The sequence below is a fragment of the Paenibacillus sp. BIHB 4019 genome (assembly GCF_002741035.1).
Lineage (GTDB): Bacteria > Bacillota > Bacilli > Paenibacillales > Paenibacillaceae > Pristimantibacillus.
In genome coordinates, this window is the sequence record NZ_CP016808.1 from 115,344 (window position 1) to 173,014 (window position 57,671).

The 57,671-nt window shown below is 49.8% G+C and carries 46 protein-coding genes (2 of these 46 cut by a window edge); 10 read left to right on the top strand and 36 right to left on the bottom strand.

Going from position 1 to position 57,671, the window contains the following annotated elements; all coding sequences use genetic code 11:
• From BBD42_RS00525 to BBD42_RS00535, 3 genes are all read left to right on the top strand, one after another.
• Window positions 1-1,498, top strand: the 3' portion of a protein-coding gene (locus BBD42_RS00525) for a 2-oxoglutarate dehydrogenase E1 component (RefSeq protein ID WP_099516551.1). The gene continues 1,379 nt to the left of window position 1, outside the view; the window shows 1,498 of its 2,877 coding nt (coding positions 1,380-2,877); its start codon lies off the left edge, out of view; its stop codon occupies window positions 1,496-1,498.
• Between the two features lie 5 nt (window positions 1,499-1,503).
• The gene (gene odhB, locus BBD42_RS00530; protein WP_099516552.1) at window positions 1,504-2,757 is read left to right on the top strand and encodes a 2-oxoglutarate dehydrogenase complex dihydrolipoyllysine-residue succinyltransferase; all 1,254 of its coding nucleotides are present in this window, start codon (window positions 1,504-1,506) and stop codon (window positions 2,755-2,757) included.
• Window positions 2,758-3,062: 305 nt separating this feature from the next.
• On the top strand, window positions 3,063-3,536 hold the full coding sequence (locus tag BBD42_RS00535) for a C40 family peptidase (protein WP_099516553.1): 474 nt from the start codon (window positions 3,063-3,065) through the stop codon (window positions 3,534-3,536).
• A gap of 102 nt (window positions 3,537-3,638) precedes the next feature.
• On the opposite strand, the gene BBD42_RS00540 is transcribed toward BBD42_RS00535, so the two are convergent.
• From BBD42_RS00540 to BBD42_RS00560, 5 genes are all read right to left on the bottom strand, one after another.
• On the bottom strand, window positions 3,639-4,547 hold the full coding sequence (locus tag BBD42_RS00540) for an ArsR/SmtB family transcription factor (RefSeq protein WP_099516554.1): 909 nt from the start codon (window positions 4,545-4,547) through the stop codon (window positions 3,639-3,641).
• A 110-nt stretch (window positions 4,548-4,657) separates the two neighbouring features.
• Window positions 4,658-6,166: an arabinosylfuranosidase ArfA gene (gene arfA, locus BBD42_RS00545; RefSeq protein ID WP_099516555.1), complete on the bottom strand. Its 1,509-nt coding sequence runs from the start codon at window positions 6,164-6,166 to the stop codon at window positions 4,658-4,660.
• A 227-nt stretch (window positions 6,167-6,393) separates the two neighbouring features.
• A complete protein-coding gene (locus tag BBD42_RS00550; RefSeq protein ID WP_099516556.1) occupies window positions 6,394-7,656 on the bottom strand; it encodes an ATP-binding protein in 1,263 nt (420 codons plus the stop codon).
• Between the two features lie 205 nt (window positions 7,657-7,861).
• Window positions 7,862-8,773, bottom strand: a complete 912-nt coding sequence (locus BBD42_RS00555; protein WP_099516557.1) for an ornithine carbamoyltransferase — start codon at window positions 8,771-8,773, stop codon at window positions 7,862-7,864.
• A gap of 130 nt (window positions 8,774-8,903) precedes the next feature.
• On the bottom strand, window positions 8,904-10,082 hold the full coding sequence (locus tag BBD42_RS00560; protein ID WP_099516558.1) for an oxalate decarboxylase family bicupin: 1,179 nt from the start codon (window positions 10,080-10,082) through the stop codon (window positions 8,904-8,906).
• A 177-nt stretch (window positions 10,083-10,259) separates the two neighbouring features.
• Here BBD42_RS00560 and BBD42_RS00565 point away from each other — a divergent pair, with 177 nt between their 5' ends.
• Together BBD42_RS00565 and BBD42_RS00570 are read left to right on the top strand one after the other, a co-directional pair.
• Entirely contained in the window at window positions 10,260-11,696 is a 1,437-nt protein-coding gene (locus BBD42_RS00565) for a SpoVR family protein (protein ID WP_099516559.1), read from the top strand.
• A 654-nt stretch (window positions 11,697-12,350) separates the two neighbouring features.
• Window positions 12,351-12,749, top strand: a complete 399-nt coding sequence (locus BBD42_RS00570) for a RidA family protein (protein ID WP_099516560.1) — start codon at window positions 12,351-12,353, stop codon at window positions 12,747-12,749.
• A gap of 63 nt (window positions 12,750-12,812) precedes the next feature.
• Here the strand turns inward: BBD42_RS00570 and BBD42_RS00575 are convergent, their stop codons facing one another.
• Entirely contained in the window at window positions 12,813-13,892 is a 1,080-nt protein-coding gene (locus tag BBD42_RS00575) for a tetratricopeptide repeat-containing glycosyltransferase family 2 protein (RefSeq protein WP_099516561.1), read from the bottom strand.
• Between the two features lie 48 nt (window positions 13,893-13,940).
• Window positions 13,941-18,095 carry a beta strand repeat-containing protein gene (locus tag BBD42_RS32780; protein WP_481855955.1) on the bottom strand — a complete coding sequence of 1,385 codons (4,155 nt, stop codon included), beginning with the start codon at window positions 18,093-18,095 and terminating at the stop codon, window positions 13,941-13,943.
• Window positions 18,096-18,971: 876 nt separating this feature from the next.
• Here BBD42_RS32780 and BBD42_RS00585 point away from each other — a divergent pair.
• Window positions 18,972-19,685 carry an AAA family ATPase gene (locus BBD42_RS00585; RefSeq protein ID WP_099516563.1) on the top strand — a complete coding sequence of 238 codons (714 nt, stop codon included), beginning with the start codon at window positions 18,972-18,974 and terminating at the stop codon, window positions 19,683-19,685.
• A 157-nt stretch (window positions 19,686-19,842) separates the two neighbouring features.
• Window positions 19,843-21,489, top strand: coding sequence for an Ig domain protein group 2 domain protein (locus BBD42_RS00590; RefSeq protein WP_481855908.1), 1,647 nt, complete (start codon window positions 19,843-19,845; stop codon window positions 21,487-21,489).
• Window positions 21,490-21,639: 150 nt separating this feature from the next.
• Here the strand turns inward: BBD42_RS00590 and BBD42_RS00595 are convergent, their stop codons facing one another.
• The 5 genes from BBD42_RS00595 to BBD42_RS00615 all read right to left on the bottom strand — a co-directional run bounded on the left by BBD42_RS00595 (window position 21,640) and on the right by BBD42_RS00615 (window position 28,517).
• Window positions 21,640-22,530, bottom strand: a complete 891-nt coding sequence (locus tag BBD42_RS00595) for a transglutaminase family protein (protein ID WP_099516564.1) — start codon at window positions 22,528-22,530, stop codon at window positions 21,640-21,642.
• On the bottom strand, window positions 22,527-23,537 hold the full coding sequence (locus BBD42_RS00600) for an alpha-E domain-containing protein (protein ID WP_099516565.1): 1,011 nt from the start codon (window positions 23,535-23,537) through the stop codon (window positions 22,527-22,529). Before BBD42_RS00600 ends, BBD42_RS00595 begins: the two co-directional genes overlap by 4 nt.
• A 97-nt stretch (window positions 23,538-23,634) precedes the next feature.
• The gene (locus BBD42_RS00605; protein ID WP_099516566.1) at window positions 23,635-25,092 is read right to left on the bottom strand and encodes a circularly permuted type 2 ATP-grasp protein; all 1,458 of its coding nucleotides are present in this window, start codon (window positions 25,090-25,092) and stop codon (window positions 23,635-23,637) included.
• A 248-nt stretch (window positions 25,093-25,340) separates the two neighbouring features.
• A complete protein-coding gene (locus BBD42_RS00610) occupies window positions 25,341-26,351 on the bottom strand; it encodes a globin-coupled sensor protein (RefSeq protein WP_099516567.1) in 1,011 nt (336 codons plus the stop codon).
• Between the two features lie 270 nt (window positions 26,352-26,621).
• A complete protein-coding gene (locus BBD42_RS00615; RefSeq protein ID WP_056039617.1) occupies window positions 26,622-28,517 on the bottom strand; it encodes a PrkA family serine protein kinase in 1,896 nt (631 codons plus the stop codon).
• A 370-nt stretch (window positions 28,518-28,887) separates the two neighbouring features.
• On the opposite strand from BBD42_RS00615, the gene BBD42_RS00620 reads away from it, so the two are divergent.
• Window positions 28,888-29,712, top strand: a complete 825-nt coding sequence (locus tag BBD42_RS00620) for a DUF2161 family putative PD-(D/E)XK-type phosphodiesterase (RefSeq protein ID WP_099516568.1) — start codon at window positions 28,888-28,890, stop codon at window positions 29,710-29,712.
• An 86-nt stretch (window positions 29,713-29,798) separates the two neighbouring features.
• Here BBD42_RS00620 and BBD42_RS00625 read toward each other — a convergent pair whose 3' ends face one another.
• The 3 genes from BBD42_RS00625 to trmL form a co-directional block, all read right to left on the bottom strand.
• A complete protein-coding gene (locus tag BBD42_RS00625; RefSeq protein ID WP_099516569.1) occupies window positions 29,799-30,998 on the bottom strand; it encodes an aminotransferase-like domain-containing protein in 1,200 nt (399 codons plus the stop codon).
• A 355-nt stretch (window positions 30,999-31,353) separates the two neighbouring features.
• On the bottom strand, window positions 31,354-31,602 hold the full coding sequence (locus BBD42_RS00630; protein ID WP_046228684.1) for an AbrB/MazE/SpoVT family DNA-binding domain-containing protein: 249 nt from the start codon (window positions 31,600-31,602) through the stop codon (window positions 31,354-31,356).
• Between the two features lie 214 nt (window positions 31,603-31,816).
• Window positions 31,817-32,281 carry a tRNA (uridine(34)/cytosine(34)/5-carboxymethylaminomethyluridine(34)-2'-O)-methyltransferase TrmL gene (gene trmL / locus BBD42_RS00635; RefSeq protein WP_056039608.1) on the bottom strand — a complete coding sequence of 155 codons (465 nt, stop codon included), beginning with the start codon at window positions 32,279-32,281 and terminating at the stop codon, window positions 31,817-31,819.
• A 177-nt stretch (window positions 32,282-32,458) separates the two neighbouring features.
• Here trmL and BBD42_RS00640 point away from each other — a divergent pair, with 177 nt between their 5' ends.
• On the top strand, window positions 32,459-33,178 hold the full coding sequence (locus BBD42_RS00640; RefSeq protein ID WP_046228682.1) for a response regulator transcription factor: 720 nt from the start codon (window positions 32,459-32,461) through the stop codon (window positions 33,176-33,178).
• Window positions 33,179-33,259: 81 nt separating this feature from the next.
• Here the strand turns inward: BBD42_RS00640 and serC are convergent, their stop codons facing one another.
• The 13 genes from serC to liaF form a co-directional block, all read right to left on the bottom strand.
• Window positions 33,260-34,345 carry a 3-phosphoserine/phosphohydroxythreonine transaminase gene (gene serC, locus BBD42_RS00645; RefSeq protein ID WP_099516570.1) on the bottom strand — a complete coding sequence of 362 codons (1,086 nt, stop codon included), beginning with the start codon at window positions 34,343-34,345 and terminating at the stop codon, window positions 33,260-33,262.
• A gap of 169 nt (window positions 34,346-34,514) precedes the next feature.
• On the bottom strand, window positions 34,515-35,153 hold the full coding sequence (locus BBD42_RS00650; protein ID WP_099516571.1) for an NAD(P)-dependent oxidoreductase: 639 nt from the start codon (window positions 35,151-35,153) through the stop codon (window positions 34,515-34,517).
• Between the two features lie 53 nt (window positions 35,154-35,206).
• The gene (locus tag BBD42_RS00655) at window positions 35,207-35,578 is read right to left on the bottom strand and encodes an ArsR/SmtB family transcription factor (RefSeq protein WP_099516572.1); all 372 of its coding nucleotides are present in this window, start codon (window positions 35,576-35,578) and stop codon (window positions 35,207-35,209) included.
• Between the two features lie 198 nt (window positions 35,579-35,776).
• A complete protein-coding gene (glnA, locus tag BBD42_RS00660) occupies window positions 35,777-37,201 on the bottom strand; it encodes a type I glutamate--ammonia ligase (RefSeq protein ID WP_056039603.1) in 1,425 nt (474 codons plus the stop codon).
• Window positions 37,202-37,447: 246 nt separating this feature from the next.
• On the bottom strand, window positions 37,448-38,509 hold the full coding sequence (gene aroF, locus BBD42_RS00665) for a 3-deoxy-7-phosphoheptulonate synthase (RefSeq protein WP_099516573.1): 1,062 nt from the start codon (window positions 38,507-38,509) through the stop codon (window positions 37,448-37,450).
• A gap of 204 nt (window positions 38,510-38,713) precedes the next feature.
• Window positions 38,714-39,691 carry a 4-hydroxy-3-methylbut-2-enyl diphosphate reductase gene (locus BBD42_RS00670; protein ID WP_099516574.1) on the bottom strand — a complete coding sequence of 326 codons (978 nt, stop codon included), beginning with the start codon at window positions 39,689-39,691 and terminating at the stop codon, window positions 38,714-38,716.
• A gap of 31 nt (window positions 39,692-39,722) precedes the next feature.
• The gene (locus tag BBD42_RS00675; protein ID WP_099516575.1) at window positions 39,723-41,246 is read right to left on the bottom strand and encodes a sensor histidine kinase; all 1,524 of its coding nucleotides are present in this window, start codon (window positions 41,244-41,246) and stop codon (window positions 39,723-39,725) included.
• A gap of 6 nt (window positions 41,247-41,252) precedes the next feature.
• On the bottom strand, window positions 41,253-41,942 hold the full coding sequence (locus tag BBD42_RS00680; protein ID WP_099516576.1) for a response regulator transcription factor: 690 nt from the start codon (window positions 41,940-41,942) through the stop codon (window positions 41,253-41,255).
• Between the two features lie 113 nt (window positions 41,943-42,055).
• The gene (locus tag BBD42_RS00685) at window positions 42,056-43,681 is read right to left on the bottom strand and encodes a S1C family serine protease (RefSeq protein ID WP_099516577.1); all 1,626 of its coding nucleotides are present in this window, start codon (window positions 43,679-43,681) and stop codon (window positions 42,056-42,058) included.
• A gap of 200 nt (window positions 43,682-43,881) precedes the next feature.
• Window positions 43,882-44,292 (bottom strand): YugN family protein, encoded by a 411-nt coding sequence (locus tag BBD42_RS00690; RefSeq protein WP_099516578.1) that lies wholly within the window; start codon window positions 44,290-44,292, stop codon window positions 43,882-43,884.
• A gap of 121 nt (window positions 44,293-44,413) precedes the next feature.
• On the bottom strand, window positions 44,414-45,079 hold the full coding sequence (locus BBD42_RS00695) for a response regulator (RefSeq protein WP_099516579.1): 666 nt from the start codon (window positions 45,077-45,079) through the stop codon (window positions 44,414-44,416).
• Window positions 45,080-45,082: 3 nt separating this feature from the next.
• Window positions 45,083-46,111, bottom strand: a complete 1,029-nt coding sequence (locus BBD42_RS00700) for a sensor histidine kinase (protein WP_099516580.1) — start codon at window positions 46,109-46,111, stop codon at window positions 45,083-45,085.
• Between the two features lie 6 nt (window positions 46,112-46,117).
• Window positions 46,118-47,212: a cell wall-active antibiotics response protein LiaF gene (gene liaF / locus BBD42_RS00705; RefSeq protein WP_237163313.1), complete on the bottom strand. Its 1,095-nt coding sequence runs from the start codon at window positions 47,210-47,212 to the stop codon at window positions 46,118-46,120.
• Between the two features lie 267 nt (window positions 47,213-47,479).
• Between liaF and BBD42_RS00710 the strand changes: the two genes are divergently transcribed.
• The gene (locus tag BBD42_RS00710; RefSeq protein WP_099516581.1) at window positions 47,480-48,778 is read left to right on the top strand and encodes an ammonium transporter; all 1,299 of its coding nucleotides are present in this window, start codon (window positions 47,480-47,482) and stop codon (window positions 48,776-48,778) included.
• 104 nt (window positions 48,779-48,882) lie between these two features.
• On the opposite strand, the gene BBD42_RS00715 is transcribed toward BBD42_RS00710, so the two are convergent.
• The 8 genes from BBD42_RS00715 to BBD42_RS00740 all read right to left on the bottom strand — a co-directional run.
• Window positions 48,883-49,260, bottom strand: a complete 378-nt coding sequence (locus tag BBD42_RS00715; protein WP_056039570.1) for a hypothetical protein — start codon at window positions 49,258-49,260, stop codon at window positions 48,883-48,885.
• A 168-nt stretch (window positions 49,261-49,428) separates the two neighbouring features.
• Window positions 49,429-49,560, bottom strand: coding sequence for a hypothetical protein (locus BBD42_RS32525; protein ID WP_257790762.1), 132 nt, complete (start codon window positions 49,558-49,560; stop codon window positions 49,429-49,431).
• Between the two features lie 65 nt (window positions 49,561-49,625).
• On the bottom strand, window positions 49,626-50,261 hold the full coding sequence (locus BBD42_RS32640) for a 3D domain-containing protein (protein WP_099516582.1): 636 nt from the start codon (window positions 50,259-50,261) through the stop codon (window positions 49,626-49,628).
• A 75-nt stretch (window positions 50,262-50,336) separates the two neighbouring features.
• Window positions 50,337-52,274: a threonine--tRNA ligase gene (gene thrS / locus BBD42_RS00725; protein WP_099521375.1), complete on the bottom strand. Its 1,938-nt coding sequence runs from the start codon at window positions 52,272-52,274 to the stop codon at window positions 50,337-50,339.
• A 436-nt stretch (window positions 52,275-52,710) separates the two neighbouring features.
• Window positions 52,711-52,914, bottom strand: a complete 204-nt coding sequence (locus BBD42_RS31485) for a hypothetical protein (protein ID WP_150131490.1) — start codon at window positions 52,912-52,914, stop codon at window positions 52,711-52,713.
• A 19-nt stretch (window positions 52,915-52,933) separates the two neighbouring features.
• Window positions 52,934-56,158 carry an efflux RND transporter permease subunit gene (locus BBD42_RS00730; RefSeq protein WP_172455345.1) on the bottom strand — a complete coding sequence of 1,075 codons (3,225 nt, stop codon included), beginning with the start codon at window positions 56,156-56,158 and terminating at the stop codon, window positions 52,934-52,936.
• Window positions 56,159-56,234: 76 nt separating this feature from the next.
• A complete protein-coding gene (locus BBD42_RS00735) occupies window positions 56,235-57,617 on the bottom strand; it encodes a sensor histidine kinase (protein ID WP_099516584.1) in 1,383 nt (460 codons plus the stop codon).
• Window positions 57,610-57,671, bottom strand: the 3' end of a protein-coding gene (locus BBD42_RS00740; RefSeq protein WP_099516585.1) for a response regulator transcription factor. The gene runs 622 nt beyond the window's last position; only the last 62 of its 684 coding nucleotides appear in the window; the start codon falls outside the window, past its right edge; its stop codon occupies window positions 57,610-57,612. The genes BBD42_RS00735 and BBD42_RS00740 overlap by 8 nt, the downstream gene beginning before the upstream one ends.

Below are 57,671 nucleotides of genomic sequence, written 5' to 3' on the forward strand. Positions count from 1 at the left end.
TGACCTGATTGGCTATCGTAAATATGGACACAATGAGACGGATGATCCGGAAACGACTCAACCTCTTATCTATAAGAAAGTAAGGGCTCATGCCACTGTAAGCACCATCTACTCCGATAGACTGATTGCAGCTGGCGCTATTACAGAGGCTGAAGTAGCGGAGCTTAAGCAAGGCGTTATTGACCGCCTGAAATCTGCTTATGACGAAGTGAAAGCACGTGATGGCCAAGAGCCTGTTCATCAGACACAAGGACTGCAAGGAGAAAAGGATAACAATACTTCCGTTTCCCCTGTATCCATTGAAACACTGCAATCGATTAATACCGAGCTGCTTCGTTTCCCTGAAAGCTTCAATGTGTATCCGAAGCTGCAGAAGATTTTGGAGCGCCGCACGAATGCATTGAACGAAGGCGAGAAGTTGGATTGGGGCCATGCGGAGACGCTTGCCTTTGCTACGATTCTTGCTGACGGCAAGCCGATCAGACTTAGCGGCCAAGATGTCGAGCGCGCAACATTTGCTCACCGCAATCTCGTGCTGCATGATGCTGAAACAGGCGAAACGTTCTGCCCGCTGCACCAAATGCCGCAGGCGAAAGCATCGTTCGCAATCCATAACAGCCCGCTTTCCGAAGCTGCTGTTCTAGGCTTTGAATATGGCTATAACGTGCACGCGCCGGAAACGATGGTTATTTGGGAAGCGCAATATGGCGATTTCACCAACGTCGCGCAAGTGCTTATTGACCAGTTCATTTCCGCAGGCCGTTCGAAATGGTCGCAAAAATCCAGCATCGTTATGCTGCTGCCGCATGGCTATGAAGGCCAAGGACCTGAGCATTCCAGTGCGCGTCTGGAGCGTTTCCTGCAGCTGTCAGGCGAAGAAAACTGGACAGTTGCCAACTTGACGAGCGCTGCGCAGTATTATCATATTTTGCGCCGCCAAGCTTCCATTACGGAAAGCGAAGCTGCACGTCCGTTGATTATTATGGCTCCTAAGAGCTTGATTCGTAACCCGCGTGTCGCCTCCAGCGCTTCCGAGCTTAGCAATGGCTCGTTCAAGCTGGTCGTTGAGCAGCCGAGCCTCGGCAGCAAGCCAGAGCGCGTAGAGCGCCTGATCTTGTGCACAGGCAAGATTGCAATCGATTTGGAGGATGCAATCGAGAAGGAGCAAGGGAAGGACCTGGATTGGCTGCACATTATTCGTGTCGAGCAGCTGTATCCGTTCCCTGAGAAGGAAATTGCTGAAATTATCGCCCGCTTCCCTCAACTGAAGGAAATTGTGTGGGTTCAAGAAGAGCCGAAAAACATGGGCTCGTGGCATTATGCCGATCCGCGCATCCGTGCGCTTGCGCCAGAAGGTACAAGCGTAAGCTACATTGGACGCCCAGAGCGTTCCAGCACAGCGAGCGGCTTCCAGCAAGTACATGCTTTTGAGCAGCAGCATATTATTTTGCAAACATTGAAACATAGTCCGTCATTGACATACAACTCAGGGAGGTAGCCACTGTGCAACAAATTATAGTACCAGCAATGGGAGAATCGATTACGGAAGGCACGATTTCCAAGTGGATTGTTAAAGTAGGAGATTCGGTTAAGCAAGGCGATGTGCTGCTGGAGCTTGAGACAGATAAAGTCAACATCGAGATCAGCGCCGAGCAGGATGGCACGATTCAAGAGATTACACGCAGCGAAGGCGATACCGTTCAAATCGGCGAAGCTATTGGCTCCATTGCAGCAGGCGGAGCGGCTCCGTCCGCCCCTGCAGCTGAGCCAGCGAAAGCAGCTCCTGCTGTTGAAGCAGCTGCTCCAGCGCAAGCGGCACCTATTGCGCCTCCTGTAGCAGAAGCAGACAGCAAAGGCGGTCAAGTTGCCGCTTCCCCTGCTGCAAGAAAGCTTGCAAGAGAAAAAGGCATTGACCTGACACAGGTTCAATCCCGCGATCCGCTTAGCCGCGTTAGCTCCGATGATGTCCGCTCGCACGGCACTCAGCCGGCAGCGCCGCAAGCACCGTCTGCTCCTGCTGCTAAAGCGCCAGCTGCACCTAAATTCCAATCGGCTAAGCCTTACGAGCGCAAAAAAATGTCGCGTCGCCGGGCAACGATTGCGAATCGTCTGGTTGAAGCTCAAAGAACAGCAGCTATGCTGACAACGTTCAATGAAGTGGATATGACCGCAATTATGGACATCCGTAAACGCCGGAAACAATCGTTCTTGGACAAGCATGAAGTTGGTCTTGGTTTTATGTCCTTCTTCACGAAAGCTGTCGTTGGCGCACTGAAAGAATTCCCGCTGCTAAACGCTGAAATTGAAGGCGAAGATATTATTGTGAAGCAGTTCTACGATATCGGTATTGCCGTATCGGCTAAGGAAGGTCTTGTTGTTCCGGTTGTCCGTGATGCAGACCGCCTGAGCTTCGCTGAAATCGAACGCTCGATCGTTGACCTTGCTGGCAAAGCCCGTACGAACTCGCTTGGATTGTCTGACCTGCAAGGCGGTACATTCACAATTACGAATGGCGGCACGTTCGGCTCGCTGCTGTCCACGCCAATCATTAATGCACCGCAAGTTGGTATTCTGGGCATGCACAAAATTCAGCTTCGTCCAGTTGCGATCGACGCTGAGCGCTCCGAGAACCGTCCGATGATGTACATCGCCCTTTCCTACGATCACCGCATCGTAGATGGCGCTGAAGCGGTACGCTTCCTCGTTAAAGTGAAAGCAATGCTTGAAGATCCAGAAACGCTTCTGCTTGAAGGTTAATAAGCAGAACCGATGAACGAATAAAGGATAACACGCATAACCCCCATGGCCTTAAAGGCCATGGGGGTTATTTTTTACTTACAAAAAATAACTAATGAATGCGTAATCATTCATCATTCTTCTCATTTTAGCCTGGATTTGAATGAGAAGTTTCTCATCTATTTTTAACAATTGGTATCAAAACACCATTAAATCTAGTTTTATGGTCTCAGAGGAAATTACTCTCAATTTTAATTGTGGTATTGTATAGCTATAAACATATAAATAGACAAGCTATCAACCCAGAGAAGAGAGGCATTCACATCATGAAAAAACTTCGTTTTGGCAAAATGGCTGCATCCCTTGCACTTGCTGCATCGCTTACTTTATCTGCTGTTCCTTTTACACAAGCACCGGCAGCTTATGCGGCATCCGCCTCCACCCAATCCAAAATTGTGTCAGTGGCAAAAGGCTTTATGGGAACTCCTTATAAATTCAGCGCTCCCACTAGTTCAACTCGCGTTTTTGACTGCTCTTCCTTCACCAAATATGTTTTCGCCAAGGTTGGCGTTTCTTTGCCTAGAAGCTCGAAGGATCAATCGAAAGTCGGTTCGTTCGTATCTCGAAGCAATTTGAAGGTTGGCGATCTCGTTTTCTTCTATTCCCCTATTCATCACGTCGGCATTTATATCGGCAATAATCAGATCATTCATACATACGGTGCTCCTGGAGTGACCGTTACGAGTTTAAGCTCCAGCTGGTGGAGCAAAAATTACGCAACAGCACGTCGCGTGCTTTAGCACAAGTTTATTCTTACTCACACAAACGCCTATAATAAAAGCCGTATCGCAATCGTCAGAGTTCCCCCCAACCTGGCTGCGATACGGCTTTTATTCATTTGCTTATTCCTCGTAATAAACCCGAAACATCATATCCTGATTGTAATTGCCAAAGCCTTTGCCATATAGGGTAAGGCCGCCTACATGCGCAGCATCCTTATCTACCGCGATGCGCAGCGTCCAGTGATTGCGATCAAGTGTAATCTGCTGCAGGCTAGTGTCGCTTACCTGCTGCCCATCTACAAAGGTGCCATCCTCCTGCACGCGAATGACTTTGAGCAAGCCATATTGATTCAGGTTGCCCTGCCACCAGGAAGGAGAAAATTTGCCGCGTGTATCCCCATAATCGCCAGGGCTTGTCCACTTGCCGATCGGCGTCCCATTCAAGCTGAAGCTGATATCAGACAGCCAGTTCGGGTTATACCCTGGTGCTTCGGAGCCCAGCTCAAGCACAAGCTCAAATGCGCTCGGCCGCTGCCCCGGCAGCAAATAATTAGGGATTTTATATTCGACGTATCCCCGGCCAAACCATAAAATGCCCGCATTCATCCGCTCCGGCTCTAGAAAAAAGCGCGGATCATCGAATTGGCCAATGACCTTCTCCACCGTCGCAATGCCGCAGGTCGGATGTACTTCATACTCGGTGTAGTGTCCAATTGGCACTGAGCTTTCATGCATTTTTTTCACTTCGCGTGTATGATGGGGCAGCTCGATTTCTATATGCTGCTCGGCGAGCGTACATATTTTATGCGTGCCTCCCTGCTTGCGCACCATCTTCGTCTCAATGAGATGCGCCTTCTCCAGCTTGCGAATATGCATCGTCACAATCGCGCTGCTGAGCCCCAGCGCCTCTGCAAGCTCTTTAACATTCATCGGGCTTACTGCCAGCAAATCTATAATATGAAGCCGCACGTGGCTCGACAACGCCTCATAGAGCGGCAGCCAAGCTATATCTGTATTGGCTTTAATCATTGTGTTCACCCTCCTTCCTCTTATCATCGCATAAAATGAAACGAGAGGGAACAACCGCCTGTATAGCCCGTCTCACCCGAGCTAAGCTTGCGATTGTTCCCCATTAGTCTTTACAGTTTAATTCGAATGACATTCCATGACGCTTTGTTCAGTACAGCTTGGATTTGGCCTTTATCCGTTAATGTTGCGCTGCCATTCGTGTGCGGCGTTACGCGGTTAGGCGCATCTGCTGTATTGGAAGCAGACAAATCCTCATTTTCCAAAACAATATGCTCCAAAATGCGTCCTTGACCGAAGCTGCGAAGGTCGATATCGAACGAAATGCTTTCTTCCAGATGACGATTCACCGCAAAAACGGTAACCTCTTGCTTCTCTTCATTATGCACCGCTACAGCTTCAATATAAGGCACATCTGTAAAATCTTTAGTGTCATGCTTAGGCGAGCTCATGAGCGGCACAAGCACCTCGCCTCTGCCGAACAGGCTTGCGTGCATATACGGATAATAAATCGTCTGCTTCCATGCGTCTCCGCCGTTCGTCGTCATAATAGGAGCGATGACATTGACGAGCTGCGCGATACAAGCCATCTTCACCCGATCGGCACGCTTGAGCAGGCTGATCAGCATACAGCCGACGACCAGCGCATCCTCCTGCGTATAAATATCTTCCAGCTGTGGAGGGGCAATTTGCCAAGGATCAAGCTTTTTGTCCGATTCATTAGAATGGAACCACACGTTCCACTCATCGAAGGAAAGGTTGATCTTTTTCTTGCTGCGTTTCTTCGCCTGTACGAAGTCAGCTGTCGAAATGACCGTATTAATGAAAGAGTCCATTCCTACGGATTGCGCGAGGAAATTCGCTGTATCCTTCTCGCGGTTGCCGTAATACTGATGCAGTGAAATATAATCCACGTCATTATAAGCTAAATCAAGCACTGTCGCTTCCCAATCCGGGAAGGTCGGCATGCCGATCGCTGAGCTGCCGCAAGCGACAAGCTCGATCGTTGGATCAACCCAGCGCATAACCTTTGCAGTCTCGCTGGCGATACGTCCATACTCGACGGCGGTTTTAGCGCCGATCTGCCAAGGGCCGTCCATTTCATTGCCGAGGCACCAGGTTTTGACGTTGTGCGGGTCCTTGTAGCCGTGCTGCACGCGCAAATCGCTCCAATACGTGCCTGAAGGGTGATTGGAATATTCGAGCAGGTTGCGCGCCTCATCTGGCCCTCTCGTCCCCAAATTGACCGCCATCATCGCGTCCGTATTCGCTTTGCGGCACCAGTCCATAAATTCATTAAAGCCAATCCAGTTCGGCTCAATGGTGCGCCAAGCAAGCTCCAAACGCCGCGGACGCTGATCAAGCGGGCCTACGCCATCTTCCCAGTTGTAGCCTGATACGAAGTTGCCGCCGGGATAACGCACAATCGGCACATCCAGCCCTTTTACAAGCTCCAGCACATCGGAGCGAAAGCCCTGTTCATCCGCCTGCGGATGGTCCTTTTCATAAATGCCGCCATATACTGCCCGGCCCAAATGCTCGATAAACGAGCCATAAATTCTTTTATCGACTTCACCTACTACAAAATCCTTATCAACGATCAGCTTTGCTTGTTTGGACATGTTCAGCTCACCTCATAAGATTAATGTTTTTGTTAACCGACTAATAAAATTACAATGTATAATTTCATTAAACACTATGCAGCAGCAGAACGCAAGCACGAATTCATAACGCTTCCAATCTTTTTGTCCCTATGAAAAAAAGGTTGAAAGAGCTGCCTTCACAGCCTCCTTCAACCTTCCTTATCCGTTATTCGCTTCCTGCCAAGCTCGCTCGCTTGCTTGCTTCGTCATTCTGAAGCAGCAGCCCGCTCGAGCTGAAGCTCGCATATCGTGCCTTGATTCGTTTTACTGTGGAAAAAAATTTTGCCGTTCATTTCCTTGACCATATTCATGACAACCATTAGCCCGAGCCCGGTGCCGCGCTCCTTCGTCGTATAATAGGGCAAGCCTAACCGCTTAACCTGGGAGCGATTCATCCCGCAGCCCGTATCGCGGACGAGAATTTGAATTTTATTGCGCACTAGCTCGGTCTGCACCGTAAGTTTGCCTCCTTCAGGCATAGCCTCAATGCCATTTTTCATGATGTTGAGCATACACTGCTGAAATTTCTTGACCTCGCCGCAAATAATGAGCGGCTCCTTCGATAAATGATACACCTCAACGGATATGTTCGACAGCGCCGAATAAGGCTTCAGCCAAGGAATGACTCCGTCGATTTCATCCTTCACATTCAGCAGCCGCCGCTCTTCTTCACTAGGCTTTGAAAAATTCAAATAGTCGGTAATAATGGCATTGGCATGATCGATCCCTTCAAAAGCATAGGTGCGGTAGCGCTCGAACGTCTCGCGGTCTAGCGGCTCCTTGCTCATCAATTGCAGAAAACCTCGCGTCGTAGTAAGCGGGTTGCGGATTTCATGCGAAATAGAGGCAGCGAGCTGGCCTACAATTTGGTTTTTTTCGGAGATGATGAGCATTTGCTCGTACCATTCCCGATTTTTCACATTAAAATAAATAAAGCTGATCAGCAACGATGAAAAAGCCGCCCCAACAGCAATTATACCGAGCTGTAGCACATTTAAAGCATGACCGAGCGCAAGGGAAACACCGATATAAGCCAGCATGTATAACAAGACTAGGAACAGATTAACAACGCTTAGCTTCTGCTGGGTATTTGGCTTTATTTTAAAGTGGAACAGCAATCCGGTCAGCAGCAGCACAGTGATAGCTGTTCCTGTTGGCAGCCAGTGGTTGCCATAGAGCAAAGTACCGCCAAAGAATAATACCATTCCCGTAACTATACCTGGAAGCAATCCTTCATAAAGCACAGCGAGCGCCAGAGAGACGGAGGTCAGATGCAGCGCGTAGACAAGGGAGTCAATTTCCTCCAAGCTCAGAAATACCGTTGTAAATACGACGAGCAGCCCCAAAAAAAGCAGCCTCCGCTTCAATGTAGAGGCCAGCGATCTAGGGGTAAAAACAATAAACATGAGTGCAGCCGCCATAATATACAACAGCCCGTGAACGATTGATTCTAACGTAAGATGAAGCACAATTTTATCCTCATACTCTCTCTCATATAATAATTTCTTACAAAAATTGTATTAAAAAATTTGATAAGATCACAATTTTATATTACTATACATAACCTTTCATTGCCAATGGCAGCTTGTTTCAATTACAAAAAAATCCGGCCCGCCAGCAGGATATGCCCTTCAACTTTATTTGAAGGCATGTCCCGCTGGCGAAGCCGGAAACTTATGGAAGGAGATGAAGCAGCAGCGCTTTTTGAGCATGCATCCGATTTTCCGCCTGCTGGTAAATGACCGAATGCTCCGATTCTACCAGCTCCTCTGATATTTCAAAGCCAGGATGAATCGGCATATCATGCATAATGTAAGGCGTACAGCCCGCAAGAGTGCTGCTGTTTAATTGATACGGAAGCATTTCCTTAATGCGGCGCCGCTTCTCCTCCTGATAAAATTCCTCTTGATAAAACTCCATATCAATCCATGTATCCGTATATACAAATTGTGATTGTGCGGCTGCATCCTGCAAGCTGTCGAGCTGTTCCACCCAGCCGCTTTGCAGCGCGTTATCCATCAGCAACTGATTCCATGAAGGTTCATTAATGATCGGCGTAACGAGCAGCAGCTTGATGCCAAGCAGCATGCAGCCTTCCACGAGCGAATTGGCCACATTGTTGTGAATCCCCACATAGGCGAGCGTTACACCAGAAAACGTACCCGCCACCTCATAGATTGTCATCAGATCGGCCAGAGCCTGGCATGGATGGTATTTATCACAGCAGCCATTGATGACAGGAACGGTCGCATAACGCGCCAGCTCCAGCAAAGCGGCATGATTTTTGAGCCGCGCCATAATGATGTCGCTGTTTCTTGAGACGTAGCGCGACTCGTACTGGATAGGCGAAATGCTGAAGTTGCTGCTGTTCCAGTCCATCGGAACGACGTAGCCGCCAAGCTGGTTCATGCCGGATTGAAACGAAAGATTTGTCCTTGTTGAGCTTTTTTGAAAAAGCATCAGCAGCCCCTTATTGTCGGCCGCCTTGCTGTAGACTTGCGGATTGCGCTTTATTTCAACCGCCTGTTCAATGATACTCTGAAGCTGCTCCTTCGTTATGTGCTCAAAAGATAAAAAATGCTGCAAGCATAACACCTCCTACTGAATAAATATTCATTAATTTGAATTATTATTCATAATAGCGAGTTTGCCTGCTTTTGTCCAGCCTCTTCCATAGGTCAGATGCCGACGGACATAGCCCAGCCCTAGTCCGGCTTTAAAAACCCGGATATTTGACCACCGGCCATTTCTCTTTGCGCAGCTTGGATACAAACGCGTCCCCTACGTTGAGATTGCTTTTTACAAGCTCGGCTGGAGTGAGCGCCATCCATTGATTAAGGGAAACGTCGGCGAAGCGATCGCTTTTGAACATTTCCAGAAACCATAAAGTTGTGTTTCCGGTATTTTGCACATAATGACCGCAGGCAAACGGCACATATCCCACATCGCCTGCCCGCACATCATACGTTCGTGCATTTCCATTGCCGGTAAATACAGTTATTCGGCCTTGACCCGATAAATAATATTGCCACTCGTCGTTATTCGGATGCCAATGGAGCTCTCGCATAGCGCCGGGCTTAATTTCTACAAGTGCTGCTGCAATCGCTTTTGATGCTGGGAAGTTGGATGAATCGACGATTCTTACACTGCCTCCCGGCGTAAGGATAGGCGTCTGCTTCAACAACTCAAACTTAAAGGACTGCGGGATTGTTCCGTATGGAGATTCTACCTTTTGACTCTCTATGGAACCGGGAACCGCCCCTTTATAAATATAAACCTGATCATCGGGAATATGGTCAAACTCACTAACCGGTACGCCAAAATTGGCCGACAGCACTTCCTTCGGCGTATGGGCAAACCAATCGGAAATCGACAAGGTGTTTAAATCCGAGAAATTCCCATCGTCAAACACGAGCAGAAACTCGCAGCCCCCTTCCAGCCCTTGAATGGAATGAGGAATGCCCGGCGGAAAATACCACAAGTCGCCCGGCCCGATATCCGCTATGAAATTTTTCCCGTTCTGGTCCACCGCAGTAATCCTCGCATTTCCAAGCAGCATGTAGGACCATTCTGCCTGTTGATGCCAATGCATTTCCCTGACCCCGCCCGCTATTAGCGACATATTGACACCTGCCAGCGTTGTCGCAATCGGCAGCTCCCTAGCCGTTATCTCACGGGACCAGCCCCCTTGATTCAACTGCATATGGGCATCCGAAAATGAAAATTTCATATTGGGAACGAGACCTGCATCCGTTACAGGCGGTACTAGCATATCCGGATTTTCCAAATCCCGCATCACATCGCGCGGCCCTAAATCCGGGCCTCCCGCCCCGTCACTCCGAATCGGCTGAGGGATATGCGGGTATTTCGGCCTCGTATTGTCAGATTCGCTCATCAATGACCATCCTCCTGTACATAGGTAGACTGCGTCAGCATTCACTATCTGCCAATATATGCTTGGATGTTGAAATTATGAGTTTTTCAAGCTTATTCATCCCCTTCCCGTCATAAACTTGGCCCACTGCACATACCTATGGTATGAACGGTATTATCAAGTACGGGGGGATGGCTGATGAACCAGGATGAGATCCGCGCATTGGAGCGGTCCATCGATGAAATTACGGAAATCGCTCAAGGCTTTGGCCTCGATTTCTACCCGATGAGGTATGAGATTTGCCCAGCCGACATTATTTATACGTTTGGCGCGTACGGCATGCCGACACGCTACAGCCACTGGAGCTTTGGGAAAACCTTCAACAAAATGAAGATGCAATATGATTTTGGCCTTAGCAAAATTTATGAGCTCGTCATTAACTCCAACCCCTGCTACGCCTTCCTGCTGCAGGGCAATTCACTTATTCAGAACAAGCTGATCGTCGCGCACGTACTCGCCCATTGTGATTTCTTCAAAAATAACGCCCGTTTCAGCACGTCCAACCGCAATATGGTCGAGAGCATGTCCGCTACAGCTGAACGCATTCAGCAATATGAAATGGATTATGGCCTGGAAGCCGTCGAAAAATTTATCGATGCCGTGCTTGCCATTCAGGAGCATGTGGACTCTGCAATTATTAAGCCATACCAGCTCGATAAAACCCGTTATATTGAAATGCTGACGACGGAGCAGAACCGTTCAGTTAACACGGCTATCCCTTCCGAATACGAGGATCTATGGGGGCTCGACCCGGATGATGCCAATCGCCAGGATCAAACGCCGCCGCCAAAACATTTTCCGCCAGCACCGGAAAAGGACTTGATTTGGTTTATTGAGGAGTACTCGCCTCAGCTTGCGGACTGGCAGCGCGATATTATGTCGATGATGCGCGATGAGATGCTTTATTTTTGGCCGCAGCTGGAAACGAAAATTATGAACGAAGGCTGGGCTTCTTACTGGCATCAGCGTATTATTCGCGAGCTCGACCTGACAAGCGAGGAAACGATTGAATTTGCCAAGCTGAACTCCTCCGTCGTCGTGCCCTCCCGGCATACGCTGAATCCGTATTATTTGGGGCTGAAAATTTTCGAGGATATTGAGAAGCGCTGGGATAAGCCAACGATAGAGGAGCAGCGGCGCTTCGGGCGCGTACCGGGCAAAGGCCGGGAAAAAATGTTCGAGGTGCGCGAGCTCGATTCGGATATTTCGTTTCTCCGTAATTATTTGACCAAGGATTTGGTCAAGGAGCTGGACCTGTATGTTTTCGAGAAGAAGGGGCCGGAGTGGAAAATAACCGATAAATCGTGGGAAAATATTCGCGACCAGCTTGTTTACTCTAAAGTGAACGGCGGCTTCCCCAGCTTGTTCGTCACAGATGGCGACTTTAACCGTGTAGGCGAGCTCTACCTGCTTCACAAGTACGAAGGCATGGAGCTCGATCTGAAATATGTTGAGCGCACGCTGCCGCATGTCGTACATCTCTGGGGCAAATCGGTCCATCTCGAAACCGTCGTCGAGGACAAAAAGATCGTGTTCAGCTGCGACGGCAAAAAAACAAGCCGCAAGTTTGTGTAACGCTTAACCGCGGTTGGGAGCAAAAAGGCGAGAATCTGCTTCGGGGCAGCCTCTCGCCTTTTTTTATAAATTGAAAGCTCCGTCCGACCTCTCGCCGCCCCTATCTATACCTATCCCCATAACCAGAACTTTGACTTTCTCTTTCTCTTTCTCTTTCTCTTTCTCTTTCTCTTTCTCTTTCTCTTTCTCTTACCTATACGTTTTGCTTTTGCAGGTTATCCCCTTAGCTCAGAACGATCGTCGTCCCTTATATCGGGGATAAAAAAACCTATCTCAAGCAGGCCATTAACCTATTTGCAATCATCCAATCCGCGTTTCTGAGCTAAGGGGATAATAAACATAAGAGAAAAAAAACAATCCCCCCTCTGTAGCCCTCTATTATTCCGGATTTATTAAACAGCAGATTGATTTGGCTTTAAAGATCACTGGAATTTGACTCCGCCTATCGTTTCACTTAAACTTTACCTACGATTACATCTTCCTAATTTTAAGAGAAAGGAGTGTCCGGTCATGAAGAAACGATCCTTGCATTTCATATCCTCTGGCTACGGATACTCGACTGCTGTTTTTTTCTAAAATCCATTTAACGGGTGAAGTGTGCCTAAAAGGGTTGGTTGAAAATGGTAGAAATCTTAAAATGAGAGGCGAAGATGCATGAAGAATTTAGGAATTACTAGAAAAAATCCAGCAGGAATGCCCCGTCCAGTAGGGAATTACAGCCACCTTACAATAATTCCGAGAAACGCTGAGTTGTATGTTACTTCTGGCCAAATCGGAACGGACCAAAGCGGCAACATCCCGAGCACTTTGAATGAACAAATCAACCATACGTTTGCTAATATCAACATTTTGCTGAACTCCGAACAATTAACCTCCGATCATATTATTAAGGTGAACATTTGGGCCACTGAAAAAATAGACTGGGAATATCTCTACGAAAAATGGGCGGAGCTGTTTGGCATTCATTATCCCTCAATGACGATTGGCTATCTTTCGGAATTAGGGCTGCCAGAAATAAAAATAGAAATTGAACTATGGGCGGCTAAAGCTTAAAACCGGCAGCAGCAGACTAAGGCTATACTTAGTCCGCTGCTGTTTTTTTATATTTGATTAAGGTTATTCCGCTTTTTGCCGCAATGACTCCAAATAACCTTTGTTTTGCAGCACTCGGGGGTCCTCTGGCCGGAAAGTTCGGGCAGCCTCATTATGCCGATAGGCCAGCTCGTAATCGCCTAAACGATCGTAGCAGACGCATAGCTGAAGATGAGGCAGCCAGGTGGAGCAGGCCATATTGACAAAGCCCAGCCGTTGGTCGGACTGCCCACGCTCAATTGCGAGGTTATACCAGAAACCAGCCGTCTCGAAATCTTTTTGCTGCAAAAAATAATATCCTAACCGGCAGCAAAATTCCGCCCGCGGACTGCCATATTGAAACGATCTTAATATTGATTCAAGCTCCCTCTGTGTATCTCCAAGCCGGTTATAGCAATCCGCCAGCTTGCCGCATGTCGCAGCATTATCCTCCACCCACCCTTCGCCCGTCGAAAGAAATTTTTCATAATACATAATCGCTTGTTCAAATTTTTCGTGGTCGCGAAGCTCATTCGCGTAATAATAAAGATCACGAGGGGAAAATAGCTCGCCGCGCTCCAGCCGTTTTTCATAAATCATTAAATTCCGATTATGGTCATGATGCAGGCTGTTATGGGTAATGGCAATATCGCTGCTTTCGATGTTTCCCCACACCTCCAAATACTCATGCACCGCGCCAATCCATTGGTAGTTGTTCGCCCTTTTGACAATTCGGTTGCGGCTAATGCTGGATGCCAGATTGCCATATTCATCGAAGGCTAGATGATAGTTCATTCGGACAGAATCGACCTCTGGGCTCAGCTCTGCTTTTAGAACAGCAAGTTTTTCGCGGTCATTTTCCAGCAATACATCATCGGCATCGAGCCAAAAAATATAATCCCTCCCAGCCTTGCTGAATGCATAGTTCCGAGCCGCAGCAAAATCATCCGTCCATTCCCTATCAAAAATCAGCTCTGTATAGTTGCTGGCGATAAATTTCGTACGGTCGGTTGAGCCCGTATCTACAATAATAATTTCATCTACTAAATCGTGAACGGAAGACAGGCAGCGGCCGATGGTATCTTCTTCATTTTTGACAATCATACAAAGGCTGATGGATATCATTTCACTCACCTCGATATTAAAATTGGGACAAGTAACGGTCGCCCTTCCTTATGTCAATTCGTGTATGGACCAGACAATGCCATTCGTTGTGCCGTTGCCTAAGTTCAAGGAAATAGTAAGACCATTTGCCACGTAAAAAAGTCCGATAACATCACCTGCATTAAGCGTCACGTCTCCAGCTAAAGTGACTGTTCCGCTGCCAAGAATCGCTCTCAAAGTTAAAACAAGAGCAACATTGACGTTGAGAACCGGGAACAGCCCTGTTATCAAAGTTGTAGCAGTAGGCGTCGTTCGCTGGACAGCAAAAGCTGGATTAACAGCTGCTCCGAGCGTAACTGAAATAACAGCCGTAGTTGCATAGTTGATGGTAGCCTTAATTGCATATCTTCCCGTTGTGGGAGCCGTATAATTGCCCGTAACCGCATTAAAATTGGGATCACTAAAATAAGGGCTTGCCGTTGACCAATTTGTTAGCTGCGTACTAGCAGAAGTCGTAAGAGTTGCAAGAAACGCCGAAAACCCTTCTGTAGCAAAGTTGGGCCCTGTTGGTCCTGTCGCTCCTGTTGGACCCGTTGCTCCTGTTGGTCCTGTCGCTCCTGTTAGACCCGTCGCCCCCGTTAGACCTGTCGCTCCTGTTGGACCTGTCGCCCCCGTTAGACCCGTCGCTCCTGTTAGACCCGTCGCTCCTGTTAGACCCGTCGCCCCCGTTAGACCCGTCACTCCTGTTAGACCCGTCACTCCTGTTAGACCCGTCGCTCCTGTTAGACCCGTCGCTCCTGTTAGACCCGTCGCTCCTGTTGGACCTGTCACTCCCGTTAGACCTGTCGCTCCTGTTGGACCTGTCGCTCCTGTTGGACCTGTCGCTCCTGTTGGACCTGTCGCTCCTGTTGGACCTGTCACTCCCGTTAGACCTGTCGCTCCTGTTGGACCCGTCGCTCCCGTTAGACCTGTCGCTCCTGTTGGACCTGTCGCTCCTGTTGGACCTGTCGCTCCTGTTGGACCTGTCACTCCCGTTAGACCTGTCGCTCCTGTTGGACCCGTCGCTCCCGTTAGACCTGTCGCTCCTGTTAGACCCGTCGCTCCCGTTAGACCCGTCGCTCCCGTTAGACCCGTCGCTCCTGTCAGACCCGTTGCTCCTGTTAGACCCGTCGCTCCCGTTAGACCCGTCGCTCCCGTTAGACCCGTCGCTCCTGTCAGACCCGTTGCTCCTGTTAGACCCGTCGCTCCCGTTAGACCCGTCGCTCCCGTTAGACCCGTCGCTCCTGTCAGACCCGTTGCTCCTGTTAGACCTGTCGCTCCTGTTGGACCTGTCACTCCCGTTAGACCTGTCGCTCCTGTTAGACCCGTTGCACCTGTATCGCCCGTAGTCCCGGTCGCCCCTGTTACACCGGTTAATCCCGTTACTCCCGTTAGACCCGTCGCTCCTGTTAGACCTGTCATTCCCGTTAGACCTGTCGCTCCCGTTAGACCTGTCGCTCCTGTTGGACCCGTCGCTCCCGTTAGACCTGTCGCTCCTGTTAGACCCGTCGCTCCCGTTAGACCCGTTGCTCCTGTTAGACCTGTCGCTCCCGTTAGACCTGTCGCTCCTGTTGGACCTGTCACTCCTGTTAGACCTGTCGCTCCTGTTAGACCCGTCGCTCCTGTTAGACCCGTCGCTCCTGTTAGACCCGTCGCTCCTGTTGGACCTGTCACTCCCGTTAGACCTGTCACTCCCGTTAGACCTGTCGCTCCTGTTGGACCCGTCGCCCCCGTTAGACCAGTCGCTCCCGTTAGACCTGTCGCTCCTGTTAGACCCGTCGCTCCTGTTGGACCTGTCGCTCCCGTTAGACCCGTCGCTCCCGTTAGACCTGTCGCTCCTGTTAGACCTGTCGCTCCTGTTGGACCTGTCGCTCCTGTTAGACCCGTTGCTCCCGTTAGGCCCGTTGCACCTGTATCGCCCGTAGTCCCGGTCGCCCCTGTTACACCGGTTAATCCCGTTACTCCCGTTAGACCTGTCGCTCCTGTACCGCCTGTTGATCCAGTTACTCCCGTTGAACCCGTAACGCCTGTTGACCCAGTTACTCCCGTAGCCCCGGTTGCTCCCGTTGGACCTGTCGCTCCTGTATTTCCTGTATTTCCTGTATCGCCCGTAGCTCCCGTAGCACCAGTTACTCCCGTTGGTCCAGTCACTCCTGTGATTCCCGTTGATCCTGTGATTCCTGTTGATCCCGTAACGCCCGTAGTCCCCGTCGCTCCCGTTGGACCCGTCACTCCTGTGTTTCCTGTCGTTCCTGTATCGCCTGTGGGCCCAGTTACTCCCGTTGAACCCGTCGCTCCTGTGTTTCCTGTATCGCCCGTCGCTCCCGTAGCTCCCGTAGCACCAGTTACTCCCGTTGGTCCAGTCACTCCTGTGTTTCCTGTCACTCCTGTGTCGCCAATAGTCCCCGTTGCTCCCGTTGGACCCGTCGCTCCTGTAATTCCCGTAGCTCCCGTATCGCCTGTAGCCCCTGTTGATCCAGTTGTTCCTGTAATTCCTGTTGCTCCCGTTGGTCCCGTCGCACCAGTGATCCCTGTCGCTCCTGTATCGCCTGTTGAACCCGTTAGTCCCGTTGCTCCTGTAATTCCTGTTGTTCCCGTAACGCCAGTAGTCCCCGTTGAACCTGCGATTCCCGTAACTCCTGTATCGCCTGTTGACCCAGTTACTCCCGTTGAACCTGTAACGCCAGTAGTCCCCGTTGGTCCCGTCGCACCAGTGATCCCTGTCGCTCCTGTATCGCCTGTTGACCCAGTAACTCCCATTGGGCCCGTTAGACCCGTTGATCCCGTTGGACCGGTCGCACCTGTGATTCCCGTTGCTCCCGTATCGCCTGTAGCCCCTGTTGATCCAGTTGATCCCGTAGTTCCCGTTGGACCTGTCACTCCAGTGATTCCTGTCGCTCCCGTAACGCCTGTAGCACCGATTGAACCCGTCGGACCCGTCGCTCCTGTGTTTCCTGTTGCACCCGTAACGCCCGTAGTTCCCGTTGATCCTGTGATTCCCGTAACTCCTGAAACGCCAGTAGCACCGGTTAAACCTGTTGGACCCGTCGCCCCTGTAATTCCTGTTGCTCCCGTATCGCCTGTTGACCCCGTCGCTCCTGTGTTTCCCGTAGCCCCCGTATCGCCTGTCGACCCAGTTACTCCCGTTGGACCCGTCGCTCCTGTATCACCCGTAGTACCCGTTAGTCCCGTCGCTCCTGTAATTCCTGTTGCTCCCGTATCTCCTGTAACCCCGGTTGATCCCGTTTGACCCATCGCTCCTGTGATTCCCGTAGCTCCTGTACCGCCTGTTGACCCAGTTACTCCCGTTGAACCCGTAACGCCTGTAGGCCCCGTCGCTCCTGTGTTTCCCGTAGCTCCCGTATCGCCTGTAACCCCGGTTGATCCCGTCGCTCCTGTAATTCCTGTTGCACCCGTTGGTCCCGTCGCACCAGTGATTCCTGTCACTCCTGTATCGCCTGTCAACCCAGTTACTCCCGTTGAACCCGTTGGACCGGTCGCACCAGTGATCCCTGTCGCTCCTGTATCGCCTGTTGAACCCGTTAGTCCCGTCGCTCCTGTAATTCCTGTTGTTCCCGTAACGCCTGTTGACCCCGTTGATCCTATTGGACCTGTTGGACCTGTTGGACCTGTCACTCCTGTGCTTCCCGTAGCTCCCGTTGGTCCAGTATCTCCCGTGTTTCCTGTCGCCCCTGTGTCGCCAGTAGTCCCCGTTACTCCTGTTGGGCCGGTTAGACCCGTCGCACCAGTAATTCCTGTTGCTCCTGTATCGCCTGTCGACCCAGTTGATCCTATTGGACCGGACGCACCTGTGTTTCCCGTAGCCCCCATATCGCCTGTCGACCCTGTTACTCCCGTTGGACCGGTCGCTCCTGTGATTCCTGTCGCTCCCGTAACGCCTGTCGACCCTGTTACTCCCGTTGGTCCCGTCGCTCCTGTAATTCCCGTTGCACCCGTATCGCCTGTAGCCCCTGTTGATCCCGTTGGTCCAGTCGCTCCTGTGATTCCCGTAGTCCCGGTTGATCCCGTGATTCCTGTCGACCCAGTTGGACCTGTTGCTCCCGTATCACCCGTAGTGCCGGTAGTTCCGGTTAATCCCGTTGGACCAGTCACACCCGTTATTCCAGTCGCTCCTGTAACACCCGCAGTCCCAGTTGCCCCCGTTGTACCTGTAGCACCAGTCATTCCTGTCGCTCCTGTATCACCCGTGACCCCTGTCGTTCCCGTTAGACCTGTTATTCCCGTCGCTCCCGTTTCGCCTGTAGTCCCAGTTCCAGTCGCACCTGTAGTCCCAGTGGTTCCTGTCGCACCTGTCGCTCCCGGATCACCCGTGTTCCCTGTTGCTCCCGTTTGACCAGTTGCTCCTGTTGGGCCAGTATCTCCCGTCGCACCACCCGCTGGTCCGGTCTCTCCCGTCGATCCGGTTATCCCTGTAGCTCCGGTTATTCCTGTTGCCCCACTAGCCCCAGTCGTTCCCGTCGCCCCGGTAAATCCTGTTATGCCCGTCGTGCCTCCAGCCGGTCCCGTTGCTCCAGTTGAGCCAGTTGAGCCAGTATTTCCGGCAGCACCGGGATCTCCTGTGGCACCTGTCACACCTGCAGCTCCAGTCTCCCCTGGCAGACCATCTGCCCCTCGCATCCCGGCCGGGCCGCGCTCCCCCTGCATACCTTGAGGGCCACGCTTTCCCTCAGCACCCTTTGGACCCGGAGGGCCTGTCGGCCCAACAACAGGAACAGGACAGCATTTCGGTTCTGGACATCTTTGTTTATGAGGGGTCTTTCGTTTACAAGGACGTTTTTTCTTGTGCTCGCATCTAGCTTTTTTTTTCGGCTTGCGTTTCGGTTTATGGCATGAGGATATTTTGCTCATTCGCTTTTTATAGGAACTCAACAAGAACATCCCCCTATCTTAATCGTCTATAATAGGTCATATGTTTGTCAGACCTTGGACTATCACAACAAGTCGCAAATTGTTCCTCTCCCTCCCCACTCCCCATGCGCCCAAACACTCCACATGTTAAAATAAAACAAACTACTTCTTCTGCCAAAGGAGCTGAACGCCTTGTACTTACGGAGTGCAGAGCTGCTCAAGGAGCGCATTCCCAATTACAGCAAGTATCCCTTTTCCATTCCTGTCATCCAGTCAATGAGCAAGCTTCATTTCCATACCCATATCACCTTTTTTGTAGGCGAAAATGGTTCCGGCAAGTCCACCTTTCTAGAAGCTATAGCCTATCAATGCAGCTTTAACACCGCTGGCGGAGGACGCAACAACAGCTACGACGTAGATGCCTCTGAATCTGCACTAGGTCCCTACGTTCGGCTTTCCTGGATGCCTAAGCTCACGAATGGCTTTTTTCTGCGCGCAGAAACGTTTTACCAATTCGCCTCTTACCTCGATACAGTTCCCGAAAGCTTGCCCTATTACGGCGGAAAATCGCTGCATGAGCAGTCGCATGGCGAAGCCTTTCTATCGTTGTTCAAGCACCGTTTTGGCAAAAAAGCGATCTATTTGCTCGACGAGCCCGAGGCCGCGCTTTCTCCTGCCCGCCAGCTCGCGCTGCTTCGCGTCATTAAAGATTTGGAGCGCGATGCCCAGTTCATTATTGCGACTCACTCGCCTATTTTGCTTGGATATCCGAACGCGCAAATTTACAATTTTGACGTCAAGCCTGTTGAAGAAATTCGCTACGAGGACACAGCGCATTACCAGCTAACTCGACGCTTTCTTGAAAACAGAAAAAATGTATTGAACGAGCTGTTCAGCAACGACTAGCAACTCTTTCAATATTCCTTACATAAACTTAACACTATATGTACTAGTTTTCTTACGCGAATCTATTTCTATTATTTAGAAAAAATAGTACAATTGCCTTGTGCTTCCAACCAAGGAAGCCGCTCTAATTAAACCAACTACTAGAAGCGGAGGTTTGATGATGAAGGGTAATTTTTTGAAGCGATTGACGGCAGGAGCACTCATCTTTGCAATGTCTTTATCGGCAGGCACGGCAGTTTCCTTAGCGGAGGGGCCGTCTGATCCGGCTCCCGTCCTACAGCCCGCAGGAAGCGCCAATGGCAAAAAAATTCTGTTCGACAACGCCCATGCCCAAACAGCAGGTGCGGCAGATTGGGTCATTGACGGCGGCTTTTCCGATTTTGGACAAGCTCTTGCAGGCAAAGGCTATTACGTCAAGGAGCTTCGCAAAAGCGGCCCTATTACGCTGGCAGACTTAAGCAGCTATGACGTCTTCGTTATTCCTGAAGCGAACGTGCCGTTCAAGACGAGCGAGCAGCAGGCTATGCTTTCGTATGTGCAGGGCGGAGGCAGCATTTTCTTCATCGCAGACCACTATAACGCAGATCGAAATAAAAACAGATGGGATTCCTCTGAAGTATTCAATGGCTATAGGCGGGGAGCTTGGTCGAATCCCGCGCTGGGCATGAGTACAGAAGAAGCCAGTTCAGCTGCTATGCAAGGTGTAGCCAGCTCCGACTGGCTGTCAAACAACTTCGGCATGCGCATCCGTTACAATGCACTAGGCAACGTAAACTCAGGAACGATCGTTCCTTCCTCGCAATCTTTCGGCATTACTAGCGGCGTTACTTCCGTGACGATGCATGCCGGATCGACCATCGCCATTACAGATCCGACTAAAGCAAAGGGAATCGTCTACATGCAGCAGACTTCTGCGGCTTGGGGCAATGCGGTGGATCAGGGCGTCTATAATGGTGGAGGAATTGCTGAAGGACCTTATGTCGCGATCGGCAAAAATAGTCTTGGCAAAGTAGCCGTAATCGGTGATTCTTCCCCTGTCGAAGACAGCACGCCTAAATATTTGCGCGAGGAAACAGGCGGCTCCAAAACGACATACGACGGCTTTACAGAAGCGAGCAATGGCGCACTGCTCGTACAACTGGTGGACTGGCTTGCTGTTAAAGAAAGCTACACGGCGCTGAATCAAGTAAGCGGCCTTACGCTTGACAATGCAACAGCTTTGCTTGCTATGGAGACGCCGCAAACGTCGACCCAGCCGCAGGCTGAGCCATGGGCAGCTCCGGCAGCCGGCTACAAATGGTGGGACAGCTCCACCTTCAAGCAAGGTTCCTACGGCTATGCCTCAACGTCGCAGCCGCCAACCTCTGGCGCTGTAAACGAAACCTTCGAGACAGGCACGAAAGCAGCCTATACAGCCGCTTCGGTTACGCTCGGCTCAGGCTCGTGGACCTTCGATAATGCGCTGCTTGGCGATCTATCTACAGACAAGAAAAATGGGACCAAATCCGCACGAGTCAGAGCGGCCGGCTCCATCTATATGAATTTCAATGTGACAGGCGGCGCGACTACCGTCAAGGTGAAGCATGCGAGCTTTGGCAACGACACGGGAGCGACATGGAAGCTGCAAAAGTCGCTTAATAGCGGCTCCACTTGGACGGATGTCGGAAGCACCTACTCCAGCAGCCAGTCATTGACGGAGCAGACGATTACTGTAAATGAAACCGCAGCGGTACGCTTCAAAATTGTAGTTGCCGGCACATCCGGCAGCCGCTTGAACTTCGATGATTTTACAATCGTCCAGTAATTCCGGCCTCCCAAGGAAATACAACAAAATACAACAAAAAAGCCCAACAGGCGCTTGTGCAGCTGCATAAAAGCTTAAGCAGCAAGCCAGCGCCCGAAGGGCTTTTTTTCTCATTGAATTTTTCATTGAATTTCTGATGGATATTCCGCTTCATTCCTCTACCTTGCGCACATCCACCGTCACCTTCAACGTCTGCTGCCCGCTACCACGATACACGCCCTTTACCGGAACGATATCTTTGTAATCGCGTCCGTGGCCCAGCTTGACGTAACGCTCGCCGACAGGAGCTTCATTCGTTGGATCGAAGCTGCACCAGCCAAGCGACGGCACGTAGGCCTCCACCCATGCATGGGACGCCTGCTCAAAATCTGCCGTTCCGCCTTGCAAATCGCCAACAAAATGATAGCCGCTCACATAGCGGGCCGGAACCTGCTGCGAGCGGCAGCAGGCAATCATAAGATGGGCAAAATCCTGGCAGACGCCGCGCCTGCGTTCGAACATGTCGCTCGCCTTCGTATCCACCGTTGTAGCATCCGGATCATAGACGAACTCATTGCGGATTTTTTGCGAGAGCGCTAGCAGCCAGCCATATACGCTCATGCCGTCGTTTTTTCGATGCTCTACACTCCCTGCATATGTCTCCACTTCCGGGCTTAACGCCGTGTAAGCAGTAGGCAGCAGAAACTCTACGAAACGATTGCCCGCATCCTCCGACTGCAGCCATTCCCATGCGACTTCAGCTGCTCCGCCGCCATTCAGAGCAGCAGCCTGCTGCTCGGGTGTAAGAGCCTCCTTCGTCACAACCGTCATTTGCGAGCGGATCGTCAGCTTGCGGTGCGAGCCGTTCACCGAAAACGAATGCACCCGATTGCCGAAAAAATCCTCATAGCTGAACAGCGGCGCATTCGGCTCTACCGCAATGGATTGCTGGTAGCAGGACTGGCGTTCATCTGTACTCGGCGTCAGACGAATTTCATTGACACTGTCCGTAACCGGCGTCCCATAATCGTATTGCGTCACATGCGAAATATTCAGCTTCATGCGCTGGCCTCCCCCATGCGAAAAAAGGTTTTGGCAAAAGTCCCGCCCAGCGTCTGGCAAGCTTCCAGCAAATGACCGACAATGGCCCCGTCGCGGTCCAGCAATATATCTTCCCGGTCCAGGCAGGCGAGATCCGCCTTCACCTTGCTTACTTGGCGAATAACCTTGTCATGCGCTGAACGCAGCTGCATATCCTGAAAGCGGATATACCGCATATGCTCATCGAGCGTATGCAGCGCGAAATGCACGGACCTTGGAAACACTTCATTTAAGATGACAAAATCAACAATGGATTCCACCGACATGCCATCGGCATAATAACGCCGGAATACCTGATAGCCGCTCAGCGAACGCAGCATAGCCTGCAAGTACGAGTATGCGCCAGACGCATTGCTCCAGCTCTCGCCGCTCGCAAGGACCGTATTATAAGCGGCTTTAATAATGCGCAGCGTATTTTCAGCCCGTTCCAAATAACGGCCGCATTCAATAAAATGCCACTCATTCTCACGGGGCATGACGGACTGGCTGATGCCTTGAAACAGCGCCGTCCATTCCTTGATTTTGCCGAAAAACAAATGCGGCGATTCCGCCATTAAATCCTCGGGCTGCTTCTCCCGCAGCCACAAATAAAAGCCGTTGACCGCATCCCACATCTCGCTCGGCGCCTTCTCGCGCAGCGTGCGCAAATTGCCCCGCGCATGGCTGACGCAGGACACAAGCGAATTCGGATTGTCGCGGTCAAGCGTCATGTACCGCAGCACATCCTGCTCGCTGTAGCTGCCATATTGCTGGACATAGGACTCTCTGCTGCCCAGCGCATCTACGATGCGCGACCATTTGCAGGTCGGAGCTGCCATTCCTTGCCCTTGCCCTTGCCCGGCCGCCTCCGATTCTGCGCCATCCTCCGCTTGCAAATGATAGTGAACATCGATCAATCGCGCATGGTTTTCCGCCCGCTCCATGTAGCGTCCAATCCAAAACAGCGCCTCCGCATTCCGATTAAGCATAGCCATCCCTCCGATTATTAGGCTCCCCGCCTCATTGTTCCGTGCCGGCTTACCGGCTTAGCAGCTTTACCGCTTTGAGGCTTCGAATTATATGGGCCTAGCGGCTGAGCACCCACGTATCTTTAACCCCGCCGCCTTGCGATGAATTGACCACGAGCGAGCCTTCCGTCATTGCCACGCGCGTCAGCCCGCCCGGTATGACATGCGTCTCCTCGCCCATTAACGCAAAAGCTCTTAAATCGATATGGCGCGGTGCCATCATGCCATCCATCATTACCGGCGCTCGCGAAAGCCTCATCGTCGTCTGGGCGATATACCGCTCTGGATCGAGCTTAATCGCTTCAGCGAACGCTTTGATTTCCGCCGGCGTCGCGCTAGGGCCAATTAACATGCCGTACCCGCCAGACAGCGAAGTTTCCTTGACGACCAGCTCCGCGAGGTGGTCCAGCACGTATTCCCGCTCTTCCTTGCGCGACAAAATATAGGTTGGCACATTATGCAAAATCGGCTCTTCGCCCAAATAATAGCGAATCATATCCGGGACATACGCATACACCGCCTTATCGTCGGCGACCCCGGTACCTGGGGCATTGGCAATCGCCACATTGCCTGCGCGATACGCATTCATCAGCCCTGGAACCCCAAGCAGGGAATCCGGCTGAAAAGCAAGCGGATCTATAAACTCGTCATCGATCCGCCGATAAATAACATCCACTTTGCGAAGCCCGCGCAAATCCCGCAAATAAATGTTGTGGTCCTTATAAACGAGATCGCGGCCTTCCACAAGATGAATGCCAAGCTGCTGAGCGAGGAAAGTATGCTCGTAATAGGCCGAGTTGTAGGAGCCCGGCGTAAGCAGCACAATAAGAGGATCTCTTTTCCCGCTTGGCGCAAGAGAGCGAAGCGAGCTGAGGAAGCAGTTGAGGCTGCGCTCGATGCTTTGGACAGACGAGGACAAATACAGGTCATGAAACAGCTCGCTCATTAGCGTCCTGCCCTTGAATAAGTAAGAGAAGCCGGATGGGGAACGCAAATTGTCTTCCAGCACAAAATAACGTCCCTTCTCATCTCGGATCAAATCGATGCCCGAAGCTGTAATGTACACGCCTGACGGCACATCCAGTCCCACCATTTCCGGGCGGAAATAAGTGTTGGACACGATCATTTTGCGGGGGATAACGCCATCTTTTACGATGCGCTGCTGGTGGTAGATGTCGTGGGTGAAGGCATTCAGCGCGCGGATGCGCTGGCGTACGCCGCGGTCAATATTGTCCCACTCATGCCGGGGAATGACACGGGGAATATAGTCGAACGGAATCGTCCGCTCCAGAGGCTCATTTTGATTGCTGCTGTACAGCGTGAAGGTAATGCCCTCCTCCATCATTCGCTGATTAAGAGCATGCTGGCGAATGCCCAGCTCAGAGGGCTTCATTTTTCCGAACATGCGATGAACACTTTCATAGTGGGGACGAACTGAAAAATCCTTTTCAAACATTTCATCATAAAAAGATTGTGAATCGTAAAAATGCGACTGCGACTGTCTGGCCGTCGACATGCCAACCGCCTCCTCCAAGATGGCTCAACCTCACATGTAAATCCTGTAACAATAATGATCGTTTTTGATCCAACGGCATATTAATGTTAGTTTTTATGACGTTAAATTTCATAAAATCGTCCATTTCTGTAGCTCAATCATACTAAAACCGAATATTCATGTCAACTTATATATCATATAAAAAAGCCGAAATCCTCAGACACGAGAATTTCGGCTTCTTCTTAATGTTATCTACTATAAAATGCAGCCTATGAAGAGGTTGCATTAAGCTTGTTCAAATCTTTGGCGACATCATCGACCATTTTCACAAAAGAAGCAAGCTCCTGTGATTTTGCCGCTTGATTACGCGCCTCCGCCGACGTCTGATCGGACTCCTTGCGAACTGAATTAACCTTTTTCTCAATTTCACTAAGCTTATTTTGAATCGTTTCCTGTGCTCCCCGTGACGATGCAGCCAGCTTGCGCACCTCATTGGCAACAACCTCGAAGCCCCGGCCATGATCTCCGGCTCTTGCTGCTTCAATGGCCGCATTCAGCCCTAGCAAATGCGTCTGATCGGCAATTTCCCGAATCATCGTACCCATTTCCGTAATGCCGTCCAGCTCGCCCTGCAGCTCGCCAAGCAAAGAATGCGCTTTCTCTTGTGAATCTGAAGTAGACAATGCCGTAGCTGCAATCGATTGGGCGCCTTCTTCCAGCTCAACCATTAAACCAGCCAGCTGCTGCACCGCTTCCGTTACCGTAGACAGCATCGATGCGCGCTCATCCGCCAGCTCCTGCACCTTGTTTTGCTCTGCGCGGTTATACGCTTCAAGCACAAATTGCGAGTCCAAATTGAACATCTTGGACAAGGAGTGAATAACCGGCTTCCATCCATCTGGAAGCACACGCTCAAATACATCCGTTGCAATGTTCAAGTAAGTCATGTATGTACCTAAATACCAGTCGGTTGTCAGGCCGATCCGGGAATGCACAAGCCCGATTTTTATCCGGTTTTCAATAAATGCTTCATCAATAACGCCGTCGGCAAGAGACAGCCAATATTCGCGCTGCGTCCCTTTCAAACGATCCACATTGCTGAACTTCTTCATTAAAGCTACCATTTCGGGATAGAGTCCCACATTATCATAGAAACGATCAACAACCTCGTCGACTACCTGCTTAAAAACAGGCCTGCACTCCGCGAGCAGCTGCAAATCCTGTTCCTTGATTCCTGTATAGTCCAACTGACGTTTACGTTCTACTGTGACATTAATCATTGAACAACCCCCAGTCTCTAAATAATTACCAACTGCTATATTAAGTATATCGGCATTCGGCTTCATAAAGGTAGACATTTCTTTAATAATTCAAGAGAATTTGTTGAGATCTCTACAAAATTCACCGAAAAAGCTGAATCCATAGTCCCATTTTTCCAGTCCTCCTAACCTATTCTAGCTTATTCCGGCTTTATTTTCACCCAGACAACGCCAAGAAGTTCGGCGGGCAGCTGCTCCACCGAACTTTTTGATCTCCTCCTATTTGGATCGTTAGCGATTAAGCAGGCTGCCTACATAACGCAGCAGCTCATTGGCACATACGGGGCAATAACCGTGGTCATCAATCAACCGTTTCGTCACTTCATTTATCCGCTTGAGCTGGATTTCATCCGGCGTCTTCGTGGACGTCGTAATTTTCACGATGTCCTTAAGATCGGTGAACAGCTTTTTCTCCACCGCTTCACGCAGCCGTTCGTGGCTGGTGAAATCGAATTTTTTCCCTTTGCGGGAATACGACGAGATGCGAATCAAAATTTCTTCGCGGAACGCTTTTTTCGCATTTTCAGAAACGCCGATCTGCTCCTCAATGGAACGCATCAGGCGCTCATCCGGATCAAGCTCCTCGCCGGTGAGCGGATCTTTGATTTTAGCCCAGTTGCAATAAGCCTCAATGTTGTCGAGATAGTTTTCGAACAGCGTACGCGCCGACTCCTCATAGGAATAGACGAATGCCTTCTGAATTTCTTTTTTGGCCAGGCCATCGTATTCCTTGCGCGCAACCGAAATAAAGTTCAAATAACGCTCCCGCTCCTCCTTCGTAATGGATGGATGCTGGTCAAGGCCGTCCTTCAAGCCGCGAAGCACATCGAGCGCATTAATGCACTGCATATCCTGCTTGATCAGCGCGCTCGAAATCCGGTTGATGACATAACGCGGGTCGATGCCGGACATGCCTTCCTCCGTATATTCGGTCTGCATTTCCTTAAGATCGGCATCCTTGAAGCCTTCGATTTCCTCGCCGTCGTACATCCGCATCTTCTTCACCAAATCCATGCCCTGCTTCTTCGTCTCCTTCAGACGGGTAAGTATGGAGAAAATAGCAGCAGCGCGCAGAGCATGAGGCGCAATATGAATATGCTTCATGTCGCTCTGGCCGATGAGCTTCGTATAAATTTTTTCTTCCTCGGACACCTTCAGGTTATATGGAATCGGCATGACGATCATCCGTGACTGGAGCGCTTCATTTTTCTTATTGCTAATGAAAGATTTGTACTCCGTCTCGTTCGTGTGGGCAATAATTAATTCATCAGCGGAAATTAGCGCAAACCGCCCCGCTTTAAAATTGCCCTCCTGCGTCAAGGACAGCAGGTTCCACAAAAACTTCTCGTCGCATTTCAGCATCTCCTGAAACTCCATAAGCCCCCGGTTCGCCTTGTTCAGCTCCCCATCAAAACGATACGCCCGCGGATCGGATTCCGAGCCAAATTCTGTAATCGTGGAAAAATCGATGCTGCCGGTTAGATCGGCAATGTCCTGCGACTTCGGATCAGATGGGCTGAACGTCCCGATGCCCACCCGGTTATCCTCCGAGATGAATACGCGCTCCACCTGAACATTTTGAATATCGCCGCCGTATTCGGTTTGCAGCCTCATCTGGCAGGATGGGCATAGATTGCCTTCGATCCTAACGCCAATCTCCTGCTCAATCTCTCCTCTCAGCTCATGCGGAATGAGATGCAGCGGCTCTTCGTGCATCGGGCAGCCTTTAATCGCATAGACGGCGCCGCGTTTCGTTCTGGAATATTTCTCAAGCCCCTTTTTGAGCATCGTAACCAGCGTCGATTTCCCTCCACTGACAGGACCCATTAGAAGCAAAATCCGTTTGCGCACATCAAGCCTTCGCGCCGAGGAGTGGAAATATTCCTCCACCAGCTTTTCAACAGAGCGGTCCAGCCCATAAATTTCCTGCTCGAAAAATTTGTACCGCTTCTTCCCATCCCTCTCCTCGACTCCATAGGATTCAATCATTTCATAGACACGCGCGTGCGCCGTCATGGCCGGGGTTGGATCCTGTCTCAGCAGTTCAATATAATCCTTGAAAGATCCACTCCAGGCCAGCTTCTCACTCTCTGCTTGATATTCCGATATTCGCTTGAAAATGTCCATGCCGTGCCTCCTCCCATCGCTTCCGCAATACGCAATTTTTCACTTCGCTCGGCATTTGCTTGCAAGAACCTCAGCGAGTGGAACTAACTTTATTGAAGTATTACATGTCTATGCTTATTCCGCGTGGAAATTGACCACTATTTTAGGCGGTAATCATGCATATTACGACAAGTACGCTTGCAGCGCGGGTTTGCTTGAAATATAAGCATTTATAAGCTTTACCCTTATAAATGGGCTTATATTTCTCGGACTGAAACGCGCCGCGCCGCCAGAGGACGGCGACAGCCGTTTCACCTTGGACAAATCAATTCGATCTGCCCGTGCTCCCTATCCTTTGTTATAATAGTTAGAAGAAAGTGGGGGAATGCACGTGGCAGTCAGTAAGGAAGAGGAGCTTTACGGCCCGGTAAAAGCTTATTATGAAGCGCGCGGCTTCGTCGTCAAAAGCGAGGTGCTGCACTGCGATCTCGTTGCGATGCACGCGGATACCGAAGAAACCATTATTGTGGAAATGAAAAAGACGTTCAATCTCGCCCTGCTGCTGCAAGGGATCGAACGCCTTCGTATAAATGATCAAGTCGTGCTCGTAGTCGAGCGCAATCGTAAAAAAAGCGGCGCGCACAACCAGCGCTTCGGTGAAATTACCGAGCTGTGCCGCATGCTCGGCATCGGCCTTATGACCGTCACCTTCTTCAAGACGAAGGCGCCTGTCATTGATGTGCTGTGCGAGCCCGGCGAGGCGCCGCAGCGCGGAACCCGCCGCAAGAAGCAGGCGAGGCTGCTTCTTGAATTTCGCGAGCGCAGCGGCGATTATAATGTAGGCGGCAGTACCGGCCGCAAGCTGGTGACCGCCTATCGCGAGAAGGCGCTGCGCTGCGCCTACGCGCTTCAGCAGCTGGGAGAGGCGCACTCGCCTAGCCAGGTTGCTGCGCTGACGAGCTTCCCGCGCAGCGGCGCTGTGCTGCGCGACAATTACTATGGCTGGTTTGAGCGCCAGCAGCGCGGAAAATACCGGCTGCTCCCTGCCGGGGCAGCCGCCTTGACCGAATACGCCGAAGTCATCGCCGATTGGGTGGCCGCTTTGCCAAGCAATCAAGCCGGGCCATGCACAACTGCTGCCTCTGGCGAATCGCAGGCAGCTTTGGCCTACCGCGCTCCTCGCCGTCCTGGCAAGCGGCGCTCATCGTCCCGCTGATGGCCAAGAGATCGGTCATTGGCATCTGGGATCGGGCACAAGCATCAGCATGCAGCTGCAACTCGATGCTTGTGCGCGCTGCCCTGTTAGGATCGGGCCGTAAACTCGCGGATTGCTTCCGCAAAGCGCTCTACGCCAAGAGCCGTCTTGGCTCCAATATTATAAGTAAAGTTGAGCCGCGCCGTATTGCGCTGCGGGTCATAAGCATAGAAGGAGCTTCCAGGCACGAAAGCAACACCCTTCTTAACGGAAGCCCGGAGAAGCGCCTCTGCATCAAGGCCTTCCGGCAGCTCCACCCATAGGAACATGCCTCCCTTCGGCTCAATCCAGCGCAATCCTTCAATATGCTGCTGCACAAGCAGCCCTTGCATTTCGCGCATCCGCTCCCCGTAGGAGGCAGAGATAACTTTAATATGCTCATCGAGCGGAAAGCTATCCAGCAGCTCGCTGACGATTTGCTGATCAATCGCGCTGGAATGCAAATCTGCCGCCTGCTTCGCTTTAGCCATCATCGCAATGACTTCCGCTGGACCCATTGCCCATCCTGTGCGCAGCCCTGGCGCAACCGTCTTCGAAAAGGTGCTCGTATAAATAACCGAGCCTGAACGGCCCGCTTGCTGGTCAAGCGCAAACAATGTCGGATAAACGGCATTTACATCATATTTGATTTCCCCGTATGGATCATCTTCCAAGATTGGCACACCATAAGAGCTGCAAAGCGCCAGCAGCTGCTGCCTGCGCTCCGTGCTCCAGACGCGCCCCGTCGGATTGCCGAAGGTAGGCACGGCGTACACTAGCTTTGGACGATGCTCGCGAATAAGCCGCTCCGCATCCTCCGCTACAATGCCATGCTCATCGCTGTCCGCAGCAATGACATTTAAGCCATTCATCTCAAACACCTGCAAGCAAGCGAGATATGTCGGCCTTTCCACCAATATCGTATCGCCAGGCTCGGTCAGCACTTCAACAATGAGGCTGATCGCCTGCTGGGAGCCTGTCGTCAGCAGCATTTCGTCAGGACGTACGTTCATGCCCTTATGTCCCATACGCTCGCACAGCTGTTCACGCAGCGGCATAAAGCCCTCGGTCAATCCGTATTGCAGAGCGCTTGCGCCCTTCGTAAACACGCGATCGGCAGCTTCGCGAATCGCCTTCACCGGAAACAGCTCCTCAGCCGGCAGCCCTCCAGCGAATGAAATCATATCCTTGCCCTGCGTCAGCTTGAGAATATCTCTTACGACCGATGATTTGAGAGCGGTCACTCGTGATGAAAAACGGTAATCCATGGTTCGACTCCTCCTAAGATGCAAGCTTTAACGCTTATAGCTCTATGTTATCAAGGTACAGCCCATATTTAAAGTTTTCTTTTTCGGGCAGGTTGGGTATAATGAAAACAGTTGCATGAGGATTTTGGAGGTGCCATTAATGTCCATCACATTCATTATTGTAATGACTGTATTCGTCTTGTTCTTGACGGCTATGTTCACGTCTTCTTACAACGATGACAAAACCAAAGGCCTGTAAGCTGAACGATCTGCTTGCACCAAAAGAAGCTTCTCCGAAGGAATGCAGCCAAGGCTGCTCCATGGGGAAGCTTCTTTCGGTTTGTACCTATTTACTACCTATTAAGCATGTATGAGGTTAGCGGGCGAGCTGGCTCATTTCAGCCACACAAACGCCGCATAAAAAACGTTCTTTAAACTCGCGTACTTCTTCCATAGAACCGCAGAACACACATTTTGGACGGTAACGCTCCAAAATAATATGGTCGCCCTGCACTAAAATTTCAACCGGATCTCCCTCATTCATCTGGTAACGTTTACGCAACGATTTTGGAAGAACGATACGTCCGAGTTGATCTACTTTTCTTACTACACCTGCTGGTTTCATCGTTGTTCACCTCTCCTGTGTCTAGTTTGCAAGCCTTTTTCGTGAAACCCCGACAGTTCATTTCTTTAACGCTCTGCCTCTGTTTCCCCATTCTGATTCTCTCTTTAGGTAACGCTTTAAGTAATTCCTTAATTAAATCCTTAAGTAAATTCTTCACCTTGCCGCCAAGCTTTGAATCTGCTAGAACTAAAACTGTTCGTAAGCCGCCTCTATTTTAAGACAGTCCTGGAAAATCGTTCTGTCTAAGCGCCTCGTACACGATGATTGCCGCCGAATTGGATAAATTAAGCGATCTGACCTTATCCGTCATCGGCATCCGAATGCATGTACTTAAATTCGCTTCAATCAGCTCTTGAGGCAAACCTTTCGTTTCCTTGCCGAATACGAAAAAATCCCCATCCTGGTATTGAAACTCATTATAGGCTTTGACCGCCCGCGTGCTGGCATAGAAATACCGCCCATCAGCATACTGCTCCTGCAGCTCCTGAAAGGAATCATGGTACTCGACATGAACCGCATGCCAATAATCCAGGCCTGCCCGCTTCAGCGTCTTGTCATCCGTTTGAAAGCCCAGCGGACGCACCAGATGCAGATGCGCACCGGTTGCCGCACATGTCCGCGCAATATTGCCCGTGTTAGCGGGTATTTCCGGTTCTACTAACACAATATGAAATGCCATCTTCTTGTTGTCACCCCTTGTCCCTTGCCTATTATACATGAATTACTATTTTATTTAAAATAGGAATGAAATTTTACATCCCGTTAACGTACTCTTAATCCCTACTTGAACGTCTAACTTCATAATGTAGTCATGAGCAAAGACATGTTTAGGATAAGGGAGGCTTAATAAGACAACATGTTGAAGAAGAAAATTCTCGTCGTCGATGACGAGCCCTCCATCTCCATGCTGATTGAATTCAACCTGAAGCTAGCCGGATACGACGTCAGATGCGTAGATGACGGAGAAGCCGTTTTTGATATGCTGCGCCCCTTTCGGCCAGATCTCATCGTTCTTGATTTAATGCTGCCGAAAATGGATGGCATTCAAGTATGCCGCGAGCTGCGCAAGCAAAACAACGCCGTTCCCATCGTCATGCTGACCGCCCTGCAGGATGTTACTGATAAAATTGCCGGCCTCGATAATGGCGCTGACGATTATATGACGAAGCCGTTCAGCCCGCAGGAGCTGATTTCGCGCATCCAGGCGATTTTCCGCAGACTGCAGTCGCTGCCTGGCGCAGCACCATCAAGCGCCATTGACATTGGCCGCATGTCGGTACGTCCCGATGAACGGGAAGTGCTGATTGATGGCAAGCTGATCGAGCTGACGCCAAAGGAATTCGAGCTGCTCGTCTTCCTCTGCAAGCATAAAGGCAAGGTGCTGAGCCGCCAGCAGCTGCTTCATGGCGTATGGGACTATCACTTCCTCGGCGATACCCGTATTGTAGACGTCCATATTAGCCATCTCCGCGATAAAATCGAAAAAAATGCCCGGACCCCCGAATATATTATGACCGTTCGTAACGTAGGCTACAAGCTGCATGGCCCAAGCGCTCTGGAGCAAACCCTTGCCTAATTACACGAAAGAACCGCCCGTTCCTTTCATAAGCGAAAGGTGCGGGCGGTTTTTCTATCATTTAATCACTAACAGCCGCAATTAGCCGTTGTTTTTTTGGAATTCTGCCATAAATTCAGCAAGCGCCTTGCAGCTTTCCAGTGGAACCGCATTGTAAGTCGAAGCACGAAGCCCGCCAACATCACGATGTCCTTTCAAGCCAACAAAACCTTCTGCTTCGGATTGCTTAATAAATTTCTTCTCAAGCTCTGCATCCTGCAAGCGGAATGTAATGTTCATAAGCGAACGGCTTTCCGGAGCAGCAAAGCCATAATAGAAACCGCCACTTTGATCAATCGTATCGTAAATGAGTTTTGTTTTGTCGCGGTTGTATTGATTGATTTGGGCGACTCCGCCTCTTGCTTTAATCCATTTGAGCACCAGATTGACCATATAAACCGAGAAGGAAGGCGGCGTGTTGTACAGCGAGCCTGCTTTCGCATGGGTATCATAGCGGAAAATAGCCGGAATCGTCTTAGGGCTTTCTTTAATAAGATCATCGCGAACGATGACAACCGTCACACCCGAAGGACCGAGGTTTTTCTGGGCGCCTGCATAAATCAGGCCAAACTGGCTGACATCTACCGGACGGCTCAAAATATCACTCGACATGTCCGCGATTAGCGGAACATTGCCCGTTTGCGGGAATTCAGCAAATTGCGTACCGCCAATGGTCTCATTTGTCGTAATGTGCAAATAAGCGGCTTGGTCTGGCAGCTGAATGTCGGAAAGTGCCGGAATGCGGTTGAACTTGTGAGCTTCGGAAGTAGCAGCTACCGCTGTCTCGCCAATAAGCTTCGCTTCCTTGATTGCTTTCTCTGCCCATGCGCCAGTCATCACATAAGCGCCGACTTTGCCTGGGGTAAGGAAATTCATTGGAATGGTTGCAAACTGCGTACTTGCGCCGCCTTGCAGCAGAAGAACATGATAATTGTCAGGAATGCCGTAAATTTCGCGAAAAAGAGCCTGCGTCTCATTGTTAACTTGCTCATACAGCTCGCTGCGATGCGACATTTCCATAATGGACATGCCCGCGCCTTGATACTCCACGAATTGCTGCTGAGCCTGCTCAAGTACTTCGAGCGGTAAAGCGGCCGGTCCTGCATTAAAATTGAATGCTCTCTTCATCTTCGGATAACCACCTTTAGTTATTAACATGATAACGCTATAATAGCAATTTTAAAGGCCCGCTTCAAGTAGTCTAGCGTCTTTTCGTGACAAAAGTCGAACACTTTATTGTTGACTTCTTGTTAATATTCGGTTTTCTTCAATATAAGGTGTTTTGCTGCCGCTTTCATTATTCCGTGATGAACACTTCTTTTCGATCATAAGTTTGATTATTTAAGCTCTTTAACATAAAATTCGCCAAGTTAGCCCGGGAAAGCTTCAATTTGTGTGATTTGTTTTTATGAATTTCTACTTCATGCATATAGCGGCCTGTGAAGGCATCGGCAGTCAAAACAGGCGGCTGCACCAGCGTCCAGTTTAAACTGCTTTTTTTGAGCAACGCATCTTTTTCACTATGATCAAGCAGCAGATTTTTCATGAAATGAGGGATAATGAATTTATATAGAAATCCCAGCTTCCCCGCGTCTTTTCTAACGCCGATAAATGATACGTGAATAAGCTTATCCACACCGTTTTCCTCTAGCGCTTTAATGATGTTTTTCATCGCATCCATAAGAAGCAAATCTCTTTTGAACATGCCTTTTGCGCCAAGCACAGAGAAGGCTGCATCATAATTATTTGCTTTTACCGCTTTGTTTATTTGCCCATAATCGGTTACCTCTCCTTTTACAACCTTTAAATTTTTATCAACGATATTAAGCTGGGCCGAATCACGGACGAAAGCGGTTATCGAATGTCCTTGCTTCAATCCTTGAGCGATCAATTCACGGCCCGTTTTTCCGTTTGCTCCAAAAATAATAATATTCATAAAATCTTTCACTCCTGGTTTCTCGAATTTTTATAAAATGAATCCAAAGCGCGTTACTCTTCTTTCTTATGGCTTAACGTATGGTCCCAATAATCATTCATTATGGTTTCAATATTGGCGAATAGATTTTTGAGTTTAAAAACGACGCTTTTTGTCGGCTCTAAATAATAATAGTTCATAGTGCCCACACGAGTAACACCAATAATATGGGCATCCTTCAGCACTTTAATATGATGGGAGACGGCAGGCCGTGATAAATTGGTCTTTTTTGTAATTTCACCGACCCTAACACCGCCTTGTTCATTGGCGCTTTCCAGTATCGCTATAATAATGGATTGTCGGGTCTCATCGCCAATGGCGCTTAAAGCATTTTGACATGCGCTAAATTCCTTGGCCAGATGTTTTAAACGTTGTTGATTGTCCATATTCAGCTCCTCTGATTAATCGTTTAATCTTACGAACCATACTAGCATATTATTTTGCTAAAATTTCAATGGGAAAGAAAATCGAGACGAATGCCCAGATACATGAATTATTGTCGCCTTTTCAGCAAAAAATGCACATCACTCCAGCAAATAGGCGAAAAAAAAGAGCCCCACGCAGGGGCTCCTTCAACGTTCATTCTAGCAATCGAAGTACAGGCTGTACTCGTGCGGATGAACACGGATCGATACTGTTTTTGCTTCATTACGTTTGAATGCAACGTAGTTAGCGATGAAATCTTCAGAGAATACGCCGCCTTCAGTCAAGAATTCGGAATCTGCTTCCAAAGCGCTAAGCGCTTCGTCAAGCGTACCTGGTACGCTGCGGATATCCTTCTTATCTTCTTCTGGCAATTCGTAAATGTTTTTGTCGAAAGGACCATAGCCCAAAGCAACTGGATCAAGCTTGCGCTTAATACCGTCAAGACCTGCAAGCAGCATAGCTGCGAACGCGAGGTAAGGGTTAGCAGTGGAGTCAGGCGTACGGAACTCGATACGACAGCCTTTAGGTGTAACGGAAGCGATTGGAATACGAATCGCAGCCGAACGGTTGCCTTTGGAGAACACCAGGTTAACTGGAGCTTCGTAGCCAGGAACCAGACGTTTGAACGAGTTCGTGCTCGGGTTAGTGAGCGCGATCAACGCTGGAGCGTGGTGCAAAATTCCGCCGATGTAGTTCATAGCCAGCGGGCTCAGGTTGCCGTAAGCACCTTTTTCAAAGAACAAAGGCGTGTCGCCATCAAAGATGGAGGAGTGAACGTGCATACCGCTACCGTTATCGCCAAACAGCGGCTTAGGCATGAAAGTTGCAACTTTTCCATATTGGCGAGCTGTGTTGTGAACAATATATTTGTATTTCATCAGGTTGTCAGCTGTTTTAGTCAGCGTGTCGAAACGGAAGTTGATTTCTGCTTGACCAGCAGTCGCTACTTCGTGGTGATGACGCTCAACGCGAAGACCTGTTTCTTGCATCAGGCGAACCATTTCGCTGCGAATGTCTTGTTGGGAGTCAACCGGAGCTACTGGAACGTAACCGCCTTTAACTGGAACTTTAAAGCCAAGGTTTCCGCCTTCTTCTTTGCGGCCGCTGTTCCAGCCAGCTTCTTCGGAATCAACCGAATAGAAGGAAGTGTTCATCGAGCTTTCGTAGCGAACATCGTCGAAAATGAAAAATTCGGATTCAGGAGCGAAAAATGCTGTCGTGCCCACACCGGATTTTTGCAGAAACTCTTCCGCTTTTTGAGCGATGCTGCGCGGATCGCGCTCGTAGCGTTCGCCATCAGGCGTATGAATGTTAGACATTACGTTTAGAGTTGGGTGATCAGTGAAAGGATCGATAAATACCGATTCAGGATCTGGCATCATAACCATATCCGACTCTTCGATTCCACGGAAACCCGGGATCGAGGAACCGTCAAAAGCTACACCATTTACGAAAGTATCGGCGTCAACTTCTGTCGAAGGAAGGGTAATGTGGTGCGCATGACCAAAAAGATCCACGAACCGGAAATCTACAAACTGAATGTTGTTTTCTTTAATTGTGTCCAAAACATTTTGAACTGACATCAGATATTTCCTCCATTTCCGAACATTTGCTTAGTATTGAACGGGTAACGTTCTCCTATCGTTCCAAACCATGACGTTATTATAAAACTACGATATTATCATCGTCAATAGTTATGTGAGGTATTTTTTATTCGCATGTTAGCTATACTTACAGGTTTACACATTTGTTCACAATTCCTCCTACACGGCAAAAGGAAAAGCCGTAATCCCCTTATTTACATAGGAATTAACGGCTTTATAGATCAATTATATTTTCCACTCTTTGAAAGCTTCTGCTGGTGCCTTCTCCGTGTTAAATTCTTTCCCAACAATTGGTGCGAGCTTTTCCAAATCCTTTAATAAATTAGCGAACTGGTCCGAAAATAGCGATTGTACCCCGTCCCCAGTCATCGAATTATCTGGATCTGTGTGCATTTCCACGATCAGCCCATTCGCTCCAGCGGCTACTGACGCCTTCGACATTGGCTCTACAAGCTCGCGGCGGCCAGTGCCGTGACTTGGGTCAGAGATGACCGGCAAATGGCTGAGGCTTTGCAATACAGGAATAGCTGACAAGTCAAGTGTATTTCTTGTGTAGGTCTCGAATGTTCGGATTCCGCGTTCACACAGCATAACGTTCGGATTGCCTCCAGCAAGAATATATTCCGCTGCATTTAGGAATTCATCGTACGTTGAGCTGAAGCCCCGTTTCAGTAAAACAGGCGTTTGAATCGTTCCGAGCTTGCGGAGCAGGTCGAAATTTTGCATATTGCGCGTGCCGACTTGGAGAATATCCGCATATTCGGCGCATACATCTACGTATTCCGGCGTCATTACTTCGGTAATTGTCAGCAAGCCATGCTTGCGTCCCGCTTCCGCCATCATAACCAAGCCTTCTACGCCAACGCCTTGGAAGCTGTATGGGCCTGTGCGAGGCTTAAAGGCTCCACCGCGGAGCACCTGGCCGCCAGCCGCTTTAACCAGTCGGGCGATTTCATCAATTTGCTCTGGTGTTTCGACTGCGCATGGACCGCCCATAATAACTAAATTATTTCCGCCAATTTTAACACCTTTAATGTCAATAATGGTATCATCTGGGTGAAAGTCACGACTTGCAAGCTTGTAGGACTTGGAAATTTTAATAACATTTTCAACACCCTTGAGCTGGCGAAGATGCTCGGCTAATGTAGGTGCTGCACTCCCAATAATACCAATTACGGTACGGTCTGTTCCTCTTGATACATGGGCTTGAACGCCGGCTGCTTCAATATGAGTAACAATTTCAGCAATTCTTGCTTCTTCAATATGCGGATTAGTAATTACGATCATGTTAATCTCCCCTTTTCCACTTAAACGCTTGTTCGCTTCGACGCTTCTATGCTTTGTGGCTTTCATGCTTTTACTCGTTAAAGTGATTATATAAGAAGCAGCGCTGCCCGTCAAGCAAAAACTTTAGGCCTGCGCTCTTCCCGTTTCATGCCATTTTCCCGCGCTAACAACGACTGATAACGGGACTATATAAAAAAAGACGCCTTACGGCGTCTCTGGCACTTCCGGGCGCGCAACAACTGACTTTTTGCGGGCATTGGGAAGCAGCTTCTCCATATTAACGGTACGAACGATTTCCCACGTTGCAGGGTCATCGTCGTTGTATTGCTCCAAATACGTAATAACTTCCTTGGTAAGCGGCGTAGGAGTCGAAGCGCCGGAAGTTACCGCCACACGCTCGATGCCAATAAGCCATTCCCGTTTAATTTCCGATACATCTGCGACACGGTAAGCCGTAACGCCTGCAATTTCCTCCGACACCTGTGCAAGGCGGTTGGAATTGTTGCTGCGCGGATCACCAACGACAAGACAAAGCTGGGCCTCGCCAGCCTGTCCGGCTACGGCCTCCTGGCGAACCTGGGTTGCCAGGCAAATTTCATTGTGGACTTCCGCCGTTGGAAACTTTTCAATCAGCTTGCTTATAATATGGCGGATGTCCCATTGCGACATCGTGGTCTGATTTGTGATGACGATATTGCCTTCCGGCACTTCCAGCAAATCGATATCCTCGACACGCTCGATGAGATGAACGCGATCTGGAGCGACGCCAATGGCACCCTCTGGCTCAGGATGATTTTTTTTGCCAATGTAAATAATATGGTAGTCCTCGGCCATTTTCTCGCGAATCAAATCATGCGTGCGCGTCACGTCAGGACAAGTGGCATCGACAACCGTCAATCCCTTGTCCTTGGCACGCCTCCGAACTTCGGGGGAAACGCCATGGGCGGTGAAAATAACCGTTCCCTGCTCGACCTGCTCCAAAATTTCCAGACGGTTCTCCCCATCCAGCGTAATAACGCCTTCCTGCTCGAACGCTTCCGTCACATGCGCATTGTGCACAATCATTCCCAATATATATATTGGCCGCGGCAGCTCAAGATTTCTAGCTGTTTGCAGTGCGAGTACCATAGCGTCAACAACGCCGTAGCAATAGCCCCGCGGTGAAATTTTAACAATTTGCATGTAGGTGCACCTGCTTTCTGAACCGTGGGCATTAGCCCAAAGTTCGATCCGTTCCTTCTATTATAGACGAATCTGCCGTCTCAGAAAAGACTACGGGCAGCCAGATCGTAAACTCCGACCCTTCACCCGTGCGCGTAAGCACTTCAATGGAACCGCGATGCTCATCAATAATCCATTTTGCAATAGATAATCCGAGCCCCGTTCCAACCGTTTTGCCGCGTGATTCGTCCACTCGATAGAAACGGTCGAATATATGCGGCACTTCCTCAGGGTCCATCCCCATGCCCGTATCGCTGACCGTAATTCCAACTTGATTGTCTTTGCTGCGCACGCTAAGCTCAATATGGCCTTCTACCGTATACTTGAAAGCATTCTCAATAAAAATGAACAGCAGCTGCTGCAAATAATCCTGATTGCCTCTGACCTCAATGCCGCTGAGCGGAGACAGGTCGCCTACGCGCCATTCAGCAGTACGCGGAAGCAGCTGGGCACGGCGTGCCACCTCTTCGACAAGCGGCTGCATCGATACTACTGTCTTCTCCATTTCATAACCGGCATCTGCACGGGCGAGCGCCAGCAAATCATTAACAAGCGTCGACATGCGGCGGGATTCCGCTGCAATATCCTGCATCGCCTCAACCGTAAGGCCGAAGCGCTGGTTATCAAGCGCCAGCACGATGCCGTCAAATGCATCCGGGTCCTTCGTTTTTTCCCACATTCGCTGAAGCAGCTCAATATTGCCCCGAATCGTCGTGAGCGGCGTCCGCAGCTCATGCGACGCATCCGAGACGAACCTTCGCTGCGCCTTATAGGATTCATCCAGCTCATTGTAGGCCGTCTCCAAACGGGCCAGCATGACATTCAAGTTATAGACGAGCCTTCCGACTTCGTCATAAGGGCCATCCATTGGAATGCGTACGCTAAGATCAGAACCGTTTTGAATTTTCTCGGTTGATTTGATGACACGCTCAATTGGACGGAGCACCTGACGGGCCAAAAGCAAGCCTGTTGTAAAGGCTATTAGGACAGCGATAAACGATGCGGTAAACAAAATCGTGCGCAAAGCCTTCAAATAGCTTTCCTCACTCGTAACAATTGCGCCTACCTGTATAAGACCGACCAAGTCGGGCTCCTTACTCTCGCTGTAAATAGGACGCTGATAAATTAAAAAGGTTACATTGGCATCATTAACCTTAATGTTAGCCTTTATAAAGCCAGCCTGCACATTATCTTTTACATCTGGAATCGGATATTTTATGCCTGTGCTGAGCAGTTCCTTGCTCGCATTAATAATGCCTTCTTTATATCTGACAATTTGCAAATAAAAGGAACGCTCGTAAAACCGCCCTTGCGATGGAGCAATCAATAGGTTAAGCTCATTGGATTCTGTTTCTCTTACAAATACATTGTAGCTATCCGCTTCGCCCTTCAGCTGATCTTTCATCTGCCCGTACGTATTGTAATTAACAAATATATAGATGGCAAAACCAAATATCAGCAGCGTCATCGCAAGCAAAGCTGAATACCACAAAGTTAAACGCAGCCGTATGGTCATAGCTGATCAGCCCTCTCCCCGCAGCACATAGCCTGTACCACGAACGGTTTGAATCATGCGCTTGCCGCCGCCCTCCTCCATTTTCTGGCGCAGCATCGCAATATAAACTTCAAGAACATTCGACTCTCCGCTGAAGTCGTAGCCCCATATTTTTTCCATAATGACATCACGGGTCAATACGCGGCGCGGGTTCTGGATAAAGAGCAGCAGCAAATCATATTCCTTTGCCGTCAGCTCAATTCGTCGGCCACCCCGAATCGCTTCGCGGGCATCTTGATCAAGGGCAAGATCCTCATAGACGATTTTGCTGCCCGTATCCTCGATTTTATCCGGCTTGCGGCGCAGCAGCGCACGAACTCTGGCAAGCAGCTCTTCGAGTGCAAACGGCTTCACCAGATAATCGTCGGCTCCTGTATCCAGCCCTTTCACCCGATCGGTAATATCATCCTTCGCTGTCAGCATCAGAATCGGAACCGTGCTTCCCCCTTCGCGCACTCTGCGGCACACTTCCCAGCCGTCTACATGCGGCATCATCACGTCGAGTATAAGAAGCTGCGGCTCCGCTGTCATTAGCAGCTTCAGCCCTTCCAAGCCATTGCTCGCAGTCGTTACTTCATATCCTTCAAAAACCAGGCTCCGCCTTAATAAAGAGGTGATTTTCTCGTCGTCATCTACTACTATAATTTGTGTTCTCATCGGTACGCCCCCATGTTCTTAAGCTTCATAAAAACAGACGCAGAGAGATTGTTCGCCTCTGCGCCTGATTGTAACCATTCAGCACCGGCTGCACCGATATGCTGGCTGCTTCATTATTCTGCGTTGAACTTATTGCGGTCGCCAATAGTGACCGACAAATCCATTTTCGCACCTTTGCGGATAATATTCAACTGTACTTCATCGCCAACGACTCTCTTCTTTATCGCCGCGATTAAGTCCTGCGTATTGTTATACACTTTGCCATCAATGCCGGTAATGACGTCGAATTGCTTCAGATCGCCAAGGTAGGCAGGAGAGTTGTAATACACATTGCTGACGATAGAGCCTTCCGCTTTATCCATGCCTAGCTGCTTCGCCATAGCATCCGTTACATCAGCTAGTTCCGCGCCAATGAACGGAATCGGATCTTTCGGAACCTCAACGTTATTTTTCAAATTCTCCAATACGCCTTGTATTGTGCTCGTTGGAATCGCAAATCCGATGCCTTGCGCCTGCGAGCTTACAGCCGTATTAATGCCGACAACCTCACCATTTACGTTGAGCAGCGGTCCGCCAGAGTTGCCTGGATTAATCGAAGCGTCCGTTTGCAGCAAATGCTCATAGTTGCGTGTTCCTTGCTCATCCGGAATGGAAATCGGACGCTCCTTCGCGCTGAGTACGCCAACGGTAATCGTATGGTCAAAGCCATAAGGATTGCCAATTGCTGCGACCCAATCACCGATTTTGATGCTGTCGGAGTTTCCTAGCTTCAAAGTAGGGAAGGCTTTCGTATCCGTTACTTTAAGTACAGCCAAATCCAGATTATAATCCGAGCCCAGCAGCTCCGCTGTTAGCGGCTTGTCATAGCCTTGCACCGTGACTTCGATTTTCTCTGCTCCGCCCACGACGTGCTGGTTCGTCAAAATATATCCGGTGGAGTCAAAAAAGAATCCGGTACCGCTGCCTGTTGCTTGCAAACCATTGCTGTTATTGTTTTGCTCCTGGCTGCCTGCTCCCGGGTAATCCTGGCCGAAAAACTGTTCGAAGAAGGAATCGGCCGATGATCCGCCATTGCTTCTTGTAGGGGAAGCGAAGGTCTCAATTTTCACAACAGCCGGGCTTGAAGCCTCGAACAGCTTGGCAATATCATCCGGCCTGTCAGATGCTGCGGTTAGCCCGCTGTTTTGTCCCGTTGCTGTAGCCGTTCCCTGCTGAGATACAGTCGCTTCCGCCGGCTTGCTGAACCAATTGTTCACATCCGAGGCATACATTAAAGAACCAACTACTAGAACCCCAGCAATAAATGAAGAAAACATTGCTTTGAATGACGTTTTGCGCTGCGGCTCCTTCACCTGCCAACCGCCTCTGGCGGATGACTGCGTTGAGCTGAACGGCCTTACTGGAGCAGGAGGCATGCTTTCAGCGAAGTTCGCCTGTTCGCCCTGCTGCTGGCTGTACGGCTGGGATGCTGCCGCTGATTCCTGGCTGGATGTTGGTGCCGGAGTTGACATAGAATGATTGCCTGCTCCAGCGCCATCAGACAGCGAATTATTGTCCGGTGCGCCTGACTTAAACGGTCCGTAAGAATAGTAGTAGGAAGGCTTGCTTGCCTGTTCAGAAGAATCAGCTGATGCTTCATCAGCGTGGGCTGGCTGAACGTTATCCTCCTGCTTCCGTTCCCCATCCTCACGATTTTGGAAAAAATCATCAAAGCCGTTCTTTTTATTCTGATCGTCCATTCCCGTTTCCTCCTCATCGGTATACAATGAAGCAATTCAGTCTCTCAGACTGCTTGCTGGTTAATTGTTGTACTCCTATCATGCACATTCTACCTTAAAACAATCTTAAAAGACATTTAAACATACATAAAAAAACTCCCTATCACTGGTGACAGAGAGTTTTTCAGCCACTATTTAAGTTTGACAAGACTGCTTTAAGCTTATGCCAATGCCCGTTCTACCTGCTGCAAAATGTCCTTGGCCCGCTCGACCCATTCGCTTTCAATGTCAGCATCTGGATCAGTCGGCGTTTGAAATTGGTCGAATAAGGCGCCTGCCAGCCGCACCGAGGCTTCCTCATCATTGCCTTCTTTATATAAATGCTTAAGCACATATGGCGTTCCTAGCCTAATAGTGGCATCTGTATCCGAAGAGCTATTATCGATGGCGCCATCCGTCACTTCAAAAGGAATCCGCAGCCAGACTTTATGGGCTTCATCCAATGGGCGATCGAATGAACCAGCTGCATAATCCCAATTGCCGCCTAAAGCGAACGTATGCTGCGTCAGCATATCGCGGGTTTCAATGAAGGATTGATGGCTGGCTTCCAGCTCTGATGACAGCAAAATCATAGCAAGACGCTCCTTTTATGTACGCTTTAGTGCGGCTCATCCCGCCGCTGTACATCGTTAGTATAGCCCGCCATTTGCTGCAATATGTGTTAACTAATAATGTGATTTGGTTTATTGTTGATTATATGCTTTTGGCCCAGCCTTTGCGATGAGCAAGCACCGCCAGCTGTGTCCGATCATCCAGCTCGCATTTCATTAATAAATTGCTGACATGCGTCTTGACCGTCTTAATGCTGATGTGGAGTTCTTCGCCAATTTCCTTGTTTGACCGTCCCTCGGCAATAAGCAGCAGCACTTCTTTCTCCCGCTCCGTCAGCCCTTCATCACCTGATTGTGCTGTCCGCTGCCGGAGTCCACGTGTCAAAGCCTGAGATACATCAGCTGTCATAACAGGCATGCCTTTCGAAGCGCCGTTCAGCGCATAAATCAGCTCCTCCGCCGATACCGTCTTCAGTACGTAGCTGACCGCCCCTGCCTCAATGGCAGCATACACTTTATCATCCTCCAAAAAACTCGTCAGCATGACGATTTTCACATCCGGATATTTCGCCATCACGCGCCTCGTCGTCTCAATGCCATCCATACCGGGCATCATTAAGTCCATCAACAGGACATCAGGCATCCCTTTCGGTATGCCCGCTTCAAGCTTATCAAGCGCAGCCTGCCCGCTGCCCGCCTCTGCAACTACTTCAAATTTCGGCTCCAGCATTAAATAAGTGCGCAATCCTGTTCGAACCATATCATGATCATCAATAATCATAATTTTCAACATTTCCTGGCTGCTCATTTTTTATCGCTCCCCCCGCCATATTTTTGGAATAGACACCTTGACCCTGGTTCCACTGCCTGGCTTGCTTATAATTTCTGCCGTTCCGCCAAGCTTCTGGGCACGCTCGTGCATCGTTGACAGCCCGTAGGAGCCGCGTTTGACCTCATCTACCCGGAAGCCCGTTCCATCATCCTGCAGGCTCAGCACAATTTGCCGTTCATTTTCCGATAACGTCAGCGAGCAGCCCTCTGCTTTTGCATGCTTGACGATATTGGCCAGCCCCTCCTGCACGATGAGAAAAAGCTGATGCTCCTTCGCTTCCGACAGCGGCTCAACCAGCCGCCATTCCAGCTGCCCTTGCAAATGGTTTTGCCGGCAATAATCAGGAAACCACTTATCCAGCGCTTGGAGCAGCGTTCGGCCTTCAAGCTCCATTGGGCGAAGCTGAGCGATGAACGTGCGCATTTGCTTCTGGGCAAGCGTGGACATCTCGATTAACTGGCCCAGCACCTCAGCCGCGCGTTCGCTATCCACCTGCTGAAGCTTAGGCAGCGAAGAGGCGCACATATGCATGGCAAACAATTGCTGGCTTACGGTATCATGCAAGTCGCGAGCGAGCCTTTTGCGCTCTTCCAGCACCGCTTCTTCATTAGAGGCAGCTTCGGCCATCACCTGCTCCTCGCCTGTACGCTGGATGTAAGTCATCCGCTCCTCCATTTGCCTCGCAAGCACATTAAATTCCTCATAAAGCTCGGTAAAGGACAATCCCCCCCGCTCGGCAATCCGAATTTCAAAGTTGCCGTTAACGGCCTGTTTCATCGCGAGCTGGAGCGTATCTACTCTGCGCTGTATGCGCCTGCCGGCCCAATAACCGCAAGACGCAGCAACAAGCAAGAAGACGGCTGCGGCAGTCAGCCACATTTCCCATCTTCCTGCATGAGGCATAAGCCCATAAGCGATTATCGCCGCTGCTCCATAAGCCAGAGCAGCAGCGAACACAAACATGGAAATCAATTCCCATTTTCCACTGCGTAGCAACCGAACCATCATAGACGCTTATCCCACCCTCGTGACACGCACATCGCCAATAAACGAGCTAACGACCAGCCTGATTTTTTTATCCGCATCTGCATAGGAGGGGGAAGCCATATCCATCGACTTGAACATGCCGTGCTCCTTTTTGCCAAGAAACTTCACATCGCCAATGAAAACGCTGCTTTGCACATGGATGCCCACCTCATAATCATTAGGCACATACACTTTCACATCGCCGATAAAAGAAGATACCGTAATCTTCGTTTCCCCGTAAGCGATTTGTGCTTTCGTTAAATCAATGACGGTGTCGCCGATAAAATGTGAAATGTTGATTGGCTGCAGCTCCCAATAATCATGGCCAATATGAATATCGCCTATGAAATTGGAGCGGGTCTGCGTATTCGGATCATTGTTCCACCACTCGCTTTTGCCGCTGTAGTGATTTTTTTCATTTTTCCACTCTTTGCGCTGTTCCCGAAATTGCTGCTTCCATTCTTTACGCTGATCGCGGTAATGCTGCTTGGCCTGTTCTTTCCATACGCTGCCTATAGGCTGTTCCTTCTCTAAATTCACTTTAAATTTCCCGCCCTCAAAGCTGTTTTGCTGAAACGGCGCCCCTTTAACAGGCCCAGCTTGTTCTTGCGCATGCTCTGGAGGAAAAGGATCCGTTGGGCCGGGATGCAGCGGCGGAGCTGGAGGAATTTCACCTTCCATATAACCATCATAAGACTTCCAATCATCGGATGGCGGCTCATGCTTCTTCCGCTTGCTTCGGCTCGGCTTACGCAGCATATTGATGCCGACTAAAATAATAATAATCGGCCAAATATACGGAATAATATCGCCTAAGGACCAATCCGACCAGCCCATGTTCCGGGCAAGAAACACGACGCCAATAATAATCATCACCCAAAATCCTCCGCCATGCTTGTAGGAGTCCCTAGAGCATATTCCTTTTAGCCCAATAACGATTAAAATAAGCGGCCAGAAGTTGGAGATGATTTCTCCAATGCTGAGCTGGGTGGAAATGATACCCGTTTGATTGAGAAAAAAGACAACACCTATCGCAATAACGATGCCAGCTGTTATAAATCGATTGAAAAAGCTGCCATTCATGAGGTCATCAACTCCTGCCTTCAATTGGTTCTACTCTTCATACGTCTAAGTATAACGGACCTGCCAAACACAAGAAAGGGACGGCCGATTGAAATCCAGCTCAGTCTCTAGACCGAGACAAAGGAATATTACACCAGAAAAACCTGACATGCGTCACTAAACATTACATAAAAGCGTTGACATTGTTAACTCGAAATCATTATAATGATCAACGAATTAGCAATGTAACATCATTTTATATTTGATTATAAGGGGTTGGCCTACACAATGGAGTTGTCAGAACTGTCGAGAGGTCTCGATACAATCTGGGTTGTCTTGACAGCGGCTATGATTTTGCTGATGGAGGGCGGCTTTGCGCTGCTGGAGGCAGGTTTCGTCCGCCAGAAAAATGCCGTCAGCATCATTATGAAAGTGTTCGTTGATATTGCATTCGGAGCTCTCGTTTTTTATTTTTTCGGCTTCGCTATTATGTACGGCAAAGATGTAGGCGGCCTGCTTGGCACTAGCGGCTTCCTGCTAAGCGGCGACCTTTCTCATATTGTACTTAATATTTCCCATGAAACGTATTGGCTGTTCCAATGCGCCTTCGTTATCGCGGTCATCTCCATCGTATCCGGAGCCGTGGCTGAACGCATCCACTTCCGTGCCTACATTTTGCTGACGATCGCCATGACCGGACTCATTTATCCGCTAGCGGGCCACTGGGTATGGTCGACCGGCGGCTGGCTTGGCAAGCTTGGCATGATCGACTTTGCCGGTTCAGCTGTTATCCATGCCCTCGGCGGATTTGCCGCCCTGGCTGCAGCGATTTTCGTCGGGCCCCGCATTGGCAAGTTCAGCCCGGATGGCAAGGTGAACATCGTTTCGCCCTCCAATTTGCCGCTCGCATCCGTTGGCGCCTTCATCCTATGGTTCGGCTGGTTCGGCTTTAATGCCGGAAGTACGCTGAGCGCGACGAATACTTCGATCGGGCACATCGCCGTAACGACGATGCTTTCCGCCGCTGCAGGCGGTGCCACCTGCATATTGTTTACGATGTTTCGCTATAAAAAAGCCGATCCTCCGATGGTTATTAACGGGTCGCTAGCTGGCCTTGTCGGCATTACCGCTGGCTGTGCTTTCGTCTCTGACGGCGCTGCCATCTTCATCGGCGCGCTTTGCGGCATTATGATGGTTCTCGCTACCGAATACATGGAGAGCAAAAAAATCGATGATCCCGTCGGCGCCTTCGCCGTACACGGCATTAGCGGCAGCATTGGCACGCTGGCACTCGGGTTATTTGCCAAGCCAGAGCTCGCTAGCGAGGTCGGACAAGGCTATTACGGCTTATTTTATGGCGGCGGCTTGCATCTCCTTGGTGTACAAGCACTTGGCCTCATCACCGTATCTGCATGGGGCTTTGCATTGACGTGGGTCGTATTATGGCTCATTCGCAAAATCATGCCGGTTCGCGTCTCCAAAGACGAAGAGCTAATCGGTCTGGATGTTGGCATTCACGGCGTTCCCGCTTACAGCTACGATACGGATTTTCTTGATGTAGACCACCTGAAGAGCGGCAATTCATAGCTATATAAGTTTAACAAAAAACCTCCAAATTCCAGCGATGCCAAGCATCCGGGAATTTGGAGGTTTTGTTTTATTTGAAAGGAATGAAGCTTCACTACTATGTCTTATAGCAAATCATTCGCCAGCTCAAAGGGAACCGTAACCATATCCGTTGGAGCTGAGCTGTTCTGTATTTTGCGTACATTTTCAATTTCAAGCTTTAACGCACGAACTTTCTCCATCGGCTTGCGTACGAAATGGATATGCTCCACGGCCAAATGATGATCCGGCTTCTTCCCTGACAACATGCGCCTGAAAGCAGACATCGATTGATAAGCCCGCTCTTCCTTAAGACGGCGCTTCTCGTAACGCTCAACCATTTGCTCGATTTCGATAATTTCCTGTTCCTTCTTGCCGATATAAGCGTCAATGAACGGAAGCACCTCAGCTGCTCTGCGATGCTCGGAAGCCGAATAGTTTGTGAATGTTATAGGATCAGTCATGAGAGTTCACCTGTCTTATCATGTGATTATTTGTTACACCGTAATCATACAATAAAACAGGTTCGTTTGAAAACTGTTTTTTATCTCCTTATTTCTATGTCTAGCCGCCACGTTAGAAAAAAGGAGCCATAGCGGCTCCTTTTCTCACTTTTTTATTAGGACAGCTTGTTACTTCTGCTTTTTTTGTATCGATTTAGCGGCTGTATTGCTCGTTTCATTGTTTTGTCCAAATTCTTCTGCAAACTCGGAATTCAGCTTTTGGTTCGATTGAGCTGCTTTATTGTTTTTGTTCTTGGCCATGTTGGTTTTTCACCTCCCCGTCCATGTTAGTATGGCGGGTTAAGGTTCTAATATGCATGCTGTTGTTACGATTCCAGATATGCCTCAGGCAAGCCTTTGCCTGCCTCCGCAGCCTTGTTGATCTTATTTAGCCAAGCCTGAGACAGCTTCCCGCTGCCTTTGCGAATGACTTCAACCTCCACTGTGCGTTTGCCCCACTGCTTGAATACATCCGCCGTCGTCTCGAAATACAAATCGATTCGGCTGCCTTTAATAGCCGATCCCGTATCAGCGACGACGCCATACCCATATCCGGGAATATAAAGCAGAGATCCAATCGGAAATAGTTTCGGATCAGCTGCAATCGTGGAAACCATATCCCGGCGAACCTTCACGCCTGAATACGTAATGCCATAGCTCGGATGGCCGGGCCGCTTTCCCGTTGATTCAACTCCGGCTGTATATCCCGTTGCAACGACCTTCACTTTATCATACGCCGGTTTTTGCGGCGCTAGCTGCTGCTTGACGGTTTCCGTACGATCTTCTTGAGCCAATGCCGCTGTCAGCTTAACCGAATCAGGTGCGACAACTACGGGCATATGCTGCAGCGGGGCTGCTTGATTAATCGTCTTGCCCGGGAAAGGCTTGAAACAGATCGCAAGCAATACGAGCGCCGCAATTGCGAGCAGCATTTTTTTATATTGAAAAAAGCTTGTAACCATTTGGGCACTTCCTCCTCTGAAGAAGATTACCCAAGTGGTACAAGCTTTATGCAGACGAGCCGCTGTTAGCTGCTCTTATAACGCTTTTGTTTTGATCTCTTGCTCTAACATTTCCGCTGTCTCGGCAATCGATTTTGCCCCAATATCGCCTTCGCCGCGCTTGCGGATTGAGACCGAGCCTGCTTGCATTTCATTCTCGCCAACTACGAGCATATAAGGAACTTTCTCAATTTGCGCCTCGCGAATTTTATAGCCAAGCTTCTCGTTGCGAAGATCGCTTTCTACACGAATGCCCGCTTCCTGCAGCTTCTCAGCCACTTCACGCGCATACTGCTCATATACAGTGGAAACTGGAATAACCTTCGCTTGAATCGGCGACAGCCATAGCGGCAGTGCGCCAGCAAAATTCTCCAGCAGGAATGCCGTCATGCGCTCCATTGTGCTGATGATGCCGCGGTGAATAACGACTGGACGGTGCTTTTTGCCGTCTTCGCCGATGTATTCCAGCTCGAAGCGCTCTGGAAGCAGAAAGTCCAGCTGTGCTGTGGACAGCGTCTCTTCTTTGCCCAGGGCGGTTTTGATCTGAACGTCCAGCTTCGGACCGTAGAAAGCCGCTTCGCCTTCTGCCTCGAAAAATGGCAGGTCAAGCTCCTCGACAACTTCGCGAAGCATGCGCTGCGACATTTCCCACATTTCATCATTTTGGAAATATTTCTCGGTATCCTGCGGATCACGGTACGATAGACGGAAACGGTATTCCTTAATGCCAAAATCTTCATATACTTTGCGAATGAGGTTGACCACACGCGCGAACTCTTCCTTGATTTGGTCCGGACGGCAGAAAATATGCGCGTCATTCAGCGTCATCGCGCGAACACGGTGCAAGCCCGTCAAGGCTCCGGACATTTCATAGCGGTGCATCGTTCCCATTTCGGCAATACGTACCGGCAAGTCGCGGTAGCTTCTCATATCGCTTTTGAAAACCATCATATGGTGCGGGCAATTCATCGGGCGAAGCACAAGCTCCTCATTATCCAGCACCATCTTCGGAAACATATCCTCGCTGTAATGCTCCCAGTGGCCGGATGTTTTGTACAGCTCTACGTTAGCCAGAACAGGCGTATAAACATGCTCATAGCCAAGACGTTCTTCCATATCCACGATGTAGCGCTCCAATGTACGGCGAACTTTCGCGCCATTCGGCAGCCATAGCGGCAAGCCTTGGCCAACCTCGCGCGAGAACGTGAACATTTTCAGCTCGCGTCCCAGCTTGCGGTGATCGCGTTTTTTCGCTTCCTCAAGGAAGTGGAGATGTTCATCGAGCTGTGCTTTTTTCGGAAACGCTGTTCCGTAAATACGCTGAAGCATTTTATTTTTGGAATCACCGCGCCAGTAAGCGCCTGCTACGCTGAGCAGCTTGAATGCTTTAATCCGTCCTGTAGACGGAAGGTGCGGCCCACGGCAGAGGTCGAAAAATTCGCCTTGATCATAAATAGTAATTTCCGCTTCCACAGGAAGGTCGCGGATCAGCTCCAGCTTGAGCGTGTCGCCAATATCGGTAAATACGGCAATCGCTTCATCACGGCTGACGACGCGGCGGCGGATATCGAGATTTTGCTGAACAATTTTATCCATTTCCTTCTCGATTTTAACCAAATCTTCCGGAGTTATCGACTGTTCCATATCGATATCATAGTAGAAGCCATCCTCAATAACAGGGCCAATACCTAGCTTAAGCTCTACATCGGCATACAGGCGCTTGATCGCTTGAGCCATCAAATGCGCTGTGCTGTGACGGTAAACCTCCAGCCCGTCAGCTGAATCCAAAGTTACGATTTCAACCTTTGCATCTTCATTAATAGGTGTATAAACATCCACGGTTTTCCCGTCAATTTTACCTGCGATTGCATTTTTGCGCAGTCCGCTGCTGATCGAGCCAGCCACCTCTTCAATTGTTGTTCCTGCATCATATTCCCTTATTGCGCCATCCGGCAAAGTTACTTTAATCGCCATCGTTATCATCCTTTCCATTCGCTAAGCTTCCAAGCTGCTGCGTTCTGAACGCAAAAAAAGCACGCATCCCGCGAAGGGACGAGTGCTTGTAAGCTCGTGGTTCCACCCTAATTCGATTGCTCGCCTAACGCTGATCAGCGTATTACATCCCGGCAGCAGCCAATCCTTAATTTATCTGGTAACGGAGATTTCCGGCACAGCTTAATGGCGCTTCACAAATGGAAGCCTGTTCGGCTATACAGCTACAAAGGGGTATATTTACATTTATCTGGAAGGAAATTGCAGCCTTGTTTCCTCTCTCTGGACCAGTTGAACGTGTAAATACATGTCTTTATCATTGCTTTTTCAGCATATATCAGCATAATTATAGTCCTCAATAGCAAGCAGGTCAAGAGTTAAGACATACATTGCCATAAGCCCCTTTCATATGCCAGGCTTATGACAAGCCTTTTCCTCTATATATGCTGCGGCGTCGTACGCGAACGATCCGGTACACGCTGATCGTAAGCAAAATGAGGAAGAGCGGCATTAGCGCTACCTCGCTGCCCTGCCGCGTGGGCACCTCAGCAAAAGCAGCCCCAAGCATCAGTACAGCAATTACGCCAAACACCATGAATCTTCTTCCTTTACGTCCATTCATTGCTCTCACTCCCTCTTCCTCATGCAAAGTCATTGAACGCATCCGCTTCATTAACCTTGTGTTTTTTCCACACCATTTCATATATGACCGGCATAACGATCAGCGTGAGCAGCGTCGAGCTGAATAAGCCGCCAATAACCGCGATCGCAAGGCCTCCCGAAATGAGGCTCGTTGAGGAGCCGGATAATGCAAGCGGTACAAGCGCAAGCATCGTTGCAAATGCCGTCATTAAAATCGGTCTAAGCCTTGTTCTTGACGCCTCTACGATCGCTTCTGTAATCGGGATGCCCGCATTGCGATTTTTCTCCACCCGATCAAACAGTACGACCGCATTGGTGACGACGATGCCGACCAGCATCAGCATGCCAATCATGCCGCTCATAGACAGTGACTGCCCTGTCAGAAGCAAGGCGCTCAATGAGCCAATCGGAATAAACACCAGCGAGGCTATAATAATAAGCGGCGTCCGCAAACCTCCGAACGTCATGCTCATAATAATAAATACGAGGCCAACCGCTGCCGCCATGGCGATACCAAGGCTTGAGAAGCCGTCATTGATCATTTGCAGCCCGCCGCCGACCTTAAGCTCCACGCCGGAAGGCAGCGTCAGACTATCAATATCCGCCTGCACCAGCTTTGTAACGGCCGATACGGCACTGGCATCCTTCACCGTTCCGCTAACAAGAGCGTACATTTTTCCATCATCATGGCTGACCTTGATCCAAGCACTCTGCTCCGTTATATCCGCGATGTCCTTCAGCTTCTTCATGCCCGCTGCAGTAGGAATCTGTATATTTTCCAGCTCTTGCTTGGTAGCAATTTGCTGTTCATACGATAAAGTTATTGCTTGCTCCTTATTGTCGATTTTGTAAGTGCCGGCATCGACTGGCCGCAGCTGCTCGCCGGTCAATTGCATAATCAGATAAGGGCTAATGTTAGCATCGATTCCGCTTTGGTTAAGGGAAACGACCCATTTTGGCGTTACCTCATCCATATTGTTCGTAATATCCTTTAGATCGCTGCTTTCCTTCATTAGCTTCTCAATTTTAAGGGCGGTTTGCGCCAGCTTGTCCGCACTATCCGCATAAATGCTGACATCAATATTGTTGCCCGAAGGCGGCCCCTGCTGTTCGCCCGCTTTAATATTGAGCGTCGTGCCTTCCTGCTTCGCAGTGACCACTGCCAGCAGCTCGGTCTGCAGCTTCGTAGTCATTTCCGCCATATCGCTTCCTTCGGCAAATTGAACCGTGATCGTCGCTTTATTATTCCCGCCGCTAGGCGCAAGCGGGTTAGCGCCAGTACCGCCAACGGAAACCTCATAGCTCTCTACGTTTTCCAGCTTGCTTAAATAGGCTTCCACCTTGCCGCTGACATCGTCCGTCTGCTTCAGGCTGCTTTGCGCAGGCAGGGCAACATCAATCGCTAAGCTCGGAGCCGCGCTAGTCGGCAGAAAAGCAACGCCGATTAAAGGAATTAAACCAAGCGAGCCTGCTAAAAGCACGATAGCTGACCCTAAGACGAGCGCTTTGCGCTTCAGCGCGCTGCGGATCATTTTTTCAAAACCATTTGATAGTCTGCTTTCCTTCGTATGCGGCTTCACGCTTCTGAAAAAGCGGCTGCCCAGCACAGGTATCAGCATCACCGATACCAACAGCGAAATCGATATGGAAAGGACGACAGCAATCGAAAACGGACGGAAAAACTGTCCAATGATCCCGCTGACAAATGCAAGAGGGGCAAAGACGACGATCGTCGCCGCCGTGGATGAAGCCACAGCCCCGATCACTTCGCGGGTCGCTTGGTAGGCCAGCTCCTTGCCGCTCATTTTCTCGCCTTTTTCCTGCCGCCATCTATATATATTTTCAATAACGACGATGCTGTCATCGACGATCCGTCCCACGGACACGGCGATGCCGCCCAGCGTCATAATGTTAAGCGTATAGCCCATTTGATCCATAATCGCAATCGTGGCAAAAATAGAAATCGGCAGCGACAAAATCGAAATAATCGTCGCCCTTACATTGCGCAAAAACAAGAAAATGATGAGCACGCAAAACAATGTGCCATACAAGCCTTCACGAACGAGGCCGGATACGGATTCCTTAATATCCTGACCTTGGTCAACGATGACATGATAGTCCAGCTCGCCTTTGGCTTGATAAGTGCCGAGCAGCTCGCTCACACTGTCAGATACATCCGCCGTGTTGGAATCCTGCGTCTTCTGAATCGAAATAACAAAGCTCGGCTCGCCATTAAAGCGGGTAATTTCATTTTGCTCAGATACCGTCTTAATGTCGGCAATATCACCAAGCGTGACAGCAGCTGCTGCGGCACCCGCACCGCCTGAAGCTGCCGAACCAGTTGGCGCTCCTGGGCCGACGGCGTTTCCTGATGCAGAACCTGCGGCACTGCCAGGAGCAGCTTGATTAGCCGCACTGCCCTGCACTCCTCCTGCACCCATTCCACTCGCGCTGCCTGCTGCAGAACCTGCGGCTCCGCCGCCAGCCGTTGCTGTCAGCTTCAGCTCTTCAAGCTGCTTCATGGTATCGAGGCTGCCGGTCAACCGGATCGGTATGACCGTCTCCTCCTGCGACACAGAGCCCAGTGGCAGAGCGTAGTCCAGCCCCTGAAGCGCCGTGCGGATGGAGCTGAGCGTAATGCCATGCTGCGCCGCTTTATTTTTATCTACAACAATATTAAGCTCATTCGTCGTACCGCCCTTCAGCGTTACGGTTCCGACTCCAGCTAGCTTTTGCAGCTCAGGAACGACGCTGTTTTGCAGTTCATCAGCCAGCTTCGCCGAATCTCCTTCGGCAGCAAATACAGCCGCTTGATAAATAGGCTGGCTATTTGCCGACAAACGCTGCACCGTTACACTCGCATTATCGGCCAGCTTCAGCTTGCTAAGCTCAGCCTCAACTTCGCTGTATTTTTTATCCATGTCCGTACCAAATGGGAACTGGATAAAAATGCTGGCTGCATTTTCAGCAGAGGTGCTCGTTAACGACTCATAGCCCTGCACACGCTTCAAATGGTCTTCAATCGGATTCGTAACCTCCGACTCGATCTCCTCCGTAGAGGCGCCAGGCTGAATCGCCTGTACGAACACGGCCGGGAAATCCAAATCCGGAAACGTCTGCTGCTTAATTTGCGTGGAGGCATACAAGCCATACCCCAGCACCAAAACGCATAATAAAATGACAGCAACACTATTTTTCAAGCTAAATTTGGTCAATCGATTCAATGTATATCTCTCCTCTCGTTGTATAACCTCCCTTATCATAACCAGTAATTTTGTACTAATTATGTACAAGGCCCTGTCAGACCTTATTGTATTTATTTGGAAGGACAAGCGGCAGCATGACGTTCATCGTCGTCCCTTTGCCCACCGCACTCTCTACCCTGATTTCTCCTCCATGGAGCTCAATAATCCGCTTGACGATCGAAAGGCCGATGCCATTTCCGCCAACTGCGCGCACGCGGGCTTGATCTATTTTATAAAAGGGTTTGAAAATATGATGAAGCTCCTCCTCCGGAATGCCAACTCCGCTGTCGGCAACCGAAACCGTCACGCTATGTTGGCTTGCAATCAGGTTAATCGAAATCATGCCCCCAGGTTCTGTGAATTTAATCGCATTGCTCAGCAGATTCGTCCAAAGCTGGCTCAGTTTATCCTCATCTGCCGAAATCACGACCGGCTCCAGGTCCAGATTGAGCTGGATGTTTTTGTTGGACCATAGCGGCTCGCTGGCAATCATGACATCTTTAAGCTGCTCATCCAAACGATATTGGCTCATATTGGGCTGAATTTGGTCATGCTCAAGCGCAGACAGCTTGAGCAAATCCTGCGTCAGCCGGGATAGGCGGTCGCTTTCCTCCTCAATAATAGTGAGCAGGCGAAGACGGCTTTCCTCATCCATTTTTTTCTGCTTAAGTGCCATTGTGAAGCCTTTAATCGAAGTAAGCGGCGATTGAATTTCATGGGAGACGTCCGAGACGAACTGCCTTCTCACCCGCTCCAGCGAATCGAGCTCCTGCGCCATCTGATTAAAGCTTGCTGTCAGCTCGCCGATCTCATCCCTGCTTTTCGTAGCGAGCCTGATGCTGAAATCGCCTTTTGCCATATTGCGCGTAGCCAAGGTTAAATGCTTCAAAGGCCGTACTATATAACGGGAGGTGACGATGACGAGTAGCGTTCCAATGAATACAACGAGAAAAAGCTGCATGCGGAAATAGCCTACAGCGAGCGTGGCAACGTCATTCGTTTCGGGCTTTATAAACAAGGCATAAGCATGTCCTTCAATTTGAAAAGGGAGCCCTACGACGAGCCGATCATATTCTTTGCCCATTCCCCCCCGGAAGACGCCGCCGTTCAGCACGCTGCGGAGATTTTCTTCATCAACGATCAGCTTATGTTTGGCAACTTTGTCGGTTTCGTGCAGCGGTCTGCCTTGTTCGTCATAAACGATAATGGTGAAAATCGGCAGAGCGGTAATGCCCCCCATTAATGTATCCAAATGGTTAGGGTAAGAGTTCTTGTAGGATTCGATTATCGTTTTGCCGCTGACGACTAAATTGTCCTGTACGTAGGAGCGAAGCTTGTGGCTAAATAGAAAATGGGTCATGAAAAAGCTTAAAAAAACGCTCGCCATGACCGATGCAACAAACATAAGAATTAAGCGGACATACAGCGATTTAATCACGGTATACCTCCAGTCGGTAGCCCAGCCCCCAGATCGTCACGATTTTAAAATCCT

What these genes read in the sequence shown, in the direction of transcription:
- BBD42_RS00535 (WP_099516553.1), top strand. Translation starts at nt 3,063, where the DNA reads ATGAAAAAACTTCGTTTTGGCAAAATGGCTGCATCCCTTGCACTTGCT.
- BBD42_RS00540 (WP_099516554.1), bottom strand. Translation starts at nt 4,547, where the DNA reads ATGATTAAAGCCAATACAGATATAGCTTGGCTGCCGCTCTATGAGGCG.
- arfA (WP_099516555.1), bottom strand. Translation starts at nt 6,166, where the DNA reads ATGTCCAAACAAGCAAAGCTGATCGTTGATAAGGATTTTGTAGTAGGT.
- BBD42_RS00560 (WP_099516558.1), bottom strand. Translation starts at nt 10,082, where the DNA reads ATGAGCGAATCTGACAATACGAGGCCGAAATACCCGCATATCCCTCAG.
- BBD42_RS00565 (WP_099516559.1), top strand. Translation starts at nt 10,260, where the DNA reads ATGAACCAGGATGAGATCCGCGCATTGGAGCGGTCCATCGATGAAATT.
- BBD42_RS00570 (WP_099516560.1), top strand. Translation starts at nt 12,351, where the DNA reads ATGAAGAATTTAGGAATTACTAGAAAAAATCCAGCAGGAATGCCCCGT.
- BBD42_RS00575 (WP_099516561.1), bottom strand. Translation starts at nt 13,892, where the DNA reads ATGATATCCATCAGCCTTTGTATGATTGTCAAAAATGAAGAAGATACC.
- BBD42_RS32780 (WP_481855955.1), bottom strand. Translation starts at nt 18,095, where the DNA reads ATGACTGGTGCTACAGGTACAACGGGGGCAACTGGGACTGCGGGTGTT.
- BBD42_RS00590 (WP_481855908.1), top strand. Translation starts at nt 19,843, where the DNA reads ATGATGAAGGGTAATTTTTTGAAGCGATTGACGGCAGGAGCACTCATC.
- BBD42_RS00595 (WP_099516564.1), bottom strand. Translation starts at nt 22,530, where the DNA reads ATGAAGCTGAATATTTCGCATGTGACGCAATACGATTATGGGACGCCG.
- BBD42_RS00600 (WP_099516565.1), bottom strand. Translation starts at nt 23,537, where the DNA reads ATGCTTAATCGGAATGCGGAGGCGCTGTTTTGGATTGGACGCTACATG.
- BBD42_RS00605 (WP_099516566.1), bottom strand. Translation starts at nt 25,092, where the DNA reads ATGTCGACGGCCAGACAGTCGCAGTCGCATTTTTACGATTCACAATCT.
- BBD42_RS00610 (WP_099516567.1), bottom strand. Translation starts at nt 26,351, where the DNA reads ATGATTAATGTCACAGTAGAACGTAAACGTCAGTTGGACTATACAGGA.
- BBD42_RS00615 (WP_056039617.1), bottom strand. Translation starts at nt 28,517, where the DNA reads ATGGACATTTTCAAGCGAATATCGGAATATCAAGCAGAGAGTGAGAAG.
- BBD42_RS00625 (WP_099516569.1), bottom strand. Translation starts at nt 30,998, where the DNA reads ATGGATTACCGTTTTTCATCACGAGTGACCGCTCTCAAATCATCGGTC.
- BBD42_RS00630 (WP_046228684.1), bottom strand. Translation starts at nt 31,602, where the DNA reads ATGAAACCAGCAGGTGTAGTAAGAAAAGTAGATCAACTCGGACGTATC.
- trmL (WP_056039608.1), bottom strand. Translation starts at nt 32,281, where the DNA reads ATGGCATTTCATATTGTGTTAGTAGAACCGGAAATACCCGCTAACACG.
- BBD42_RS00640 (WP_046228682.1), top strand. Translation starts at nt 32,459, where the DNA reads ATGTTGAAGAAGAAAATTCTCGTCGTCGATGACGAGCCCTCCATCTCC.
- serC (WP_099516570.1), bottom strand. Translation starts at nt 34,345, where the DNA reads ATGAAGAGAGCATTCAATTTTAATGCAGGACCGGCCGCTTTACCGCTC.
- BBD42_RS00650 (WP_099516571.1), bottom strand. Translation starts at nt 35,153, where the DNA reads ATGAATATTATTATTTTTGGAGCAAACGGAAAAACGGGCCGTGAATTG.
- BBD42_RS00655 (WP_099516572.1), bottom strand. Translation starts at nt 35,578, where the DNA reads ATGGACAATCAACAACGTTTAAAACATCTGGCCAAGGAATTTAGCGCA.
- glnA (WP_056039603.1), bottom strand. Translation starts at nt 37,201, where the DNA reads ATGTCAGTTCAAAATGTTTTGGACACAATTAAAGAAAACAACATTCAG.
- aroF (WP_099516573.1), bottom strand. Translation starts at nt 38,509, where the DNA reads ATGATCGTAATTACTAATCCGCATATTGAAGAAGCAAGAATTGCTGAA.
- BBD42_RS00670 (WP_099516574.1), bottom strand. Translation starts at nt 39,691, where the DNA reads ATGCAAATTGTTAAAATTTCACCGCGGGGCTATTGCTACGGCGTTGTT.
- BBD42_RS00675 (WP_099516575.1), bottom strand. Translation starts at nt 41,246, where the DNA reads ATGACCATACGGCTGCGTTTAACTTTGTGGTATTCAGCTTTGCTTGCG.
- BBD42_RS00680 (WP_099516576.1), bottom strand. Translation starts at nt 41,942, where the DNA reads ATGAGAACACAAATTATAGTAGTAGATGACGACGAGAAAATCACCTCT.
- BBD42_RS00685 (WP_099516577.1), bottom strand. Translation starts at nt 43,681, where the DNA reads ATGGACGATCAGAATAAAAAGAACGGCTTTGATGATTTTTTCCAAAAT.
- BBD42_RS00690 (WP_099516578.1), bottom strand. Translation starts at nt 44,292, where the DNA reads ATGATTTTGCTGTCATCAGAGCTGGAAGCCAGCCATCAATCCTTCATT.
- BBD42_RS00695 (WP_099516579.1), bottom strand. Translation starts at nt 45,079, where the DNA reads ATGAGCAGCCAGGAAATGTTGAAAATTATGATTATTGATGATCATGAT.
- BBD42_RS00700 (WP_099516580.1), bottom strand. Translation starts at nt 46,111, where the DNA reads ATGATGGTTCGGTTGCTACGCAGTGGAAAATGGGAATTGATTTCCATG.
- liaF (WP_237163313.1), bottom strand. Translation starts at nt 47,212, where the DNA reads ATGAATGGCAGCTTTTTCAATCGATTTATAACAGCTGGCATCGTTATT.
- BBD42_RS00710 (WP_099516581.1), top strand. Translation starts at nt 47,480, where the DNA reads ATGGAGTTGTCAGAACTGTCGAGAGGTCTCGATACAATCTGGGTTGTC.
- BBD42_RS00715 (WP_056039570.1), bottom strand. Translation starts at nt 49,260, where the DNA reads ATGACTGATCCTATAACATTCACAAACTATTCGGCTTCCGAGCATCGC.
- BBD42_RS32525 (WP_257790762.1), bottom strand. Translation starts at nt 49,560, where the DNA reads ATGGCCAAGAACAAAAACAATAAAGCAGCTCAATCGAACCAAAAGCTG.
- BBD42_RS32640 (WP_099516582.1), bottom strand. Translation starts at nt 50,261, where the DNA reads ATGGTTACAAGCTTTTTTCAATATAAAAAAATGCTGCTCGCAATTGCG.
- thrS (WP_099521375.1), bottom strand. Translation starts at nt 52,274, where the DNA reads ATGGCGATTAAAGTAACTTTGCCGGATGGCGCAATAAGGGAATATGAT.
- BBD42_RS31485 (WP_150131490.1), bottom strand. Translation starts at nt 52,914, where the DNA reads ATGAATGGACGTAAAGGAAGAAGATTCATGGTGTTTGGCGTAATTGCT.